The sequence below is a fragment of the Bradyrhizobium sp. SSBR45G genome (assembly GCF_030159255.1).
Classification (GTDB): Bacteria; Pseudomonadota; Alphaproteobacteria; order Rhizobiales; family Xanthobacteraceae; genus Bradyrhizobium.
The window spans coordinates 1-40,804 of the sequence record NZ_BSCT01000052.1 but is presented as its reverse complement, the minus strand read 5'-3'; the positions used below and the strand labels follow the sequence as shown (position 1 = coordinate 40,804).

The 40,804-nt window shown below is 65.7% G+C and carries 45 protein-coding genes; 16 read left to right on the top strand and 29 right to left on the bottom strand.

Annotated elements, in window-relative coordinates:
- The first annotated feature begins 674 nt into the window (after window positions 1-674).
- Window positions 675-890, top strand: coding sequence for a hypothetical protein (locus QQL87_RS34640; protein WP_284419032.1), 216 nt, complete (start codon window positions 675-677; stop codon window positions 888-890).
- A gap of 359 nt (window positions 891-1,249) precedes the next feature.
- Here the strand turns inward: QQL87_RS34640 and QQL87_RS34635 are convergent, their stop codons facing one another.
- From QQL87_RS34635 to QQL87_RS34625, 3 genes are read right to left on the bottom strand one after another with little or no spacing between them, the layout of a single operon-like run.
- A complete protein-coding gene (locus QQL87_RS34635; RefSeq protein WP_284419031.1) occupies window positions 1,250-1,663 on the bottom strand; it encodes a GFA family protein in 414 nt (137 codons plus the stop codon).
- Between the two features lie 17 nt (window positions 1,664-1,680).
- Entirely contained in the window at window positions 1,681-2,160 is a 480-nt protein-coding gene (locus tag QQL87_RS34630) for an SRPBCC family protein (RefSeq protein WP_284419030.1), read from the bottom strand.
- Window positions 2,157-2,486, bottom strand: a complete 330-nt coding sequence (locus QQL87_RS34625; RefSeq protein ID WP_284419029.1) for an ArsR/SmtB family transcription factor — start codon at window positions 2,484-2,486, stop codon at window positions 2,157-2,159. The genes QQL87_RS34630 and QQL87_RS34625 overlap by 4 nt, the downstream gene beginning before the upstream one ends.
- A gap of 1,147 nt (window positions 2,487-3,633) precedes the next feature.
- Here QQL87_RS34625 and murI point away from each other — a divergent pair.
- The 7 genes from murI (at window position 3,634) to QQL87_RS34590 (ending at window position 9,337) form a co-directional block, all read left to right on the top strand.
- Window positions 3,634-4,431 carry a glutamate racemase gene (murI, locus tag QQL87_RS34620; RefSeq protein ID WP_284419028.1) on the top strand — a complete coding sequence of 266 codons (798 nt, stop codon included), beginning with the start codon at window positions 3,634-3,636 and terminating at the stop codon, window positions 4,429-4,431.
- 9 nt (window positions 4,432-4,440) lie between these two features.
- Entirely contained in the window at window positions 4,441-5,214 is a 774-nt protein-coding gene (locus QQL87_RS34615; RefSeq protein WP_284419027.1) for an HpcH/HpaI aldolase family protein, read from the top strand.
- Window positions 5,215-5,278: 64 nt separating this feature from the next.
- Window positions 5,279-5,665, top strand: a complete 387-nt coding sequence (locus tag QQL87_RS34610) for a cupin domain-containing protein (RefSeq protein WP_284419026.1) — start codon at window positions 5,279-5,281, stop codon at window positions 5,663-5,665.
- A 98-nt stretch (window positions 5,666-5,763) separates the two neighbouring features.
- Window positions 5,764-6,531, top strand: a complete 768-nt coding sequence (locus QQL87_RS34605) for an acyltransferase (protein WP_284419025.1) — start codon at window positions 5,764-5,766, stop codon at window positions 6,529-6,531.
- Window positions 6,532-6,816: 285 nt separating this feature from the next.
- Window positions 6,817-7,434 (top strand): 30S ribosomal protein S4, encoded by a 618-nt coding sequence (gene rpsD / locus QQL87_RS34600; protein ID WP_284419024.1) that lies wholly within the window; start codon window positions 6,817-6,819, stop codon window positions 7,432-7,434.
- A 204-nt stretch (window positions 7,435-7,638) separates the two neighbouring features.
- The gene (locus QQL87_RS34595; protein ID WP_284419023.1) at window positions 7,639-8,193 is read left to right on the top strand and encodes a hypothetical protein; all 555 of its coding nucleotides are present in this window, start codon (window positions 7,639-7,641) and stop codon (window positions 8,191-8,193) included.
- A gap of 76 nt (window positions 8,194-8,269) precedes the next feature.
- A complete protein-coding gene (locus QQL87_RS34590; protein ID WP_284419022.1) occupies window positions 8,270-9,337 on the top strand; it encodes a threonine aldolase family protein in 1,068 nt (355 codons plus the stop codon).
- Between the two features lie 3 nt (window positions 9,338-9,340).
- Here QQL87_RS34590 and QQL87_RS34585 read toward each other — a convergent pair whose 3' ends face one another.
- The 3 genes from QQL87_RS34585 to grxD are packed head-to-tail and all read right to left on the bottom strand — an operon-like array spanning window position 9,341 to window position 11,496.
- Window positions 9,341-10,561: a serine hydrolase domain-containing protein gene (locus QQL87_RS34585; protein WP_284419021.1), complete on the bottom strand. Its 1,221-nt coding sequence runs from the start codon at window positions 10,559-10,561 to the stop codon at window positions 9,341-9,343.
- A 30-nt stretch (window positions 10,562-10,591) separates the two neighbouring features.
- On the bottom strand, window positions 10,592-11,161 hold the full coding sequence (locus QQL87_RS34580; protein WP_284419044.1) for an O-acetyl-ADP-ribose deacetylase: 570 nt from the start codon (window positions 11,159-11,161) through the stop codon (window positions 10,592-10,594).
- Window positions 11,158-11,496: a Grx4 family monothiol glutaredoxin gene (gene grxD, locus QQL87_RS34575; RefSeq protein ID WP_284419020.1), complete on the bottom strand. Its 339-nt coding sequence runs from the start codon at window positions 11,494-11,496 to the stop codon at window positions 11,158-11,160. Before grxD ends, QQL87_RS34580 begins: the two co-directional genes overlap by 4 nt.
- 295 nt (window positions 11,497-11,791) lie before the next feature.
- Here grxD and egtB point away from each other — a divergent pair, with 295 nt between their 5' ends.
- Together egtB and egtD are read left to right on the top strand one after the other, a co-directional pair.
- Window positions 11,792-13,036: an ergothioneine biosynthesis protein EgtB gene (gene egtB / locus QQL87_RS34570; RefSeq protein ID WP_284419019.1), complete on the top strand. Its 1,245-nt coding sequence runs from the start codon at window positions 11,792-11,794 to the stop codon at window positions 13,034-13,036.
- Between the two features lie 53 nt (window positions 13,037-13,089).
- The gene (gene egtD / locus QQL87_RS34565; RefSeq protein ID WP_284419016.1) at window positions 13,090-14,061 is read left to right on the top strand and encodes an L-histidine N(alpha)-methyltransferase; all 972 of its coding nucleotides are present in this window, start codon (window positions 13,090-13,092) and stop codon (window positions 14,059-14,061) included.
- On the opposite strand, the gene QQL87_RS34560 is transcribed toward egtD, so the two are convergent.
- Window positions 14,037-15,239, bottom strand: a complete 1,203-nt coding sequence (locus QQL87_RS34560; protein WP_284419015.1) for a low temperature requirement protein A — start codon at window positions 15,237-15,239, stop codon at window positions 14,037-14,039. The two genes, egtD and QQL87_RS34560, sit on opposite strands and share 25 nt — an antisense overlap.
- A 35-nt stretch (window positions 15,240-15,274) precedes the next feature.
- Window positions 15,275-15,514, bottom strand: coding sequence for a BolA/IbaG family iron-sulfur metabolism protein (locus tag QQL87_RS34555; RefSeq protein ID WP_006609193.1), 240 nt, complete (start codon window positions 15,512-15,514; stop codon window positions 15,275-15,277).
- Between the two features lie 235 nt (window positions 15,515-15,749).
- Between QQL87_RS34555 and QQL87_RS34550 the strand changes: the two genes are divergently transcribed.
- Window positions 15,750-16,109, top strand: a complete 360-nt coding sequence (locus QQL87_RS34550; protein ID WP_284419012.1) for a DUF427 domain-containing protein — start codon at window positions 15,750-15,752, stop codon at window positions 16,107-16,109.
- A gap of 76 nt (window positions 16,110-16,185) precedes the next feature.
- Here the strand turns inward: QQL87_RS34550 and QQL87_RS34545 are convergent, their stop codons facing one another.
- The gene (locus QQL87_RS34545) at window positions 16,186-16,359 is read right to left on the bottom strand and encodes a DUF1328 domain-containing protein (RefSeq protein WP_284419011.1); all 174 of its coding nucleotides are present in this window, start codon (window positions 16,357-16,359) and stop codon (window positions 16,186-16,188) included.
- A gap of 432 nt (window positions 16,360-16,791) precedes the next feature.
- Here QQL87_RS34545 and QQL87_RS34540 point away from each other — a divergent pair, with 432 nt between their 5' ends.
- On the top strand, window positions 16,792-17,988 hold the full coding sequence (locus tag QQL87_RS34540) for an acyltransferase family protein (RefSeq protein WP_284419010.1): 1,197 nt from the start codon (window positions 16,792-16,794) through the stop codon (window positions 17,986-17,988).
- A 283-nt stretch (window positions 17,989-18,271) separates the two neighbouring features.
- Here the strand turns inward: QQL87_RS34540 and purL are convergent, their stop codons facing one another.
- Entirely contained in the window at window positions 18,272-20,482 is a 2,211-nt protein-coding gene (purL, locus tag QQL87_RS34535; protein WP_284419009.1) for a phosphoribosylformylglycinamidine synthase subunit PurL, read from the bottom strand.
- Between the two features lie 197 nt (window positions 20,483-20,679).
- On the opposite strand from purL, the gene QQL87_RS34530 reads away from it, so the two are divergent.
- A complete protein-coding gene (locus tag QQL87_RS34530) occupies window positions 20,680-21,162 on the top strand; it encodes a PaaI family thioesterase (RefSeq protein ID WP_284419007.1) in 483 nt (160 codons plus the stop codon).
- 247 nt (window positions 21,163-21,409) lie between these two features.
- Here the strand turns inward: QQL87_RS34530 and QQL87_RS34525 are convergent, their stop codons facing one another.
- From QQL87_RS34525 to QQL87_RS34505, 5 genes are all read right to left on the bottom strand, one after another.
- Window positions 21,410-22,147 (bottom strand): tetratricopeptide repeat protein, encoded by a 738-nt coding sequence (locus QQL87_RS34525; protein ID WP_284419006.1) that lies wholly within the window; start codon window positions 22,145-22,147, stop codon window positions 21,410-21,412.
- Window positions 22,148-22,369: 222 nt separating this feature from the next.
- Window positions 22,370-23,230 carry an amidohydrolase family protein gene (locus tag QQL87_RS34520; protein ID WP_284419004.1) on the bottom strand — a complete coding sequence of 287 codons (861 nt, stop codon included), beginning with the start codon at window positions 23,228-23,230 and terminating at the stop codon, window positions 22,370-22,372.
- Between the two features lie 22 nt (window positions 23,231-23,252).
- Window positions 23,253-24,053, bottom strand: coding sequence for an SDR family NAD(P)-dependent oxidoreductase (locus QQL87_RS34515; protein ID WP_284419003.1), 801 nt, complete (start codon window positions 24,051-24,053; stop codon window positions 23,253-23,255).
- 73 nt (window positions 24,054-24,126) lie between these two features.
- Window positions 24,127-24,675 carry a carboxymuconolactone decarboxylase family protein gene (locus QQL87_RS34510; RefSeq protein ID WP_284419002.1) on the bottom strand — a complete coding sequence of 183 codons (549 nt, stop codon included), beginning with the start codon at window positions 24,673-24,675 and terminating at the stop codon, window positions 24,127-24,129.
- 14 nt (window positions 24,676-24,689) lie between these two features.
- Window positions 24,690-25,508 carry an alpha/beta fold hydrolase gene (locus QQL87_RS34505; protein WP_284419001.1) on the bottom strand — a complete coding sequence of 273 codons (819 nt, stop codon included), beginning with the start codon at window positions 25,506-25,508 and terminating at the stop codon, window positions 24,690-24,692.
- A 110-nt stretch (window positions 25,509-25,618) separates the two neighbouring features.
- On the opposite strand from QQL87_RS34505, the gene QQL87_RS34500 reads away from it, so the two are divergent.
- Entirely contained in the window at window positions 25,619-26,563 is a 945-nt protein-coding gene (locus QQL87_RS34500) for a LysR family transcriptional regulator (RefSeq protein ID WP_284419043.1), read from the top strand.
- A 2-nt stretch (window positions 26,564-26,565) separates the two neighbouring features.
- Here QQL87_RS34500 and QQL87_RS34495 read toward each other — a convergent pair whose 3' ends face one another.
- The 7 genes from QQL87_RS34495 to purC all read right to left on the bottom strand — a co-directional run bounded on the left by QQL87_RS34495 (window position 26,566) and on the right by purC (window position 32,254).
- On the bottom strand, window positions 26,566-27,873 hold the full coding sequence (locus tag QQL87_RS34495) for a cation:dicarboxylate symporter family transporter (protein ID WP_284419000.1): 1,308 nt from the start codon (window positions 27,871-27,873) through the stop codon (window positions 26,566-26,568).
- A 223-nt stretch (window positions 27,874-28,096) separates the two neighbouring features.
- Entirely contained in the window at window positions 28,097-29,437 is a 1,341-nt protein-coding gene (locus QQL87_RS34490) for a DUF1236 domain-containing protein (protein ID WP_284418999.1), read from the bottom strand.
- 173 nt (window positions 29,438-29,610) lie between these two features.
- On the bottom strand, window positions 29,611-30,198 hold the full coding sequence (locus tag QQL87_RS34485) for a hypothetical protein (RefSeq protein ID WP_284418998.1): 588 nt from the start codon (window positions 30,196-30,198) through the stop codon (window positions 29,611-29,613).
- A gap of 143 nt (window positions 30,199-30,341) precedes the next feature.
- Entirely contained in the window at window positions 30,342-31,043 is a 702-nt protein-coding gene (gene purQ / locus QQL87_RS34480; protein WP_284418997.1) for a phosphoribosylformylglycinamidine synthase subunit PurQ, read from the bottom strand.
- A 4-nt stretch (window positions 31,044-31,047) separates the two neighbouring features.
- Entirely contained in the window at window positions 31,048-31,227 is a 180-nt protein-coding gene (locus tag QQL87_RS34475) for a hypothetical protein (protein ID WP_284418996.1), read from the bottom strand.
- Between the two features lie 3 nt (window positions 31,228-31,230).
- On the bottom strand, window positions 31,231-31,473 hold the full coding sequence (gene purS / locus QQL87_RS34470) for a phosphoribosylformylglycinamidine synthase subunit PurS (protein ID WP_284418995.1): 243 nt from the start codon (window positions 31,471-31,473) through the stop codon (window positions 31,231-31,233).
- Between the two features lie 13 nt (window positions 31,474-31,486).
- Window positions 31,487-32,254, bottom strand: coding sequence for a phosphoribosylaminoimidazolesuccinocarboxamide synthase (gene purC, locus QQL87_RS34465; protein WP_008974302.1), 768 nt, complete (start codon window positions 32,252-32,254; stop codon window positions 31,487-31,489).
- Between the two features lie 312 nt (window positions 32,255-32,566).
- On the opposite strand from purC, the gene QQL87_RS34460 reads away from it, so the two are divergent.
- Window positions 32,567-32,887: a DUF1476 domain-containing protein gene (locus QQL87_RS34460; protein ID WP_284418993.1), complete on the top strand. Its 321-nt coding sequence runs from the start codon at window positions 32,567-32,569 to the stop codon at window positions 32,885-32,887.
- 94 nt (window positions 32,888-32,981) lie between these two features.
- Here the strand turns inward: QQL87_RS34460 and cynS are convergent, their stop codons facing one another.
- From cynS to QQL87_RS34425, 7 genes are all read right to left on the bottom strand, one after another.
- Window positions 32,982-33,470, bottom strand: coding sequence for a cyanase (gene cynS, locus QQL87_RS34455; RefSeq protein ID WP_284418992.1), 489 nt, complete (start codon window positions 33,468-33,470; stop codon window positions 32,982-32,984).
- Between the two features lie 52 nt (window positions 33,471-33,522).
- Window positions 33,523-34,425 (bottom strand): ABC transporter ATP-binding protein, encoded by a 903-nt coding sequence (locus QQL87_RS34450; RefSeq protein WP_284418991.1) that lies wholly within the window; start codon window positions 34,423-34,425, stop codon window positions 33,523-33,525.
- A 232-nt stretch (window positions 34,426-34,657) separates the two neighbouring features.
- Window positions 34,658-35,497, bottom strand: a complete 840-nt coding sequence (gene ntrB, locus QQL87_RS34445; protein ID WP_284418990.1) for a nitrate ABC transporter permease — start codon at window positions 35,495-35,497, stop codon at window positions 34,658-34,660.
- Window positions 35,498-35,678: 181 nt separating this feature from the next.
- The gene (locus QQL87_RS34440; RefSeq protein ID WP_284418988.1) at window positions 35,679-37,064 is read right to left on the bottom strand and encodes a CmpA/NrtA family ABC transporter substrate-binding protein; all 1,386 of its coding nucleotides are present in this window, start codon (window positions 37,062-37,064) and stop codon (window positions 35,679-35,681) included.
- Window positions 37,065-37,160: 96 nt separating this feature from the next.
- Entirely contained in the window at window positions 37,161-38,036 is an 876-nt protein-coding gene (locus QQL87_RS34435; RefSeq protein ID WP_284418987.1) for a sulfurtransferase, read from the bottom strand.
- Window positions 38,037-38,085: 49 nt separating this feature from the next.
- Window positions 38,086-39,207, bottom strand: coding sequence for an acyl-CoA dehydrogenase family protein (locus QQL87_RS34430; protein WP_284418986.1), 1,122 nt, complete (start codon window positions 39,205-39,207; stop codon window positions 38,086-38,088).
- A gap of 33 nt (window positions 39,208-39,240) precedes the next feature.
- Window positions 39,241-39,783 carry an OsmC family protein gene (locus QQL87_RS34425; RefSeq protein WP_284418985.1) on the bottom strand — a complete coding sequence of 181 codons (543 nt, stop codon included), beginning with the start codon at window positions 39,781-39,783 and terminating at the stop codon, window positions 39,241-39,243.
- A gap of 248 nt (window positions 39,784-40,031) precedes the next feature.
- Between QQL87_RS34425 and QQL87_RS34420 the strand changes: the two genes are divergently transcribed.
- Window positions 40,032-40,724 (top strand): TetR/AcrR family transcriptional regulator, encoded by a 693-nt coding sequence (locus QQL87_RS34420; protein WP_284418984.1) that lies wholly within the window; start codon window positions 40,032-40,034, stop codon window positions 40,722-40,724.
- The last annotated feature ends 80 nt before the right edge of the window (window positions 40,725-40,804 follow it).

Sequence of the window (40,804 nt, the reverse complement as noted above, 5' to 3'; positions counted from 1 at the left end):
CCTCGGAATGCCTGTCACTGAGATTATCGTGTCTCACTTGAGGGGGGCAGTCCAGTGCATATAACTGAACCTGCCGGATGTAAATTTAAGTGCACTGTCACGGTCATAAAGGGATCGACTTCCGGCTGGACAATTGCAGAGAGGGCGCATGGAAGACCTTATGGACCGCGCCGCCCTGGCCGACACGCGAGCAGCTTCAGTGATGCTGCCGTCGACACAACACCGATCAGGCGTGCTCGATCACATCAGCGTCGCGATATCATGGATCGGCACCGCAGCCCCGGTGGGCAGAGGCGCAGCCGTGCGATCGCTTTGCATCAGACCCGCCATGGCGCCGTGCCCACCCTCTCGCGACGCAAGCCGACGCGCCCCAGGCACGGCTATCGCATATTACTAATCTGAGTTTGTCGCGTGTATCCTCATCGTCATGACTGGGCTCCGTCCCGGGCATCAACGTCGTTCTCAGCGCGCCGGACGACGTGGATGGCCGGGACACGCCCGGCCATGACGACGTGGAGAAAGTCGAGCGCAAAACTGCGATCGTCAAACGCGATAGTCCTGCCGCCCCAGGGGTCCGCGACGCGACCGCAATCAGCCGACGCACGCCCGATCCGACACATGCCCGCCATACGCCGCGGCTACCAATCGAACGCACAGCCTTGATGAGGAGCACCATGGCCGACAACGACCTCGACGTCTACCTGACCGCGCGCAACGTGCTGGTCGAAATGCGCCTAAATTTGGCCAAGGCCGTTTCGGCCGGTTACAAAAAGGGCGAAACGGAAACTGCGGTCAAGAGCCTCATCGAGGTCCAGCAGGCCATCGACGTGATCGACCACGCGAGCGAGGAGCTGGAGGAGCTCGACGAGGGCGAGCACGACGAGGACTGAAGCACTGCGCGATCAGCCCGTGCCATGCTGCATCGACCATCCTCAGAGTGAGCACGATCCGGGACGTCTCCTGCAGGGAGATTGAGGTCCGAGGGTGGGCAAAGGCGCAGCCGAGCCGTCGCCTCACAGCCAGTTCGTGATGGCGCCGTGCCCACCATCACCGCCCCGCATGCCGCCCGACGGTGGGCACGCGCCGCCTGACGGCGGCGCTTTGCCCACCCTACGCGATGACCAACGAACAACGACTCGCGAATGTCCATCGCTGCGGCCTCAAATTACGGTGACAGTGCATTTAATTCCGACGGTCGCGCGGTTTCGAGGGCCTCGGTGGTATCACGCCCGATCCCGGCATCCCGACATCACCGCGGCGGCATCCTCTCGAATCTCGGCAGCGCTGGATCGAGGTGATCCCAGGCCTGTCCGGCCGCCGTCCAGGACACCAGTTGCGGCTTGTAGCGGCTGGGGTCGTCGAGGCTCGCTGGCGGGACGATGAAGACGTCGGGCATCGCGGGAAATGTCAGGTGGAGGTGCGAGCCGCAGGTCGGGCAGAACGCGCGCTGCTTGACGGTGCCGCCGTCGCCGACACTCTGCCAATGCGACACCTCGCCTTCGACCTTGACCTCCGCCGCGACGAAGGTGAGGTGCGATTGATGGCCGGCGCCGCTGTCGCGCTGGCATTGCCGGCACTGGCAGTCGAGCATCACGGCGGGCTCGCCCGAGATCTCGTAGCGCACCGCGCCACAGGCGCAGCCGCCAGCGTAGGACTGGGTCATGTCGCTCTCCCGTTGCATCAGTGCCGCTGCTTCGACGACGCCTCTTCGCCGGCGATCCGGTCGAGATTGGCGACGACCTTCTTCCAGCCTTCACTCATCTTGCGATAGGCGGCTTCATTGGTCGGAAGCACGAAGCCGGAATGCACCAGGCGCAGGCGCGTGCCGGTCTCGGCCTTGGACAGGCTGAAGGTGACCACCGTGTCCAGTGGCGCGCCGTAGCCGACATTGCCCTGATGGCCGCCCTTCCATGCATAGGACAGCCGCTCGTTCGGCACGACCTCCAGCACCTCGCAATGAATGGTGCCGTCCCATCCGCCGGCGGGCGTGGTCTGATAGGTGAAATGCGTCCCTACGACGGGCGCGAAGCCCGTCGGCGCCATCAGCCAGCGGCCGATCAGCTCGCCGCTGGTCAAGGCTTTCCAGATGATCTCGGGCGCATGCGGGAAGACCTCGTCGACCACGATGGCCTGGGTGTCCGGCTTGACGGCTTGGTTCATGGGTCGATGTCCTTCAGCAGGTGTCTCAGATTGGCGAAACGGTCGCGCCAGAACACGCCGTAATGGCTCATCCAGTCGGCCAGCGGCTCCAGGCCGCGTGGCTCGGCGCGGTAGTAGACCTTGCGCCCTTCGGGGCGCTCGCAGACCAGGCCGGCCTGCTTCAACGCCTTGAGGTGCTGCGAGATGGCCCCTTGCGTGACGCTGCTGCCGCGGGTCAACTCGACGACGGTGATCTCGTCGGAATTCACGATGCGCTCGAACACCGCCCGCCGGGTGGGGTCGGCCAGTGCGCGCATGACGATGGTGACGGTCTCAGCCTGGATCATGCAGAATGAATAGTCATTACTAATCAATTAGTCAATGCTAATGTTTTTTGGGTCACATCTGGGGCCCCTCGCGATCCGCTCCTGGGACTGCCCCAAGGGACGGCACGACCGCGGCGGTCGCCAACCGAAAATCCGAATTATTTAGTTTCCGTTTTCCAGAAACAATGCTATGGTGTGCCATCCCGTCCCACTTGAGGGGCGCATCGCGATCGTCACGAGCGTTGGGTGCGGGATGCGGTGGGCGTGTCGGGTTGCAGCGTGAGCGATCATGCCGACGAACGATCCGATGCGCACGGCGAAATCGTGTGGTCCTGGTCTCCCGGTGCTGAGACCAAGTCGGCGCTGCCAAGTTTTGACGAAGCGCGCGGGCGACGGGGGCAAAAAGCCGGTCCCCGGGGAGAGCACGTATAAGCCGTTCCAACCATTGCGCGGGGAAGGCCGGATGATCCGGCCCGTACCTGTGGTGACTGCCGCCTGCTTTTTTTGCTGCAGGCGGGCCATGGGTGCGACCGGCACCCGGCCTTCCCCGCGCCCTCATTTTCGAGAGGGCGGTGACACGAGCAACACTCGGGCGCGAAAGCGGGCGCGAGGATGAGAGCGCATGTCCATCGACCGTCATTCATCTCCGCCGTCGTCCCGGGCAAGCTGCGGCGACGCGACAGCGTCGGCGCGGCGCAGACCCGGGACCCATACTCCGCGGCGGTCGTGTGAGGCACGCTGGAGCATTCAGCTCGCGCGACAATTTGCGCCGGTGGCTATGGATCCCGGCGTTCGCCGGGATGACACCTGTGATGGTGGGGCCGCTTCTGATTCTACGAGAGTTGGAAACTCGCCCCTCAACCTCCGCTGTCGTCCCGGCGACGCGACAGCGTCGGCGCGGCGCCGACCCGGGACCCATACGCCGCGGCGGTCGGGTGAGGCACGCTGGAGCGTCCAGCTTGCGCGCCAATCTCCGCCGGGGGTTCTGGATCCCGGCGTTCGCCGGGATGACAGCTGTTTTTGGAGAGGCGCTGATGGCATCCAAGACGCAGAGAAGCGCTTTGAACCTTCCCTCTTCCCGCTGGAACACATCCAGACGCCTCACTCCTGCCAAACCCCGCAGAAAAACCGACTGAACCGCCCTCCCCGATCCGGTAGACTTCGCCGCGTGACACACCGCCCCACGATTCTCGTCTTCGACTCCGGCCTCGGCGGCCTCAGCGTGTTGCGCGAGGTGGTGCGGGCGCGGCCCGACGCGCATTACGTCTATGTCGCCGACGACGCGTTCTTTCCCTATGGCCATCACAGCGAGCAGGCGCTGATCGGCCGGGTGGTGCCGCTGATGGGCGAGCTGATTTCGGCACACCGGCCCGACCACGTCGTGATCGCCTGCAACACTGCCTCGGTGCAGACGCTGGCGCCGCTGCGCGCCACCTATGCGGTGCCCTTCGTCGGCACGGTTCCCGCGATCAAGCCGGCCTGCGCGCAATCCAGGACGAAGCGGGTCTCGGTGCTCGGCACCAAGGCCACGGTGGCGCGCGAATACACCCATGCGCTGATCCGCGATTTCGCTGGCGGCTGCGAGGTGACGCTGGTCGGCTCGCCGGAGCTCGCCTCGCTCGCCGAAGCGGCACTCAGCGGCGAAGCCATCACCGACGAGGCCATTGCCGCCGAGATCGCGCCCTGCTTCACCGGCGATGCCGCCGATCCTACAGCACGCACCGACACGATCGTGCTCGCCTGCACGCATTATCCGCTTCTGCTCGACCGCCTCGAACGGCTGGCGCCCTGGCCGGTCGCCTGGGTCGATCCGGCGCCGGCGATCGCGCGCCGCGTGGTCGACCTGCTGGGCCCGGCGACCGCGGGCGCCGACGATGGCGCGGCGACCATGATCTTCACCTCGAACAAGCCGCATCAGCTCAGCCGCGCGCTGACGCCCTTTTTCGGCGGCCGCGTGCCGGCCTGAGGAGCTCCGATGTCCGCGACGCCGAAACCGTTCAACCGTCTCAAGCACGCCTGGCGCGACAGGAAGCCGACGTTCGGCGCCATCGCGACCATCCCGAGCATCCAGACGGTGCGGATCATGGCGCAGCAGCTCGACTGGATCATCGTCGACCTCGAGCACGGGCCGATCGATCTCTCCACCGCGCATGCGATGATCACGGCGACCGCAGGCACACCCTGCGTGCCGCTGGTGCGCATCGCCGCCAACGAGCCGCATCTGGCCAAGGCGCCTATGGACCTCGGCGCGCTCGGCATCAACTTCCCGATGATCTCGAGCCGCGCGGAGGCCGAGAAGGCCGTGCGCAGCGTGCGCTATCCCCCTCGCGGCGACCGTCTCTGGGGCCCGTTCCATGCGCCGTTCCATTGGAACGTGTCGATGGCCGACTACATGGCCACCGCCGACGACGACATGGTCTGCATGGTCACGATCGAGCATGTCGAAGCGGTCGAACGCATCGACGAGATCATGGCCACGCCCGGCATCGACATCGCCGTGATCGGCCCCGGCGACCTCGCCACCTCGATCAACAAGCGCGGGCAGCTCGATGATCCCCAAGTGAAATCCCTGATCGCCCGCGCCGAGGCCGGCATCCTCAAATCCGGCGTGCCGATCGGCGGCGCGGCGCGCTCGGCCGAGCAGGCCAATGCGATGATCGAACGCGGCTACCTGGCGCTGGCGCTCGGCTTCGACTGGTCCTTGTTCCAGCGCGGCATTGCCGCAAGCTTCGAAGGAATCAAACGCTGATTCGCGCGAGGCTTCGCGCCGGACTTCATGTTTCAAACGAAAACCAACATTGGGGGAGAAGACCATGATGAAAAAGACGATTTTGGGCGTGTCGCTGGCCGTGCTCGGGCTTGGCGCGGCCCTGGCGCAGCAGCCGGCGATCAAGCGCACGATGCTGCAGAAGACCGATTTTCCGGACGGCTATACCATCGTCGAGGCGATCGCCGAGGTTGCGGCCGGTGGCGCGGCCGGCCGGCATACCCATCCGGGCGTCGAGACCGCCTATATCCTGGAGGGTGAGGCCGAGCTGATCGTCGAAGGCCAGCCGGACCGGCACCTCAAGGCCGGCGATTCGTTCCAGATCCCGGCCGGGGTGGTTCATGACGCCAAGGTTCACGGCGACAAGGGCCTGAAGGTGCTCGGCGTCTATGTGGTCGACAAGACCAAGCCGCTCGCCTCGCCGGCGCCCTGACGCCGCGGGGCTTTCGTCGGACCGGCGGTCGGTGCTAACAGCGGCTGCCGCCGGGGACCGGACGGCCACCAAGACAAATCGGGAGGAACGGCTTCAGGATGCGCGGAACGACCAGGACCATCTCGCTGCCGCGCCGTCTGATCATCGATCTGATGCGCGCCTCCCGTGACGTCCCGTTCGTGTCGCTGGCGCGGACCCTGAACGTCCGGCCGCTGCTGGATGCGCGCAGCCTCGCGGCCCGTCCGCCGGGCTTTGCCGCGATCTTCGTCAAGGCCTTCGCGCTGGTCGCGCGCGACGAGCCCACCCTGCGCACCCTCTACGCCAAATGGCCGCGGCCCTGCTTCTACGAGATGCCGCGCAACGTCGCGATGGTCGCCATCTCCCGGATCGAGGACGGCGAACCCTGCGTGCTGATGCAGCGGGTCGGCGATCCCGACCGGCTGACGCTGGCCGAGGTCGATGCGATCATCCGGCAGGGCAAGGACGCCCCGGCCGACCAGGTGCCGGCGTTCCGGAAGATCCTGCGGACGACCCGCCTGCCCTGGCCGCTGCGCCAGCTGGCCTGGATGGTCGGGCTCAATTTCGGCCGCCAGCGGGCCAACTGGTTCGGCAATTTCGCCGTGACCGGGGTCTCGGCCTATGGCGGCGGCGAATTGCATGCGCTCAGCCCCGGTCCCTACATCCTGACCTTCGACGTGGCCAAGCCCGACGGCACGATCGGTGCCATGATCCGCTGGGATCACCGGGTGACGGATGCCGCCCTGATCGCCCGGATCTTCGCCCGGCTGGAACAGGTGCTGAACGGCGAGATCGCGACCGAGCTGCGGACCGCCGGGCCCAAGCCGGTCCGGGCGATCAGCGGCTGAGGGAGGTGAAATCGGGGTCGTTTGCGGCGTCAAGCGACCGTGGACGATGAAATCGAGCCGGCGGGGGCGATTTGACCGCCAAAAGCGGCTCCAGCGGTTTGACAAGTCAGCGGTTTCTCCCTTAGAACCCGCCTTGCTCGCGGGCCGCTTTCGGCCCGCGTTGCGTTTCGCGACCCGTGGCCTTCTCCCTTCATGCTTTGGGGATGGGCCTGTCGGTGGACCGGGTTTCCCGGACACACAGGAGGGCGCGTTTCCTCGAACCCTAACTGAATTGAAGAGGACGCGATGACTAAGCGCAGTGAGGCGAAGTACAAGATCGATCGCCGCATGGGCCAGAACATCTGGGGCCGCCCGAAGAGCCCCGTCAACCGCCGCGAATACGGCCCCGGCCAGCACGGCCAGCGCCGCAAGGGCAAGCTCTCCGACTTCGGCGTGCAGTTGCGCGCCAAGCAGAAGCTGAAGGGCTATTACGCCAACATCTCCGAGCGCCAGTTCCACGGCATCTATGTCGAGGCCGGCCGTCTCAAGGGCGACACCGGCGAGAACCTGATCGGCATTCTGGAGCGCCGTCTCGACACCGTGGTGTTCCGCGCCAAGTTCGTCTCGACCATGTTCGCCGCGCGCCAGTTCATCAACCACGGCCACATCAAGGTGAACGGCCGCAAGGTCAACATCTCGAGCTACCAGGTCAAGCCGGGCGACGTGATCGAGGTCAAGGAAGCCTCCAAGCAGCTCGCCGTGGTGCTGGAAGCCTCGCAGCTCGCCGAGCGCGACGTGCCGGACTATATCGAAGCCGATCACGGCAAGATGACCGCGAAGTTCATCCGCATCCCGGCGCTGTCCGACGTGCCGTTCGCGGTGCAGATGGAGCCGCATCTGATCGTCGAGTTCTACTCGCGCTGATCTTGACGGAGCCGCGCTCCGCTCACATCTGATAATCCGAAGGCCCTGGCACGCGCCGGGGCCTTTGCTTTTTGGGGTTGTTTTTCGGATGAGGCGAACCGATTCCCGAATGCCACACTTGCCACGAAAACGCCCCAGCTGGGCTGACAGGGTGTCCAACCCGTGATTCACTGTCGGCAGTTGTAAAGTAGCGGGGCGTTCGCCATGGAGTTCAACAGGCGCAATATCATCTTCGGCGCGTTGCCGACCGATGCGGTCGGTTCACCGCCCCTGCCGCCGTTGCGGGCGCCGCCCCTCAGCGCTTCACCGTTACGCGCACGGCCCTCTGGCCTCCGCTACCGGTTCAACGACGGCATCTATCCTTCAACAGTCTTCGATCATCTTGAACGCTCCTGCTGGCACGTCCAGTCCGATGCGACAGCCCATGTGATCCGCCATCTCGGAACCGGGCTCACCTTTGCCGACGCGCAGCTCCGCTGTGATCCGTTCGCGCTTGAGCTTCTCCATTGCTTCGACGATTCCAGCGAGCTCGCCGACGAATGGCAGACCATGCTGATCGGCTGGGCCGCCGTGAACATGGGCTGGAACATCAAGCGCCAGCGCCCCGGCGCCGCGCTTCTTCTCACGCCATCACGGCGAAGTCCGCTGGAGTCCTGGGTGTTCGATTGCACCGAGGCGCCGCCGCTGGTGGCCGAGCCGATCGAGACCCGGCCGCTGCGGCGGCCGGACATCTGGCTCAATCCGCCGCGCGCGGCGTGATCATTCAAGGAGGCGTTTTGCGGGGATGGCACGAGTTGGGTAAGGTCCGGTCCTGAGAAGCGAACGAGGACTGCCGATGCATTACACCCCGCCCCCACGCGATCCGAAGGCGCCGCCCGTGCGCGTCAATCTGTTGTCCGACACGCAGACCCGGCCGACGCCTGCGATGCGCGAGGCGATCGCGCGGGCCGACGTCGGCGACGAGCAACTCGGCGACGATCCGACCGTGCACGAGCTGTGCGGCCGGGTCGCCGCGCTGCTCGGCAAGGAGGCCGCGGTGCTGATGCCGTCGGGCACGATGTGCAACGTCGCATCGACCCTGGTGCATTGCCGCCCCGGCGACGAGATCCTGGCGCATGAGACCGCGCATATCATCTCGCGGGAGGGCGGCGCGCATGCCGCGCTCGGCGGTTTTCAGGTGACGCAGCTGAAGGGGCCCGACGGGCAGTTCACGCCGGAAACCTTCCGCGCCGCGCTGCATCCGCGCAGCCGCTATCAGCCGCCGCAGACGGTCGTCAGCGTCGAGCAGACCGCCAATATCGGCGGCGGCACGATCTGGAAGAAGGCCGACCTCGACGCGATCGTCGCGATCGCCAAGGCAAACGGCATGGCGACGCATATGGACGGCGCGCGGCTGCTCAATGCGACGGTCGCGACCGGCATTGCCGCGGCTGACATGACCGCAGGCTGGGATTCGGCCTGGATCGATTTCTCCAAGGGCCTGGGCGCGCCGATCGGCGGCGTGCTGGCCGGCAGCGCGGCGTTCATCGATGAGGTGTGGCGCTGGAAGCAGCGGCTGGGCGGATCGATGCGCCAGGCCGGCATCGTCGCCGCCGCCTGCATCTACGCGCTCGATCATCACGTCGAGCGGCTGGCCGAGGATCACGCCAATGCACGGGCGCTGGCGCGCGGGCTGTCGCAGATCCAGGGCATCGAGGTGCAGGAGCCCGAGACCAATCTGGTGTTCTTCAAGCCCGATGGCGCCGGCGTGTCAGGCGACAAGATGGTGAGCGAGCTGCGCAAGCGCGGCGTGCTGCTCGCGATGATGGACGGCCGCATCCGCGCCTGCACGCATCTCGACGTCACCTCGGCCATGATCGAGGAGACCATCGGCCATGTCAGGGAGATCGTGCGCGGCGCATGAGGATCATGGCACGAGCGCCGCATAGATCAGCTGCCGCACATCGCTCGCGATGCGGCCGCGCTGCGAGGGCGCCTGCATCATGACGATGACGAACAGATCGTCGGCGGGATCGATGAAGAAGAACGTCCCGCCGACGCCGTCCCAGCCATATTCGCCTCGCGGCAGCGGCGGCTTCGCCACGAGGCGCACGGAGAATCCCAGGCCGAAGCCGTGCTCGGCGCCTGGAAAATAGAGGTCGTCACGCGCAATCCCCGCCGCCACGACATGATCCCGCGCCATCAGCGCCACGGTCTCGGCCTTGAGATAGCGGCGGCCGTCGAGTTCGCCGCCGTTCAGCAGCATCTGCGCGAACCGCGCGTAGTCGCTGATCGTGCTGATCATTCCCGCCCCGCCGGACTCCCAGCGCCGCGGCCGAATGGGATCGTCGAGGCCCGCGATCGGCCGGTCAAACCAGTCGCGCGGCGACGGTTCGGCGACGCGGCCGCGCCGGCTCTGGTCGGCGAGGAAGAACGCCGTCTCGCGCATGCCGAGCGGATCGAGCAATCGCTCCCGCTCGAACTGATGGAGCGAGCGGCCGGAAACGATCTCGATCACCCGACCGAGCACGTCGGTGGAGTGGCCGTAGTCCCACAGCGTGCCGGGCTGCTCGGCCAGCGGCAGCCGGGCGAGACGTTCGACGAACGCGGCGTTGTCGATGTCGCCATCGAACAGCGGCGCCTTCGCATAGAGCCGGCGCACCGCCGTCTCGCCGTAGAAGCCATAGGTGATTCCGGAGGTATGGCGCAGCAGGTCGAGGATGGTGATCGGGCTCGCGAGCGGTGCGCCGGCGACCGTCACGCTCGCGAAAGCCGGGATATAGATCGACAGCGCATCGTCGAGCCTGAGTCTGCCGTCATCGACCAGCATCATCGCGGCGACCGACGTGATCGGCTTCGACATCGAGTAGATGCGGAAGATCGCATCTTCCGTCATCGCCGCGCGGCTCGCGGGATCGCGAAAGCCGAAGCTCTGCAGCAGGACCGGGCTGCCATGCTGCTGGACCAGGACGACTGCGCCAGGGATGTTGCCGGCGGCCACCTCGGCGCGGAAGTCGTTGGAGAGCTGATCGAGGCGTCCACGATCCAGGCGGCGCGGCGACGGCTCGCCTGCCCGAGCCAGAACAGGCAAAATCGAAGCCGCGAGCACACCGCCGAGCAGCGCCCGTCGCGAGACCGGCCGATCCACGCTAGCGGCTCGGCTGCAGAGAGATCGGCGTCACCGCGGCGAACCCGCGCGCGCGCGGCTCGCGATCGCCTCGCTCAGCGCCTGGTCATGCAGATCGGCGCTCGCTTCGGAGAAGCAGCAGAAGACGATCTGGGACAGCGAGGTCTCCTCGCTGATCGCGGCGATCGATGTCGTCACGGCAATCGATGCCGCAAGATCTGCGGGGAAGCGAAAGATCCCGGTCGAGATCGCGGGAAACGCGACGGAGTCCAGACGATGCTTGTGACACAGCTCGATCGAGCGGCGATAGCACGAGGCCAGCAGCTCCGGCTCGCCGCGGTCGCCACCCTGCCAGACCGGGCCGACGGTGTGGATCACGTGCCGGGCCGGCAGCCGGTAGCCCTTGGTGATCTTGGCCTCGCCGGTCTTGCAGCCATGGAGCATGCGGCATTCCATGACGAGATCCGGCCCCGCGGCGCGGTGGATCGCGCCATCGACGCCGCCACCGCCGAGCAAAGACGAGTTCGCGGCGTTGACGATGGCGTCAACGCCGAGCTTGGTGATGTCGGCTGTGATGACCTCGAACCGGGTCGCGCCGATCTTTCGAACCGGAGTGATCAGGCGGAGGCTGCCGTGCTGACCTGGATGCCCTTCTCGGTGAACAGCTGCTGCAGCTCGCCGCTCTGGAACATCTCGCGCACGATGTCGCAGCCGCCGACGAACTCGCCCTTCACGTAGAGCTGGGGAATCGTCGGCCAGTTCGAGAACGTCTTGATGCCGTTGCGGAGCTCAGCAGATTCCAGGACGTTCAAGCCCTTATAACCGACACCGACATGGTCGAGGATCTGCACGACCTGGCCGGAAAATCCGCACTGCGGAAACTGCGGCGTCCCCTTCATGAACAGGACGACGTCGTTCGACTTCACTTCGTTGTCAATGAATTGCTCAATGCTCATCTTCGCTTCCTCTAGGGCGCCTCAAGGAACGCCTGGGGCTCGGTGCCGCGCTGATCGCAGCCGGACGGATTCCATCCGCTGCCGACCATCACTTCCCTAATATGTAGCGCAAACCGTTGGTCAGCCAAAGTAAAATGCCGAGGATCAGGCCAGCGGCCGGATCATAGCCTGACGGCAGCAATATATAGCCGTCGGCAAGGGTTTTATCCCGTAACCAAGCCCCTATTTAGGACGAACTGCCAAAAGGAACTTGTTCCGTCGAACGTCGTTTTCTCCTCCTCACCCGGAGACCCTCGTGACCAGTTCAGCGTCCGCCTCGGCCCCCCTCCCCGTCCCTGATGCGCAGACCTCCGCGTCCCTGGCCAGGAGCCTGACCGAGGCTTATCTGGCGGTCCGGGGCGAGACCGAGCGCCGCGCGGCGCCGCTCAGCCCCGAGGACCAGGTCATCCAGTCGATGCCCGACGCCAGTCCGGCCAAGTGGCACCGAGCCCATACCACCTGGTTCTTCGAGCAGTTCGTGCTCGGGGGCCACTGCCGGGGATATGCCCCGTTTCACCCGGATTATGCCTTCCTGTTCAATTCCTATTACGTCAGCGCGGGTCCCCGCCACACGCGGGGCGAGCGCGGCCTGATCACCCGCCCTGGGGCGGCCGAGATCACGGCCTACCGCCGCCATGTCGATGCCGCCATGGTCGACTTCCTGGGCGGCGCCGACGCCGCCACCCTGGCCGCCGTAGCGCCGCTCGTGGACATCGGCCTCAACCACGAGCAGCAGCATCAGGAGTTGATGCTGACCGACATCCTGCATGCGTTCGCGCAGAACCCGACGGCCCCGGCCTATGATCCGTCGTGGCGCTTCCCCACCCCGGCCGGCACGGGCGAGGGTTGGCTGAACCTGCCCGAAGGCATCCACACCGTCGGACATACCGGCGACGGCTATCACTTCGACAACGAGCGGCCGGCGCACCGGGCCCTGGTCGGGCCGGTCAGGATCGCGCGCAATCTCGTCACCAATGCCGAGTGGCTCGCGTTCATGAACGACGGCGGCTACGAGACGGCCACGCTCTGGCTGATGGACGGCTTCGCCACGGCCAGCCGCGAGGGCTGGCAGGCGCCGGGACACTGGTACAAGGTCGAGGGCGAGTGGCGCATCATGACGCTCGGCGGATTGCGAACCGTCGATCCGGAGGCGCCGGTCTGCCACGTCAGCTACTACGAGGCCGATGCGTTCGCACGCTGGCGCGGCAAGCACCTGCCGACCGAGATGGAATGGGAGGTGGCGGCCCGCGGCAGCCAGCTCAACGATGCCTTTGGCATCGTCTGGCAGTGGACGCGCAGCGCCTACAGCCCCTATCCGGGCTATCGCGCCATTGAAGGCGCGCTCGGCGAGTACAACGGCAAATTCATGGTCAATCAGCTGGTGCTGCGCGGCTCATCGCTCGCGACGCCGCAAGGCCATAGCCGCATCACCTACCGCAATTTCTTCTATCCACATCACCGCTGGCAATTCACGGGTCTGAGGCTCGCCGATTACGACTGAGCTGCTCACATCAACGCCGACACATCGCGCCTGTGCGCGTCCAGGAGAGTACCATGAACGTGCACGTGACCGCTTTGTCCAACGCCCATCTGCCGGACGAGAAGACATCCGTCTTCGCGTCGGACGTGGTCGCAGGCCTGGCGCGGCAGCCGAAGCAGCTGCCACCGAAATATTTCTACGACGCGGCGGGCTCGGATCTGTTCGAGCAGATCACGCGGCTGCCGGAATACTATCCGACCCGGACCGAGCTCGGCATTCTCCGGGACCGCGGCAGCGAGATTGCCGCGATCATTCCCGACGATGCCGCTCTGATCGAGTTCGGCGCCGGCGCGACCACCAAGGTGCGGCTGCTGCTGGAGAGCTGCCGCTTTGCGGCCTACGTGCCGGTCGACATCTCCGGCGACTTCCTCACCGCGCAGGCCGACAGCCTGCGCCGCGACTTCCCCGATCTCGGGGTTTATCCCGTCATCGCCGACTTCACCACCGCCTTCCGGCTGCCCGAAGCCATCGCAGGCAAGCCGAAGGTCGGCTTCTTTCCGGGATCGACGATCGGCAATTTCGAGCCCCATGAAGCCTGCCGCTTCCTGCGCTCGGCGCGTGAGATCTTGGGGACCGGTGCGCTGATGATCGTCGGCGTCGACCTCGAGAAGGACGAGCGCGTCCTGCATGCCGCCTACAATGATGCCGCCGGCGTCACCGCGCGCTTCAATCTCAACCTGCTGCTGCGGATCAACCGCGAGCTCGGCGGCAATTTCGACCTGTCCGGCTTCGTCCATCGCGCGATCTACAATCGCGAGCAGCACCGCATCGAGATGCATCTGGTTGCGCGGAAGGCGCAGACGATCCGCCTGCTCGGCACCACGATCTCGTTCCGGGCCGGCGAGAGCATCCACACCGAGAATAGCTACAAATACAGCATCGAGCGTTTCGGCGCGCTGGCGCGCGGGTCGGGCTGGAAGGTCGAGACCGTCTGGACGGATGCTGCGAGGATGTTCTCGGTTCAGGCGCTCGTCGCGGAGGCGTGAGGCTCGGGCTTCGTGCGAAGCGAGAGCGTTTCCCAAAGCGCGACGATGGCCAGCAGCGCGCTCGTCGCCGCGGAAAGAACCAGCGGCGACAGCTCGGTCGCAAACCAGCTCAGTCCAACCAGGGCCAGCAGGCCGACGCCGTGAGACAATTGGAGGAATCCGCGGACGTCGCGCTTGAACAGGATGGTCCCGACCAGGAAGACGAACGGTCCTCCAATCAACACCGCCGCCGTCTCGACGTCGGTATGTCCGAGCGGATGCTTGAGCACGATCTCATCGGCCACCGCCGAGACGATGATGCCGGCGACGATCGGCATGTGCAGATAGGTGTAGGCGGAGCGCGCGACGCGCCCGGACTGGGCCGACCGGGAAATCATCTCCGAGCCCGCTTCGGCGCCGCGATTGAAGTACACAGCCCACATCGCGATCGTGCCGACGAAAGCGCAGGCGAAGGCCGCGATGTTGGCACCGGTCCAGTCGAGCTCGGCGAAGGTGGCGCCGGTGACGACGATGGATTCGCCAAGCGCGATGATGATGAAGCCCGCGCAGCGCTCGGCCATGTGGCCGCCCTCGACCATCCAGTCTTCAACGGTCGACGCGCCCAGGCCCGGAATCCAGAACCGGACGGCCGGAGAGATATATTCGAGCGTGAGCGCGGCGCCCCACAGCGCCATCCGCACGGAGCCCTCGGCGAGGCCGCCGAGCAGCCAGAGCACCGCGGACGCGCTCAGCCAGGACAGAATACGGGCGGCGTTGCGGCGAACGGCGGCCCGATGCGGCGGCGTTGCGGTCATCCAGAATGCGGTCCTGCCGACCTGCATGGCGGCGTAGGCGATCGCGAACCACAGGCCGCGATCCTCGAAGGCTCGCGGGATGGACATCGATAGCACAAGTCCGGCCAGCATCAGCGCGAACAGCAGGCCTCGGACGAGCGCCTTTTCGGGATCGAGCCAGTTGGTGACCCAGGCGGTGTAGACCCACACCCACCAGACGGCGAGGAACAAGATTGCCGTCTGGGCGGCACCGAGCGGCGAGAAATGACCGATCAGATGGTGGGAGATCTGCGTCACGGCGTAGACGAAGACGAGATCGAAGAACAGCTCGACGAACGTCACTCGTCCGTGCTGGTTCGGCTCGATGACGCGAAACAGCGTTCCCCGCGGATTATCCACCGCCATCTCCCCCAGATGCACGCTGCCGGCTGCGGCGCCGATCAGCGCTGGTCCGGGACCCCCGTCTGCAGCGCCAGCGCGTGCAGCACGTCGCCCATCTGGCCGCGCAGCGATTGATAGACGAGCTGATGCTGCTGCACGCGGGACTTGCCCCGAAAGGCCTCGGAGATCACGGTCGCGGCATAATGGTCGCCGTCGCCGGCGAGATCACGAATCGTCACCTGGGCGTCGGGGATGGCGGCCTTGATCATCTGCTCGATAACGTGGGCATCCATAGGCATCCCAGTGCATCTCCCTCTGTCAGCGACGAGCGGCTCCGGGGCTCGCGGGCCGGCGGCTGCAGCTCCCCTTAGTGACCCGTCCGACGGTGCGAATCAAGGCGTTCTCGCGCGACCGTGATAGCGGAATCTAGCGCGAACCGGTTTCGAGGTCACGCCCGGAACCACTATATATCCGGATCAGATCAAATCAGCTGGTCCGGGTGACGCACCCGTGCCCGATGGCGAGGGACATCACATGAAGCTTCCAGGGCCGGATCACCCGATCACCATCACACCGAATCCAAAGCGCGTGCGGGTGCTTGCCGACGGTGTCGTGATCGCCGACACGACCCAGGCGTTGACGCTGAAGGAGGCGACCTACCCCGCGGTCCACTACGTGCCGCGCGCCGATGCCAACATGGCGGCCCTGCGGAAGACCGATCGCGTTACCCACTGTCCCTACAAGGGCGACGCGAGCTATTTCAGCATCGTCGCGAGCGGCAAGACGCTGGACAATGCGATCTGGAGCTACGAGAGCCCCTTCCCCGCGATGACCGAAATTTCAGGCCATCTGGCATTCTATCCGGACAAGGTGCGGATCGAGGAAGTGGCCTGATTGATTCCTGCTGATTGAGCGCCGCGCGGTCGGTGCGAGACCGACACCACGCGGCGGTCCACTGCGATCCGGCTTGCTACACCCTGAAGATCGTGAGTCCGAGGATCAGGAGCACGAGGAAGATCACCAGGAAGATGTAGAACAGAATTCGCGCAACGTCTGCGGAAGCGGCCGAGATTCCCGTGAAGCCGAGAACGCCGGCGACGACCGAGATCAAGAAGAACAGCAGCGCCCATTTGAGAAGAGTCACGGTATGGTCCTCCGGTCAAGCGCCGTCCCGGCGCGTTTGCCTCACTAACGACGCCACCGGGAACCGGTTCCGGCGGCGAACGAGGCCTCCTCGAGATTTTCCGCAACTCCGGACGACCCGTCCCGTAACTTCGTAGCTGGTCGGTGCGTAACGACATCAGGTGCAAAAATTTGGCGAAGCGTGTGAGAAAGCGGCTTGCAGACCGTCACGCTTGCTGATTTGCAGCACTCACGACAACATCCGGTTTTTCCGGCGCCGTCATGCGCTCCGGGGGCACAGCCCTAGCGAATGATGGTGCCAAATTCACACGAGCTCATTTAATCTGGCTCGCGCAGCCTTGTATCGACGTCCGCACGGCGCCTCCGCGGCGAGGGCCACTGCAGACGTTCCATCAGCTGCACGGGCACGGCAACAGCGGCGCTGGGGGGGCACATGGTCATATCAGTTACGCAATCGGCGGCGGCCGCGAAGGTCGACATGCAGGCCCGCCCGCGCGCGCGGGCGCGCAATGCCGCGCTCGATCATGCCCGCACCTTTCTCACGCTGGTGGTGCTGCTCCACCACGCCGTGATCCCCTACACCTATTTCGGGCACACCGATCCAACCTCCTTCCTCGGCTTCGACGGCATCGTGCTGGCCACCGACAGCTTCTTCATGGCCATGTTCTTCTTCCTGTCGGGGCTTTTCGTATGGTCGGGGCTTGCGCACAAATCGATGTTGCAGCACCTGCGCGACCGGCTGTTGCGGCTCGGCCTGCCGTTCGTCGTCGCCGCGCTGACCGTGATTCCGCTGGCCTATTATGCGATCGAGCTGCGCGCCAATCCCGACGCCGGCTTCGCTGCCTTCTGGTGGAAGACCGTCACCGTCGGTCCGTGGCCGAGCGGGCCGATCTGGTTCATCTGGGTGCTGCTGGCGTTCGACATCTCGGCGGCCCTGCTGTACCGCATCTCGCCGCGCCTGCTCGAGCCGATCAACCGGCTGTCGTTGCGCGGGTTCGCGCAGCCGCGCGACTTCTTCTTCGTCTTCCTGGTGATCACGGGCCTGCTCTACATTCCGTCGCGGCTCTATTTTGGGCCGACCTTGTGGTTCGAGGCCGGTCCGTTCTCGGTGCAGGCCAGCCGCATCCTGCTCTACGCCGCCTACTTCTATGTCGGTGCAGGGATCGGCTCGGCCAATTTCGAACGCGGGCTGCTGGCCGCCGAGGGACAGATGTCGCAGCGCGGTCTCGGCGCATGGATCGTGGTGACGCTCGTTCCCTACGCGCTGCTCTGGGTGCTGATCACGATCAAGCGCCAGGTCCTCGGCAATCCGCCGGAGCTGCCGCACTGGTACGAGGGGGCCTATGGCTTCTTCTTCGTGATCTTCAGCGCCGCGATGATGTTCGCGATCCTGTCCTACTTCCTCAACCACCGCCGCTCGGAATTCTCCGTGCTCGACCGCATGCAGGCCGACGCCTACGGCATGTTCCTGGTGCACTACCCGATCGTGCTGTGGATCCAGTATTGGCTGTTCGACCTCAGCCTGCCCGCCATCGTCAAGGCGACGATCGCCTTCGTCGGCAGCGTCTTGCTGAGCTGGGGCGCGACCTGGGTGCTGCGCCGGATTCCGGGCGCGAAGAGCGTGCTTTGATACTCCGCGTCATTGCGAGGAGCGCAGCGACGAAGCAAACCAGAGTCTCGCCTGAGCTCTGGATTGCTTCGCTGCGCTCGCAATGACGCCGGGTAGGACCACGGCTCGGACGACCATTCCCGTTGTCGTCGCCGCGAACGCGGGACCCATAACCGCAGGGCTCGTGGCTGGGCAAGATGATACTCAGCGTGCCTGACGACCGCGGCCGCGGAGTATGGGTCCCGGATCGGCGCTATGACGGCGCCACGCGCCGTCATAGCTTGTCCGGGACGACAGCGGTGGGTTATGCGGCGCTGCCGCCCATGTAGTTCGGCAGCCAGCTTTCGAATCGCGTCTTGAGCGACGCAATCTCGACCGCAGCCTCGCCGGCGATGGCCAGCTCGGTGCCGCCCGTGGTCCCGATGCGCGTGCAGGGAACGTTGGCGCCGCGCATCTTGGCGAGCACGCGGCCGGCTTCCGTCTCCGGCACCGTCACCAGATAGCGCGCCTGGTCTTCGCCGAACCAATAGGCGTGCGGCACGATCGATGCGGGCGCGGCCAGCAGGCGCGCACCGATGCCGGAGGCCATCGCCATCTCGGCGAGCGCCACCAGCAGGCCACCGTCGGACAGGTCATGCGCAGCCGTCGCGGTAGCCGCATGGATCATGCCGCGGACGACATCGCCGATGCGCTTCTCGGCGGCGAGATCGACCGGCGGCGGAGCGCCCTCCTCGCGGCCGCAGACATCGCGCAGATAGACCGACTGGCCGAGCCAGCCATGGGTCTCGCCCACCAGCAGGATCGCCTCGCCCTCGGCCTTGAAGGCGATGCTGGCCGACTTGGTGAAATCGTCGAGCAGGCCGACGCCGCCGATCGAGGGCGTCGGCAGGATCGCGCGGCCGTTGGTCTCGTTGTAGAGTGAGACGTTGCCGGACACGACCGGGAAGTCGAGCGCGCGGCAGGCGTCCGAGATGCCCTTGAGGCAGCCGACGAACTGGCCCATGATCTCGGGCCGCTCCGGATTGCCGAAATTGAGGTTGTCGGTGATGGCGAGCGGCCGGCCGCCGACCGCAGTGATGTTGCGCCAGGCCTCCGCCACCGCCTGCTTGCCGCCCTCGAACGGGTCGGCCTCGCAATAGCGCGGCGTCACGTCGACGGTGAGCGCCAGGCCCTTCGGCCCGTCCTGCACGCGCACGACAGCAGCATCGCCGCCGGGCCGCTGCACGGTGTTGCCGAGAATGACGTGGTCGTACTGCTCCCAGATCCAGCGCTTGGAGCAGAGGTCGGGCGTTGCGAGCAGCTTCTCCAGCGCCGGGATGAGGTCCATCGGCGGATTGACCTCGCGGGCATGGATCACCGGCAGCGCTGATGAGGCCACATGCGGACGGTCATACAGCGGCGCCTCGTCGCCGAGCTCCTTGATCGGCAGGTCGGCCATCACGTCGCCGCCGTGCTTGACGACGAAGCGCTTGCTCGGGGTGGTGTAGCCGACCACCGCGAAGTCGAGGCCCCATTTGCGGAAGATCGCCTCGGCTTCCTTTTCCTTCTCCGGCTTCAGCACCATGAGCATGCGCTCCTGGCTTTCGGAGAGCATCATCTCGTAGGCGGTCATTCCGGTCTCGCGGGTCGGCACCGCGTCGAGGTCGAGGTCGACGCCGAGGTCGCCCTTGGCGCCCATCTCGACCGCGGAGCAGGTCAGGCCCGCCGCGCCCATGTCCTGGATCGCGATCACGCAGTCGGCGGCCATGATCTCCAGGCACGCCTCGAGCAGCAGCTTCTCGGCGAAGGGATCGCCGACCTGCACCGTCGGCCGCTTCTCCTCCGACGAATCGTCGAACTCCGCCGAGGCCATCGAGGCGCCATGAATGCCGTCGCGGCCGGTCTTGGAGCCGAGATAGACGATCGGCATGTTCACGCCGGAAGCCGCCGCGTAGAAGATCTTGTCGGCATCGGCGAGGCCGACCGCCATGGCGTTGACCAGGATGTTGCCGTCATAGCGGGTGTGGAAGCGGGTCTGGCCGCCGACCGTGGGCACGCCGAACGAATTGCCGTAGCCGCCGACGCCGGCGACGACGCCGGACACCAGGTGTCGGGTCTTGGGGTGCTCCGGCGCGCCGAAGGACAGCGCGTTCAGGCAGGCGATCGGCCGCGCGCCCATCGTGAACACGTCGCGCAGGATGCCGCCGACGCCGGTCGTGGCACCCTGGTACGGCTCGATGTAGCTCGGGTGGTTGTGGCTCTCCATCTTGAACACGACCGCCTGGCCGTCGCCGATGTCGATCACACCGGCGTTCTCGCCTGGGCCCTGGATTACCCAGGGCGCCTTGGTCGGCAATCCGCGCAGATGGATGCGCGACGATTTGTACGAGCAGTGCTCGTTCCACATCGCCGAGAAGATGCCGAGCTCGGTGAAGGTCGGCACCCGCCCGATCAGCTTCAGGATGCGCTCATATTCATCGGGCTTCAGGCCGTGGGCGGCGACGAGCTCGGGGGTGATCTGCGGTTCATTGCGCATGGAGAAATGCCTTTGCCCCGTGGGCCGCTGGTCCCGTGAGCCTGTTTCATAGAAAGATAGGCGGGAGGGGAAAAGGCCTTTTACGGCCCTATTCCGCCCTGTCCAGAGCTTTGGCCCGAACCCGCCGGACGGGATGTTTGCAGATTGGCGACCAATCGGATTTAAGACGGTAAATCAACAGTTAAAGGCCCTCGCACGTGCACGACCTCACTCGTTCCGCCTTCGAGAACCGCCCTGGCATCCACATCGCGACCGACGGCGAATTCGCCGGCTGGCGGACCTGGATGCGCGACAGCTACGAATCCCACACCGGCCCGTTCTGGCACCGGATGGAGGAAGACGGCTCGATCCGCTGCGCCTTTCGGGTCGAGAAGAAGCACCTCAATGGCGGCGGCAACGTCCATGGCGGCTGCCTGATGACCTTCGCCGACTACTGCCTGTTCGCCTTTGCCGCGCCGATCATGCAGGGGCCGGGCGTCACGGTGTCGTTCTCGTCCGAATTCCTCGACGCGGCGCGCGAGGGCGAATTGATCGAGGCCACCGGCGAGGTCACCCGCGGCGGCGCCTCGCTGATCTTCCTGCGTGGGATGCTGCATTCCGGGACGAAGCCGCTGTTCTCGTTCTCGGGCACGATCAAGCGGATCAAGCGGCGCACGCCGGAGACCGCGAGCTCGCCGTAGCTCCAAAGCTCCGCGGCGCGCCCGGCTCTTTCCGCGCGTCATTCCGGGGCATTCGCGCGCAAAATGGCGAAGCCATTTTGAAGCAGCGCGAATGAGCCCGGAATCCATAACCCCAAGAGGTGATGGAGACCAAGATCGGCGCCACGCGCAGCTCGCAACACATGGCCACTCGTGAGTATGGATTCCGAGCTCGCGCTACGCGCGCCCCGGAATGACGCGTGGAGGGAGCGTAGGTCGCCAGCCGCTCCTACCCCGCGAGCTGCTTCTCGGCGGTCGCGATCCACTCGGCCTGGGCCTTGCGGACGTGGCGCGGGGCGCGCTTCATCTGGATCAGGAGCTCGGTGAACACCACCTTGGCTTCGTCGACCCGGCCGGCCAGCTTGAGCAACTGGCCATAGCGCACCTTGGCCTCGCTGCTCGGCGCGTAGTCCAGCAGCGCCTGGTATTCCTCGATCGCCTCGTCGGTGCGGCCGGCCTCCTGCAGCGCCCGTGCATAGAGCAGATGCGCCTCGGCCGAATTGTAGTCCGGCCAGCTCTTCTGCAACGCGTCGAGCGTCGCCAGCGCGTCGGCCGGCCGCCGGCGGGCGAATTGCGCCTTGGCCTTGCCGAGCGCGAACAACGGCTCGTGGCCCAGCGGCAGGCTCAGAATGTGATCGTAGTGCTGCTCCGCCTCGTCATAGCGGCCGACCGCAACGCATTCCTCGGCCAGCGCCGCGCGGTTGGCGATCGTGTCCGTGATAGCCACCCGATCCGACAACTCGCGATAGTATTTCTCGGGATCGAGCTTGTTGGCGACGCGCTTGCGCGCCTTCTGGACGTCGTGGCTGCCGAGCCATTCGGGCACCAGCTCGACCACGATATAGGCGAGCGCGCCGATCATCGGCACCATCAGGATGATGAAGGCCCAGGGCTGCAGCCGTCCGGTGCGCGAGGCATGGTAGATCAGCGAAATGTCGAGCAGCAGAACGACGAGTGCGACAGGCACGGCAGACCCCCAACCCACGACCGGATTTACACGCCGGCGTTGATAGCGTGGCTGGCATCGGCCGACAATCCCGCGGCAGCCGCCGGCCGCTTGGCGATGCCGGTTTGACGCTGCGGCGCCACAGCCGGTTCAACGGATGCTTGCTCAGCAAGTCCGCCATGATGCAATGGCTGATGCGCCGACGCGCCGTGTTCGCTCAGCGGATATTTCGCAGCCGCCATTTCACGGTGAGGCCGCGCCGAAGCCGAACAGCGCTGCCGGATTCTCGACGAGCAGCCGGTGCCGCAACGTATTCGACGGCGCAATCTCCGGCAGCAGATCGACCAGGGCGGAGTCATCGGGCATCGGACCGCTGATGTTGACGTGCGGCCAATCGCTGCCCCACAGCACGCGGTCCGGTGCGTGCTCGGCAAGGCTGCGGGCAAACGGCACGACGTCATGATAGGGCGCGCCCGCGATCGAGAAGCGGTCGGCACCGCTGAGCTTGACCCAGACCCGCCCGCTGTCGAGCAGGCGAAACAGGATGTCCCGACAGGCCTCGAGGTTCTGGCTCAGGTCCGGCCTCGCCATGTGATCGATGACCACGCGAGCATCGATCGCCGCAATGAGGTCGACGTAGCGGATGAGATCGGCGCCGGTGACGTGGATCGCCACGTGCCAGTCGAACGGCCGCACCAGCCCAAGCACGGTCTGAATGCGCTCCGGCGCAGGCGCTCCGCCGAGATGGGCCAGGAAGTTGAAGCGCACCCCGCAGACGCCGGCCGCGTCGAGACGCGCAACGTCTTCGGCAGCCACGTCCGGCCCCAGCACGGCGACGCCACGGGTGCGGTCGCGATCCGCCGCCAGCGCATCAAGCAGCGGGCGGTGGTCCCTGCCATGGCCCTGGCTGTGCACGATGACGGCGCGGTCGAAACCGAGACGATCGTGCAGCCGGCGCAAGGCCGCAGCCGGCGCCTCGGGCGGCGTAAAACTGCGATCGTCCGGCAGCGGAAAGCGATCGAATGGGCCGAAGACGTGGCAGTGCGCGTCGCAGGCGCCGGCTGGCAGTACAGGCTGCGGGACCGGGCCGTCCTCCAGGGGCATTGCGGCTCTCATGATCGTGGCGTCAATCGCATCGGGCGCTCATGCCACCGTCGACCACGATCTCCGTGCCGGTGATGAAGCGCGCCTCGTCGGAGGCGAGAAACAGCGCGGCGTTGGCGGTGTCGCGGCCGTCCCCCATGAAGCCCAGCGGGATGCGGGCCTGCCGCGTTCGCAGCAAGGCCTCGACGTCGCCACCCGCACGCTGCCCGGCGAGACGGGCCTCGACCATCGGCGTGTGCATCTGGCCGGGCACCACGGTGTTCACGCGGATGCGCTGCGGCGCGTATTGCACGGCGACGACCCGGGAAAACTGGATCACCGCGGCCTTGGCCGAGGCGTAGCCGACCTGCGCCGAGCCGGTCCAGCGGAGGCCTGACGTCGAGGCCGTATTGACGATGGCCCCTCCGCCTTGTGCCGCCATGTGCGGCAGCGCGGCCTTGCAGGTCAGGAACACACTCTTGAGGTTGAGATCGAGCTGGCCGTCCCAGCTTTCCTCGCTCAGTTCGACCGGACCGCCCGGCGCCGACCCGCCGACATTGTTGACGAGGACGTCGACTCGGCCGAACGCCGCGATGCAGGCCTCCACCATCGCCGTGACCGCCGCCGCGTCGGTGACATCGCAGCCGTGGGCTTCGATCGTTCCGCCCTCTGCGCGCGCCCGCGCAAGCGTTTCCTCCATCCGGTCCGGATCGCGGTCAACGGCGAACACCTTTGCACCCTCGCGCGCGAACATGACCGCAGCGGCCCTGCCGTTGCCCCAGCCCGGGCCGACGCATCCGGCACCGGTGACGATCGCCACCTTACCGTCGAGGCGCTTGGTCATGCTCGTCTCCTCTCCATGAACACGCCTCTCGGCGTGTTCATGGTCCGGTGTGCAGTGCCTCGGCTTTTGCCCCTCATGGCGCGAGTTCCGGCATCTCGCCGTCCGGCAGGCCGATATCGAAGGCGTTGAGGGTGAGCGCCACCAGCGAGTAGTAGCCGGCGATGCCGACCAGATCGACCACGCCGCGTTCACCGAGAGCGCCAGCCGCAACCGCATGCAGATCATCGGGCACCCGGCCGGTGGCCAGCAGCACCTTCGTGTAGTCGTGAACCAGCTTCGCCATGCCGTCGGTGAACTCCGGCTCGCGCCGCTCTGCAATCGCAAGGATGACGGCAGGATCGATGCCGGCGGCGAGCCCGTCGCGCTTGTGGGCGTACCATTCGACATGCGAGGTCCAATGCCGCGCCGTCACCAGGATCGCGAGTTCGGACAAAGCGGGCGGCAGGGACGTGTCATAGCGCACGAACTCACCGAGCTTTTGGGCGCGGCGCCCGAGCTCCGGACTGTGCAGCCAGGCCCGCAGCGGCGCCGGGATGCGACCGCGTTTGCCGGCGATCGCCTCCTCCGCGACGGTGCGCTGGGCATCGTCCATATCGGCGGGAGCAAGGTCTCTGATGCGCATGGCTTCGCTCCCGGTCACGACACGCAGGGCAGCAGCGGCGGTGCTGCCGGCTGCGCCAGAAACGCGACCAGCCGTCCCGCCATCTCGGCCGGCGCCTGCACGTGCATCAGATGACCAGCATCATTAATGGTCGCGGGTTCGGCATGCGGGATCATGCCCGCCAACGCCATGACCTGCGCCTCCGGCCGCAACAGATCATGCGCGCCGGCGAGCAGCAGGCAGCGATGCGGGATGTCGCGCAGACGCGGCAAAAGGTCGACCTTGGCGAAAGCGAGATTGTTGCAGGCGTATCCGACCGGATCATTGCCCAGGAAGCGGCCGAGATAGGCGAGATAGGCGTTGCGATCGCGCCGCAAGGCGGGCGGATAGGAGCGGTCCAGCGTCTCGGCGGCCACCGCGCGCATGCCGGAGCGCATGCAGAGCTCGGACCGCCGGGCCAAATATTGCACGCGGTCCGCATCGACGCTGAGCGCAGGCGCGCACAGCGAAAGCGACGACACACGATCCGGATACGTCAGCGCGAAGCTGACGGCCACTGCAGCGCCCGCAGCGACGCCCGCGATATCGACCGGCCCTGCGATACCGAGCCCTGCGAGCAGCCGGTGGAGGTCGCCGACGTGATCCGTGAAACTGAACGACGATCGCGGCTTCTCCGACAGCCCGGCCCCACGCAGATCGTAGCGCAGCACACGCCGATCGTCGCCCAGCGCCGGCATCAAGGCATCGAAGCTGTCGAGGCTGCCGCCGAGCTCGTGCAGCAGCACGAGCGTCTGCGTCCCGTTCCCCCGCGCCTCATAGCGCAGTGTCAGATCGTCGAGGTGAATCCAGTTCATGGGCAATGGGCTCGTATGGTCCTGGTCGATGCCGGGCGGGCAGCGCGGTTTGACTCGACATGCCCTGCTTGCAATAAAACGCGGCAGGCGGCGGCGCGGAGGACACGACCATCGACATCCGCGAACTTCGTTACTTCGTGCAGGTGGCGCGCGCCGGCAGCGTGAGCCGGGCCTCGGCGATGCTCAACGTCGCGCAATCCGCCCTCAGCCGTCAGCTGATGAAGCTCGAGGATGAGCTGGGCGTTGCGTTGCTGGTGCGCCACGGGCGCGGCGTCCGGCTGACCCGCGCAGGCACGACGTTTCTGGAGCACGCCCACGCCGTGCTGCTGCAGATCGATCAGATGCCGAGCGCGGTCCGCTCGCCGGACTCGAGCTTTGCCGGCCACATCGTGCTCGGCGTGCCGCCCGTTGCCGGCCTGCGCATCGCGCCGTCGATCGTGATCGAGCTGCGCAGACGCTGGCCGCAGGCCTCGGTCCAGGTCCGCGAAGGCATCAGCTCCTCGCTGGAAGAATGGCTGCTGGACCGCCGGCTCGACATTGCCGTGCTCTACAACCCGCCGCCACTCGACGGCATCGCACTCGCACCGATCCTGCACGACCGCATGGTCGTTGCAGCTCCCCCGGCCCCGTCGGGCGAGACGGTTTCCGGCAAGATCCGTTGGCGCGAGCTGGCCGGATTGTCGCTCATCCTGCCGAGCCTTCCGCACAGCAACCGGCGCCTGATCGAGCAGGCGGCGATCCAGAACGGCGCGCGGCTCAACGTCACCTTCGAGGTCGACAGCGTGAGCATGACCAAGGCCATGGTCAAGCGCGGCCTCAGTGCGACGATCCTCGCCTATGCGGCCGTGGCCGGGGAGGCCGAACGCGGCGAGCTCAGCATCCGCTCGATCGAGCGGCCGCCGTTGATCTCGACCGTCTCGATCGGCATGCCGCGCGAACGCCAGCCGACCTGGCTGGCGGACCAGCTGCGCGCCCTGGTGCGCGACGCGATCGCCGAGAGCGTCAGGGACGGCAGCTGGCCCGGCGCCACGATGATCGACGACTACGTGCGCTGAGCTCATTCGCCTGCGCCCACGATGGCCGCGCGGGATGCGTCAGCCTCAGCTACCGCAGGCGCCGCAGCGCCGCGCGCCAGATAGGCGTCGAGCTTCGCCGTGTCCAACGCATTCTCCCAGCGCGCGATGGCAAAGACGGCGACCGTGTTGCCGATGACGTTGGTCAGCGCGGTGCAGGTGGCCATCAGGCGGTCGATCCCGAACAGAAGGCCGAGGCCGTTCAGGGGCAGCACCCGAACGGATTGCAGGGTCGCCGCGAGCTTGATGAAGGCGCCGCCTGCGACCGTCGTGCCGCCCTTCGACGTCAGCAGCATCACGGCGAGCACGGCGACCTGCTGCCCATAGGAGAATGGCGTATCGGTCGCCTGCGCGATGAAGCCGACCGCAATCGCCATGTAGATGCCGGTGCCGTCGAGGTTGAAGCTGTAGCCCGCCGGCAGGACGAAACCCACGATCGAGCCGTCGCAGCCGGCCTGCTCGAGCTTCTGCATCAGCCGCGGCAGCGCGACTTCGCCGGAGGCCGTCCCGAGCACCAGCAGCAGCTCCTCTCGGATAAGCCGGAGCAGCTTGAACAGTGACAGTCGCATGATGGCGCAGACCGCACCGAGCACGACCAGCACGAAGACGATCGCGGTGGCCCAATAGAGCACCACGACCTTTCCGAGGTAGAGCAGCGTGGCGCCGCCGTGGGTGCCGATCGCCGCCGCCATCGCGCCGAAGGCGCCGATCGGCGCGAGCTTCATGATGAAGCCGAGCATGCGGAACAGCACGTCCTGCCCCTCTTCGATGCCGTGCAGGATGGCCGAGTCCTTCTTCAGGCCGACGCTCAGCGCCGCCCCGACCATCACCGAAATGAACAGCACCTGAAGGATCTCACCCTTGGCGAAGGCGTCGACGATGGTCGTCGGAATGATGCTGAGAAAGAAGCCGACGGCGGTGAAGTTGCTCGCCGAGTTCGAAATGCGCGTGACGCTATCGTTCAGCGCGAGATTGCCGGCATGCAGCCCGTCGCCGGGTTGGACCACGTTGACCGCGATGAAGCCGACGACCATGCCGAGCGTGGTGAGGATCTCGAAATAAAGCAGCGATTTGAGCGCGAGCCGGCCGAGCTGCCGCATGTCGCGGACGTGGGTCAGTCCCAGGACGACCGAGCAGAAGATGATCGGCCCCAGCATCATGCGCAAAAGGGCGATGAAGCCGTCGCCGAGCGGCTTCATGTCAGCGGCCGCGCCAGGCGCCACCAGGCCGAAGACGATCGCGAGCGCGATCGCGATCAGAACTTGCACGTAAAGCTGGCGGATGATCGCCATGGCTCGTTTCGCTCCCGTTTGGGACGAGATGATTTCTCGTTCCCGTTTCGGAGCGAACTAGAGCAGACCCCGCCGTGCTATGTCCAAATCAATATTTAGATCGGCTTCCATGCCGGATGGGCATGGTTCGGGACGTGACCTGGGACATGCAAACCCGACCGTGCCGGATAGGCCGGAGCGCCGAGAGGCACGCCACGACAGGCGGCCTCCCGGCGCATTGGCGTCACTGCTGCTGGTCGATGACCTGCACGATCTTCTGATCCCGCGGGTCGACCAGAACCACCTGATCGCCGATCGCCAGGTACTGGTAGTTGGCGAGCTCGGGATTGCTGCGGGCGAGCTCATCGGGCACGCGGCGCAGGCTGAGGCAGCTCGAACCGGACGACAGTGACGAGGATGTCGTCGAGCCGACCGTGCCGGTCTCGGTGACCGCGCGGCGCAGGATCTGACGCTGATCGTCCGACAGCACGATGCGGGTCGCGTTCACGCCATAGCTGCCGTGGTCATAGCCACGATCGGCGCGCACGCCGTTCTGCGGAATGACGTCGACGATCTCGCGGCTGCGCGGATCGATGATGGCGATCTCGTCACGCACCACCGTGTAGTCGTAGCCGCGATACTCTGGCACCATCACGACGATGTCCGAGGGCAGCGGACGCGGCCGCACGCGCTCGGGCAGGCGCTCGCCGATGTTGATGCGGATATCGATGTCGGTGCGCGCCCGGTCGAAATCGCGATCGCGCTTGAGCTGATCGACCACGCGGGTGCGCTGCTGGTCGTTGACAGACACCGAGGTCGCGGAGCGCTGGCCGTCCGGCTGGGTCTGGTTGCCGGCCTGCCCGGTCGCATCCGGCTTGCGCGCGTCGTTGCCGGCGGGGCCTGCCTTCGGGTCCTGCTGCGCCGTCGATTTGTCGTCGACACGCGCTGGCTGGGTGGCCTGCTTGCTGCGATCGGCGTCCGGCTTGTCGGCGGTCTTGCCGGACTCGCGATTGCCACGCTCGTCCTGGCTTTGGCGGGGCTTGTCGCCGCCGGTGCGGTCGTTGCGATCCGCCTCACGGTCGGACTTGCGATCCGTCGCACCGGGCTTGTTGGACTCGGCGGCACGCTCCTCGGTCTTGCGCTCGTCGGCACGCCCAGGCTGTTTCTCTGCGGCCTTGTCCTCAACCTTGCCCTTGCCCTGAGCCTGTTTGTCTTCAGCGCCCTCCTTGGCGTCACGGGCACGCTCGGCGGCCGCCGGCCCGCGCTCGCCCTTGGTCTGCTGAGCGCCCTGCTTGGTGTCAGGCACGGCGCGCTCCTGCGCCTGCTCCCGCACCGGCTCACGCCCGGCCGCGGACGGCGGTTCAGCGCGACGCTGCTCCGGCGCGCCCTTCGTCTCCGACGCTGCGCGTTCTGCCGCCGCAGCGCCGCCCTTGGCGTCGGCAGCCGGACGGACCGCCTCACCACGCGGCGACGCCGCCGCAGGACCGCCCTCGCGCTTCATCTCGGATTGCGCGGATGCGGCGCTCGCGCCAGTGCCGATCGCCAGAATGATAGCGGCCGTTCCCAGCCAATGTTTCGTCGTCATGTGTGAACCTCCTCAATTCCCTGCCCCAAGGGAATCGGGCGGACAACGCGATCAACCGGCCGGCGTTGCCGGACCGCGGGAGAAAAAAGTTACGGAACGATTTTGATGAACAGCCCAACGCCGCCGCCGATATCGGCGACGAGACAGGCCGATAGCCTCTCAGCGCCGGCGCCTCACCGCGGCGGCAGCCCGAGCATGGCCAGCACGGGAATCGCGAATAATGCGAAGTTGGTGGTGCTGCTGGCCTCGCCGCCCGCGGTGCTGATCAGGCTCGCGCTGGCTTTCAGCCCGAACAGCATGCCGCTCACCTGATATTCCCTGCTCCCGTCGGCCGCCACCTTCAGGCGCCGCGCCCGGAACACGCGCGGCAGGTTGGTGCCCTTGTCACCTTCGACGCCGAGAATCGTGGTCGTCTGGCCTGGGACCCGCTGATCCAGGATCTTGACGGTCTGCTCTTGCGAGGCACGGAATTGCTCGATGGTCATGGTCGTGTCGGGGGCATAGAGCCGGTAGCTCACCTTCGAGCCCGGACCGCACTTGGTATCCTCGCAGATGAAGAAGGTGACGTCGGTGCCGCTCGGCCGCTGGGATCTCCAGCCGCTCACGGAGAAGGGCTGCGGCGGCGCGGCGGGTGACGGCGTCGCCGACGGAGTTGTCGACGGGATTTCCGCCCGGAGCCCATCCATGCCGGCCACGGTCGCCAGCGACACCGACAGAAGAAGCCAGCGCAGCGCGCACTGAGTGAATGACAGTGCCGACATCAGGACACCGCAGCGATCATGGCCAGCGCACAGATCATCGACGATCCGAAGGATGGAAGACGTGCGCTACGCTGTCTCGCCAATCGGTCGTTTGTTGGTCCATCGGTCGGCCTGCTCTGCGACCGGACCGACGCGCGCCGCGATCAGGCGGCGCGGTCGAGATGGGCGACGAGGCCGGCGAACAGGCCGCGGCCGTCGGTGCAGCCCATGATGTCCTCGACGTGATTCTCGGGATGCGGCATCATGCCGAGCACGTTGCCGCTCTCGTTGACGATGCCGGCAATGGAATGCGCCGCGCCGTTGATGTTGCTGAGGTCGCCGACCTCGCCGTCGGCTGAGCAGTAGCGATAGAGCACGCGCCCGTCGCCATTGAGCCGCTTCAGGGTCTCCTCGTCAGCGGCATAATTGCCCTCGCCATGGGCAACGGGCACACGGATGACCTGGCCGGCGTTATAGCCGCGGGTGAACGGTGTGTCCGAGCGCTCGACCCGCAGATGCACGTCCTTGCAGATGAATTTGAGCTTGTCGTTGCGCATCAGGACGCCCGGCAGCAGGCCCGACTCGCACAGGATCTGGAAGCCGTTGCAGACGCCGAGCACGAGGCCACCCTTGGCAGCATGATCGCGCACCGCATCCATGACAGGCGCCCGCGCCGCGATCGCGCCACAGCGCAGATAATCGCCATAGGAGAAGCCGCCGGGGACGACGACGAGATCGGTGCCGTTGGGCAGCTCCGTTTCCGCGTGCCAGAGCATCGCCGGCTCATGGCCGGAGATCATGCGCAGCGCGCGCGCCATGTCGCGTTCGCGGTTGATGCCTGGAAAGACGAGGACGGCGGATTTCATGATCTTACGTGCTTGCTTGAGGATTTCCGCCTCGCGGCTTGGCGAGGGTGAGTGAGTCTGACGAGAGCTCCCGGTTCAACGCTCGCACGCCGGCAAGAAGCTCATCGTCCGAATGTTCGACGCGGACCAGATCACGCGAGACCTCAAGCAGCAGCTCGTAGATCTCGCGGTCGGTCACAGCCATCGCCTACCCCAACAGCTCCACCCGGTAATTCTCGATCACCGTGTTGGCGAGCAGCTTGTCGGCGGCCGCCTTGAGGGCGGCCTCCGCCGTGGCCTTGTCGGCGCCGGCGAGCTCGATGTCGAACACCTTGCCCTGACGGACTGACGCGACGCCGTCGACGCCGAGCGATTTCAGGGCGCCCTCGATCGCCTTACCCTGGGGATCGAGGATGCCGGTTTTCAGTGTCACCGTGACACGCGCTTTCACGTCTTGCTTCCCTTTAGCTCTTGACCAGGACCGGGCCGGAGCCCGCCGGACGCTCGTTCTCCATCAGGATGCCGAGCCGCTTGGCGACCTCGGTATAGGCCTCCAGAAGGCCGCCAAGATCACGGCGGAAGCGGTCCTTGTCGAGCTTCTCGTTCGACTTGATGTCCCAGAGACGGCAGGAATCAGGGGAAATCTCGTCGGCGACGATGATCCGCATCATCTCGTTCTCGAACAGCCGGCCGCATTCCATCTTGAAATCGACCAGGCGGATGCCGATGCCGAGGAAAAGGCCGGTCAGGAAGTCGTTGACACGGATGGCGAGCGCCATGATGTCGTCGATCTCCTGGGGCGTGGCCCAGCCGAACGCGGTGATGTGCTCTTCCGACACCATGGGGTCGTTGAGTTGGTCGTTCTTGTAATAGAATTCGATGATCGAACGCGGCAGCTGGGTGCCTTCCTCGATGCCGAGGCGCTGCGACAGCGAGCCCGCCGCCACGTTGCGCACGACGACCTCGAGCGGCACGATCTCGACCTCGCGAATCAACTGCTCGCGCATGTTGAGCCGGCGGATGAAGTGGGTCGGCACCCCGATGTCGTTGAGGTGCTGAAACAGGTACTCCGAGATCCGGTTGTTGAGGACGCCCTTGCCTTCGATCACCTGGTGCTTCTTGGCATTGAAGGCGGTAGCGTCGTCCTTGAAGTGCTGGATCAGGGTGCCCGGCTCGGGGCCTTCGTAAAGGACCTTGGCCTTGCCTTCATAAATGCGACGCCGACGGCTCATTGGGATGTACCGTGTTTTGTTGAAATCCATGAAATTGGTGGGCTCCGGATGACTTTGGACAGGACCACGACGGAGCTGCCGCGAGGGCTTGGATCCGACGGAAACAGAACAGGAACCGAGCCTGTGGGAAACCTATCCCATTGGTGTCCCGAGCACAATCGATCCAGATCCCTGGACCGGAGTTTTACCGCGCCTTCCTGCGGCCTCGTGCCCGTTGTATTGGCAAGGTGTTCCAATTATTTAGGCGTGCGGATACCGCCCCGCAACCGCCTCCGCGGTTAACCCTCTTCGGCAACACTGGAAGTTCCGACCATGACCACGTTCGACAAGCGCGAGGACGCCTTCGAGAAGCAATTCGCCCATGACGAGGAATTGAAGTTCAAGGCGGAAGCCCGCCGCAACAAGCTCCTCGGCCTCTGGGCAGCCGAAAAGCTCGGCAAATCAGGCGCTGACGCCGACGCCTACGCCAAGGAGGTGGTCGCGGCCGATTTCGAGGAGGCCGGCGACGCCGACGTCGTGCGCAAGGTGCTGGGTGACCTCACCGCCAAGGGCGCCGCGGTGACCGAGGCCGAAATCCGCGCGAAGATGAGCGAACTGCTGGCGACCGCTGTCGCCCAGATCAAGGCGGGATAGTGATCAGGGGCGAATAGCGAATGGCGAGTAGCGAATAGGGCTGACCTGCCCCTGTTCGCTCTTCCCTACTCGCTATTCGCTACTCCCTATTCGTCTACTCTTCCTTGAATCCATACTCCGGCACGTTGCCGCTGGCGCCGTAATATTTGTACGGCAGGAACTTGCCCGACATCGTGATCTTGACGCGGTCGCCCTTGGCGTTTGGCAGGCGCTCCATCACCATGTCGAAATCGATCGCCGACATGATGCCGTCGCCGAACTCCTCCTGGATCAGCTCCTTCCAGGCCGGGCCATTGATCATCACCAGCTCGTAGAAGCGATAGATCAGGGGATCGGTCGGCGGCATCTGCACGCCCTCGCCGCGCATCGGCGTCTCGTTCAGCATCGTGATCTCGCTCTTCGAGAGCCCGAACAGCTCGCCGGCATTGGCGGCCTGCGGCTTGGTCAGCTTCATCTGGCCGAGAATGGCGCCGACGATCAGCACCTCGGAATAGCCGCCGATCTGCTCGCAGATGTATTTCCAGCTCCAGCCCTTCTCGCGCTTGATGTCGAGCAGCTTCTCGGTGAGGTCGGATCGCTTCATGCTTGGTCTCCCTTGATGGGTCTTCGTTGATGAGTTTCTCGGCTGAACGGACTCAGCTGGCGACCGCCTGCGGCCCGTCGCTGTCGGCCGGTTTGGACGAAACGATGATCGGCTCGGTGCGGCCGATCCTCACCACCGGCACCTTGCGCGGGTCGTGATCCGGCGTGTCCGCGGTGAAGGTCTTGCTGCGGCTGACCAGGAAGTCGATGATGTGGTTGCGCAGCGCGTAGTACAGCGGATGACGGTGCAGATCGCCGCGCAGCCGGTCCTTGGGCAGCGGATTCTCCACGATCTCGGCCAGCACCGCGCCCGGCCCGTTGGTCATCAGCACGATCTTGTCGGCGAGATAGATCGCCTCATCGACGTCATGCGTGATCATGAACACGGTCTGGCCGGTCTCGACGCAGATCCGCCGGACCTCATCCTGCAGGGTGCCGCGCGTCAGCGCATCGAGCGCCGAGAACGGCTCGTCCATCAGCATGATTTTCGGCGTGATCGACAGCGCGCGGGCAATGCCGACGCGCTGCTTCATGCCGCCGGACAGCTCAGATGGACGCTTGTGCTCGGCGCCGGACAGCCCGACCAGCTCGATATATTTCAGCGCATGCGCCTTGACCTTGGCGCGATCCCATTTGCGCCATTTCGACGAAACCGCATAGGCCACGTTGCCGAGCACCGTCCGCCACGGCAGCAGCGCATGGCTCTGGAAGATGACGGCACGATCCAGACTCGGCCCCTCGATGGCCTGGCCGTCGACAATGACGGCGCCCTCGCTGGGCACATCGAGCCCGGCCAGGATGTTGAGCACCGTGGTCTTGCCGCAGCCGGAATGCCCGATCACGCAGACGAACTCGCCCCTGGTCATGCCGAGCCAGAGATTCTCGAAGATCGTCGTGCTCCGCGCCCCGTCATAGCGCTTGGCGATGCCCTCGATCGAGATGAACTTGTCGGTCATCGGCTAAGCCTCCGCAACGGCAGTGCGCCCCCTCTCCCCGTTCTTCACGGGGTGAGGGGCAGCCGCACGGGCGGTGCAAGCGGAAAATCTGGATGACGGGCACACGCGCGAGGCTCGTCCGTGGATAGACCTGTACCCCCTCACCCGGATTGCATCTTCGATGCAATCCGACCTCTCCTCGCAAGCGGGGAGAGGTAAGGACGCAGCGGTGCCTTTGATCAACATCACCGCCCTACTCCGGAAACGTCACGAGCCGCGACACCCGGGCCAGGATCTGGTCCAGCACCATGCCGACGAGACCGATCAGCAGGATCGCGATGATCACGTTGGTGATCGAGAGGTTGTTCCATTCGTTCCAGACGAAGTAGCCGATGCCGGTGCCGCCGACGAGCATCTCGGCGGCGACGATCACCAGCCAGGCGATGCCGATCGAGATCCGCATGCCCGTAAGGATCGTCGGCGCCGCGGCAGGCAGGATCACCGTAAAGGCTCGGCGGAAATTCCCGACCTCCAGCGTGCGGGCGACGTTGATCCATTCCTTGCGGACGCTGGCGACGCCGAAGGCGGTGTTGATCAGCATCGGCCACACCGAGCAGATGAAGATCACGAAGATCGCCGACAGGCTGGAATCCTTGATCGTGTAGAGCGCCAGCGGCATCCAGGCGAGCGGCGAGATCGGCTTCATGATCTGGATGAACGGATCGAGCGCCTTGCTCATCAAGGGCGACATGCCGATCAGGAAGCCGAGCGGGATCGCGATCGCCACCGCGATCAGATAGCCCAGCATCACCCGTCCGAGCGAAAAGGCGAGCTGGATGCCGAGGCCCTTGTCGTTGGGACCATTGTCATAGAATGGCCGCTTGAGGTGCTCCCACAGCTTGGCGCCGACATCGAGCGGCCCGGGCATCGCCGACTTGCCCTGCGTCGCGGTGAGGCCCATCAGCTTGGCATATTCCGGGCTCATGTTGGCAGCCGTCCCCGTGCTGCGCGTGGCGAGATGCCAGGCGCCGAGGAACACGGCGAGCAGGAAGATGGACACGATTGCGGCGCGCAGGCGAAGTGAGGCGGTCATCGGGCGCCCCACCCACCACTGTCGTCCCTGCGAACGCAGGGACCCATAGCCACCGTCGGCGGTTGGTGGAAAAGACTATCGCTACCGCCCATGCCACAAGACAGGTCACGGCGTATGGATCCCCGCGTTCGCGGGGACGACACTGTTGGTGTGGTCAGCAGGGTCGGATTCATCGCCCCCATCACGACGCCTTCTTGATCTTGAAGCTGGCGACGTAGTCGTCCGGCTTGGTCGGATCGAACGGCTTGCCCATCACCGAGAACGACTTGTAGGAGTCCTTCGGCGGTGTGAGCCCCATCTCGGTCATCACCTTGCGAGTGTCAGTCGCCAGATAGATCTGCTCGGCGACGGCCTTGTAGTCGACGTCGCCCTTGATCTGGCCCCAACGCTTCATCTGGGTCAGCATCCACACCGCGAAGGACTGCCACGGGAACGGATCGAAATCGACGCGCTTCGGATCGGTCTTCACGCCGCCAAGGCCGTCGGCATAGGTGCCGGTCAGGACCTGCTCCAGCACGGTCACCGGCGCGTTGATGTAGTTGGCCGGCGCGATCGCCTCCGCGATCTGCTTGCGGTTCTCGGCCTTCGCCGCATAGGCTGTCGCGTCGACGATGGCGCGAGTCAGCGCGGCAAAGCTGTTCGGGGCCGCCGTGATGAACTCGCGGCTGGCGGCGAAGCTGCAGCAGGGATGGCCGTCCCAGATCTCCTTGGACAGGATGTGCAGGAAGCCGACGCCGTCATAGATCGCGCGCTGGCAGATGTTGTCGGGCGCGAGGAAGCCGTCGATGTTGTCGGCACGGAGGTTCGCGACCATCTCCGGCGGCGGCACCGAGCGCAGCTGCACGTCGGTGTCCGGATCGATGCCGTGCTCGGCGAGATAATAGCGCAGCAGGTAGTTGTGCATCGAATAGTCGAACGGAATAGCGAATTTCAGGCCCTTCCAGTCCTTCGGATCGCGCTTGTCCTTGTGCTTCATCGACAGCACGATGCCCTGCCCGTTGATGTTCTCGATCGCGGGCACGGTGAACGGGATCGGCTGCGCGCCGAGACCCAGCGAGATCGCGATCGGCATCGGCGCCAGCATGTGGGAGGCGTCGTATTCCTTGTTGATGGTCTTGTCGCGGATCACCGCCCAGCCGGCCGTCTTGACGACCTCGACGTTGAGGCCGGCCTTGGCATAGAAGCCGAGCGGCGCGGCCATGATGATCGGCGTCGCGCAGGTGATCGGGATGAAGCCGACCTTGAGATCCTTCTTCTCGGGCGTGCCGGATTCGGCGAACGCCTCGGTCGCCGTCTTCAGCGGGAAGAACTGCGAGACCGCGGCGAGCGCCGTCGCCGCGCCGACCGATTTCAGGAACGCGCGGCGCGTCGCGGCCTCCGGAAACACCGCGCGCAGCACGGCGGACGCGACGACGTTCTCATAGCGCTTCTCTTGCGATTCGACGACCGGCTCACAGCGCAGCGCCAGCAGGGCGTGCTCATGTTCGGCCGGGCTCTGATGCTGGCCGCAGATACAACCGGCATTCACGCGTGAATCGGCATCGAACGGATCATCGAAAATCGACATGTGCTGCGCCCCTTTGTCACACCCGCGCTATCAGCGCCTTCAAACTGCTCATCCGGCCGCATTTTTCAGCGGCCGGACGTGCATATCATGCAGCTTCTATGCCGCTTTGCTGACCATCGCCGGCATCGGAAGACCTTCCTCGATCGGCAGCGACGGGTCGCGCGACCACTCGTTCCACGAGCCGAAATACATCCGCACATCCTTCACGCCGGCATTCTTCAGCGCCAGGAACGTGTTCGACGCGCGTGCGCCCTTGAAGCAGTACAGATACACCGGCGTGTCGACAGTGATGCCGACGGTAGCGCATTCGGCGAGGATCTCGTCCTTCGACTTGAAGCGCGGGCCTTCGCCGGTCGGCTTCATCATGCGGTACCATTCCAGCCAGACGGCACCGGGGATGCGGCCCTTGCGCGGGCAGAAATCCTTGCCGTAGGGCGAGGACGAGTCGCCGATCCACTCGTCGACGTCGCGGACGTCGAGGATCGCGATCGAGGGATTGCCGACGGCCGAGAGCATGGCCTTGGCGTCGATCAGGATGCTGCCCGCCTCCGGCACGATCGCGAACGAAGCCTTGGTCGGCGCCGGCACGTCGGTGGTCACGGCCATGCCTGCGGCAACCCAGGCATCATAGCCGCCGTGCAGCACCTTGACCTTGGGATAGCCCAGCATCGTCAGCAGGAAATAGCCGCGGCAGGACTGGCCGAAGCCGGAGTTCATCGACTGCTCGTAGACGACGGCGGTCTCGCTGCCCGACAGGCCGGCGGCGCCGAAAGCGTCGGCGAACTTCGTCTTCAACTCCGCAATGCCTTCCGGCGTCGACGTCGCGAGATAGGTGAAGATCTCGTGGACGTTGACGGCGCCGGGAAGATGTCCCGCACCGAAGGCATCGGGATTGCGCGTGTCGATGATGACACACGGTTCTTTCTTGATGAAGTCAGCGAGTTCGCCGGCAGTAATCAGAACGTCCGTCATGGCAGGCCTCTCCTGGTTGGGATTTGTTGGTTTGCCGTTCTCGCCGGCGTCAGCCGTCGGCGAGCATCTTGCGGAGCTGCTTGGTCGCGGGGGTGACGATCGCGACAAAATAGGCCTCGCGCAGGCGACGTTCGGCGCGATTGCCCTTGATGTAGCCGCGCGCTCCGCAATGGAGCATCGCGGCGTGAGCCGCAGCGACGCTGGCCTCGCCGGCCCGCAGGCGCAGCGCGACGACCTTGCGCCAATAGGTCTCGTCCGTGTTGTAGGGATCGCTGGCGAGGCTCGTGGTCTCCCTGGCGAGTTCGTCGGCGAGCGCATGGAAGTCGACCGGCTGTTGCGGCAGATAGCGGTTGATGTGGCCGAGCGGCGCCTCGACCTCCTGCATGATCTTGATGCAGTCCTTGATCAGGCCGAGCGCCATGCCCGCCTGCAGCAGGATGAAGCCGGCGCGGATCGTCTTGACGAACGGCCCTGCCGGATCGGCGAGGATCAGCTCATCCGGCACGAACAGGTCGCGGAACTGCAGACCGTAGGTGCCGGTGCCGTCCATCGCCAGGAACGGCTGGCACGGCTGCAGGGTCACAGCCGGGTCGGCGCAATCGGCGATGAACATCACGATCTCTCCGGGCGCATCCTCGCGCTCGAAGATCGTGCCGAACATGTGGTCCGGGCCGAGATTGGAGACCCAGGGCAGCGCGCCGCGCACGACATAGCCGCCCTCGACCTTGCGGCCCTTCAACTTCAGCTTCTCGATGCCGAAGAAGCTCTTCATCGGGTTGGAGAGCCCGGTGCCGCCGAGCAGCCGGCCGCTCGCGGCATCGTCAAGCAGACGATCCTTGAGCGCCTCATTGCTCGAGTTGGCGATGTACCAGACCAGCGTGTTCTGGCACCACGCCATGAAGGCGGAAGCGCCGCAGACCTCGCCGATCGCTCCGATCGAGGCGATCGCGCAATTCAGATCCGCCTTGCCGTCATCGGGGACGTGACTGCTCCACGCGCCGACCTCGCCGAAGCGGCGGAGCACGTCGGCCGGATACACCGTCCCGGCGTCGATGCCAGAGGCCAGCGGCGCGAGCTCATTGCGCGCGATCGCCGCGACCTGCTCCACGGTCGACGGCACGGGCATCACGCCCGCGCCATCGACCGCCAGATGCTGTCCGAGTGAACCCATCACGTCCTCCACTGCTCCCGGCGCTCCGCCGGCTCAGATGCCGACTTCGAGATTGACGGGGCGCGTGAAGGTGTTGGCGACCGGCGACCACTTCTTGACGTGATCGATCAGCGCCTGGACCTCTTCCTTGGAGATGCCCTCGCATTCCATGTCGACCTTGACGCGCACGTCGGTGAAGCCGACTGGCTTCTCGGAAACGTCGCCCGTGCCCCAGACCGCCGTGATGTTGAGGTCGCCCTCGAGCTCCAGCTCGAGCTTGTTGACGACCCAGCCGCGGTGCACGGCGTTGGCGTGCAGGCCGACGGCGAGGCAGGAGCCGAGCGCCGCGAGCGAGGCCTCCGACGGGTTGGGCGCGGTGTCGTCGCCCAGCAGGCCCGGCGGCTCGTCGACGATGTAAGGCGCGAGGTTGCGGATATAGTTGGCGTGGCGGAACTTGCCCTCCGCGACGGTCTTGCACTTCAGGGTCTTGATGACCTTGGGGTTGGCCTTGCCGTTGACGATGAGCTGTTCGAGTCCACTTCTGTCGATGGGCGCGAGGCAGCCTGTGAGGGCCGTCTTCTGAACCACAGCGGTCATCTCATTTCTCTCCCTGGGATCGAGGATACCGAACGGTCTGTTTCCTGCACGAAGCGTGCCAGGAAGCCTGGATTTCAAAAGGCGGAATGATCTTCGCGGTTTAGGAAAAGATGGCGGAAGGCAGGCTGCCCTCGCCTGCCCAAGCGCGATGCAGAATGCTGCCGTGTCAGATCAAAATGAGCGCAGCGCTGCCTCATCGGCATCAGCGGTCTTGCTGACTCACGCGCACAGCGATTAAGCTTGCGCGCATGGGCAGATCCTTGGGCAAGTCAGCTGCGGGCAAACAGACGGCGAAGAAGCCGGCGATCGCGCGACCGATCGCCGCGGGCGATGATGAATCCGCGCGCGGCCGTCTGCTGGGCGCCGCCACGCATCTGTTCTGCAAGAATGGCATCAACGCGACCGGCATCGACGCGATCATCAGCGAGGCCGGCACCGCGAAGACGACGCTCTATAAGCTGTTCGGATCGAAGACTGCGCTCGTCACCGCCGTGCTGGAAAGCGAAGGCAAGCAGTGGCGCGAGTGGTTCATCGGTGCGATGGAAAGCGGTGGCGGCGATGCGGAGACCAAGCTGACGCGGATCTTCCCGGCCCTGAAGAGCTGGTTCGGGGAAGAGCGCTTCTACGGCTGCCCGTTCATCAACGCGGTCGGCGAGCACGACAAGGACCAGAAGCAGTTCCGCACCATCGCGATGCGCCACAAGAAGGTGGTGCTCGCGCATATCGAGAAGCTGGCGCGCGAGATGGGAGCAGTCGAGCCCGAGAGCTTCGCGCACCAGCTGGCGCTCCTGATCGACGGCGCGATCGTGGCGGCGATGGTGTCGCGCAATCCGGAGGTCGCCGACACCGCGGCGATCGCAGCGAGCGCATTGTTCGAGCCGGCCAAGCACAAGGCCGGAAAGCGAACCGGCAAGGCGGACCCGCAGCTCGCCGCGGTGTGAGGTTAGCAAGTCGCAGATGCCTCCGCGCGTCATTGCGAGCGCAGCGAAGCAATCCAGAGTCCCGCCCACCACCCTGGATT

What these genes read in the sequence shown, in the direction of transcription:
- QQL87_RS34640 (WP_284419032.1), top strand. Translation starts at nt 675, where the DNA reads ATGGCCGACAACGACCTCGACGTCTACCTGACCGCGCGCAACGTGCTG.
- QQL87_RS34635 (WP_284419031.1), bottom strand. Translation starts at nt 1,663, where the DNA reads ATGACCCAGTCCTACGCTGGCGGCTGCGCCTGTGGCGCGGTGCGCTAC.
- QQL87_RS34630 (WP_284419030.1), bottom strand. Translation starts at nt 2,160, where the DNA reads ATGAACCAAGCCGTCAAGCCGGACACCCAGGCCATCGTGGTCGACGAG.
- QQL87_RS34625 (WP_284419029.1), bottom strand. Translation starts at nt 2,486, where the DNA reads ATGATCCAGGCTGAGACCGTCACCATCGTCATGCGCGCACTGGCCGAC.
- QQL87_RS34615 (WP_284419027.1), top strand. Translation starts at nt 4,441, where the DNA reads ATGTCCGCGACGCCGAAACCGTTCAACCGTCTCAAGCACGCCTGGCGC.
- QQL87_RS34610 (WP_284419026.1), top strand. Translation starts at nt 5,279, where the DNA reads ATGATGAAAAAGACGATTTTGGGCGTGTCGCTGGCCGTGCTCGGGCTT.
- QQL87_RS34605 (WP_284419025.1), top strand. Translation starts at nt 5,764, where the DNA reads ATGCGCGGAACGACCAGGACCATCTCGCTGCCGCGCCGTCTGATCATC.
- rpsD (WP_284419024.1), top strand. Translation starts at nt 6,817, where the DNA reads ATGACTAAGCGCAGTGAGGCGAAGTACAAGATCGATCGCCGCATGGGC.
- QQL87_RS34595 (WP_284419023.1), top strand. Translation starts at nt 7,639, where the DNA reads ATGGAGTTCAACAGGCGCAATATCATCTTCGGCGCGTTGCCGACCGAT.
- QQL87_RS34590 (WP_284419022.1), top strand. Translation starts at nt 8,270, where the DNA reads ATGCATTACACCCCGCCCCCACGCGATCCGAAGGCGCCGCCCGTGCGC.
- grxD (WP_284419020.1), bottom strand. Translation starts at nt 11,496, where the DNA reads ATGAGCATTGAGCAATTCATTGACAACGAAGTGAAGTCGAACGACGTC.
- egtD (WP_284419016.1), top strand. Translation starts at nt 13,090, where the DNA reads ATGAACGTGCACGTGACCGCTTTGTCCAACGCCCATCTGCCGGACGAG.
- QQL87_RS34560 (WP_284419015.1), bottom strand. Translation starts at nt 15,239, where the DNA reads ATGGCGGTGGATAATCCGCGGGGAACGCTGTTTCGCGTCATCGAGCCG.
- QQL87_RS34555 (WP_006609193.1), bottom strand. Translation starts at nt 15,514, where the DNA reads ATGCCTATGGATGCCCACGTTATCGAGCAGATGATCAAGGCCGCCATC.
- QQL87_RS34550 (WP_284419012.1), top strand. Translation starts at nt 15,750, where the DNA reads ATGAAGCTTCCAGGGCCGGATCACCCGATCACCATCACACCGAATCCA.
- QQL87_RS34540 (WP_284419010.1), top strand. Translation starts at nt 16,792, where the DNA reads ATGGTCATATCAGTTACGCAATCGGCGGCGGCCGCGAAGGTCGACATG.
- purL (WP_284419009.1), bottom strand. Translation starts at nt 20,482, where the DNA reads ATGCGCAATGAACCGCAGATCACCCCCGAGCTCGTCGCCGCCCACGGC.
- QQL87_RS34520 (WP_284419004.1), bottom strand. Translation starts at nt 23,230, where the DNA reads ATGCCCCTGGAGGACGGCCCGGTCCCGCAGCCTGTACTGCCAGCCGGC.
- QQL87_RS34515 (WP_284419003.1), bottom strand. Translation starts at nt 24,053, where the DNA reads ATGACCAAGCGCCTCGACGGTAAGGTGGCGATCGTCACCGGTGCCGGA.
- QQL87_RS34510 (WP_284419002.1), bottom strand. Translation starts at nt 24,675, where the DNA reads ATGCGCATCAGAGACCTTGCTCCCGCCGATATGGACGATGCCCAGCGC.
- QQL87_RS34505 (WP_284419001.1), bottom strand. Translation starts at nt 25,508, where the DNA reads ATGAACTGGATTCACCTCGACGATCTGACACTGCGCTATGAGGCGCGG.
- QQL87_RS34495 (WP_284419000.1), bottom strand. Translation starts at nt 27,873, where the DNA reads ATGGCGATCATCCGCCAGCTTTACGTGCAAGTTCTGATCGCGATCGCG.
- QQL87_RS34490 (WP_284418999.1), bottom strand. Translation starts at nt 29,437, where the DNA reads ATGACGACGAAACATTGGCTGGGAACGGCCGCTATCATTCTGGCGATC.
- QQL87_RS34485 (WP_284418998.1), bottom strand. Translation starts at nt 30,198, where the DNA reads ATGTCGGCACTGTCATTCACTCAGTGCGCGCTGCGCTGGCTTCTTCTG.
- purQ (WP_284418997.1), bottom strand. Translation starts at nt 31,043, where the DNA reads ATGAAATCCGCCGTCCTCGTCTTTCCAGGCATCAACCGCGAACGCGAC.
- QQL87_RS34475 (WP_284418996.1), bottom strand. Translation starts at nt 31,227, where the DNA reads ATGGCTGTGACCGACCGCGAGATCTACGAGCTGCTGCTTGAGGTCTCG.
- purC (WP_008974302.1), bottom strand. Translation starts at nt 32,254, where the DNA reads ATGAGCCGTCGGCGTCGCATTTATGAAGGCAAGGCCAAGGTCCTTTAC.
- QQL87_RS34460 (WP_284418993.1), top strand. Translation starts at nt 32,567, where the DNA reads ATGACCACGTTCGACAAGCGCGAGGACGCCTTCGAGAAGCAATTCGCC.
- cynS (WP_284418992.1), bottom strand. Translation starts at nt 33,470, where the DNA reads ATGAAGCGATCCGACCTCACCGAGAAGCTGCTCGACATCAAGCGCGAG.
- QQL87_RS34450 (WP_284418991.1), bottom strand. Translation starts at nt 34,425, where the DNA reads ATGACCGACAAGTTCATCTCGATCGAGGGCATCGCCAAGCGCTATGAC.
- ntrB (WP_284418990.1), bottom strand. Translation starts at nt 35,497, where the DNA reads ATGACCGCCTCACTTCGCCTGCGCGCCGCAATCGTGTCCATCTTCCTG.
- QQL87_RS34440 (WP_284418988.1), bottom strand. Translation starts at nt 37,064, where the DNA reads ATGTCGATTTTCGATGATCCGTTCGATGCCGATTCACGCGTGAATGCC.
- QQL87_RS34435 (WP_284418987.1), bottom strand. Translation starts at nt 38,036, where the DNA reads ATGACGGACGTTCTGATTACTGCCGGCGAACTCGCTGACTTCATCAAG.
- QQL87_RS34430 (WP_284418986.1), bottom strand. Translation starts at nt 39,207, where the DNA reads ATGGGTTCACTCGGACAGCATCTGGCGGTCGATGGCGCGGGCGTGATG.
- QQL87_RS34425 (WP_284418985.1), bottom strand. Translation starts at nt 39,783, where the DNA reads ATGACCGCTGTGGTTCAGAAGACGGCCCTCACAGGCTGCCTCGCGCCC.
- QQL87_RS34420 (WP_284418984.1), top strand. Translation starts at nt 40,032, where the DNA reads ATGGGCAGATCCTTGGGCAAGTCAGCTGCGGGCAAACAGACGGCGAAG.